Raw genomic sequence first — 57671 nt, forward strand, 5'->3', positions numbered from 1 at the left:
TGGGTAATGAACTCTTGTCTTCAAACGAAAAACACCTCCATTAAATTTGCATACTTAGTATGCGAATTCAGGAGGTGTTTTTTTCATGTACCACTATTCGGGTTCACTTCACATATAGAGGGCTTTTATTTTATCTAGCTGCAGTGGCTAGAATGATCGGTGGCTTCGCTTCTTCCTTCGAGGCAAAAAGCGCCTTTTGCAGGAAAGAACCTTAGCCACCGGGCCTAAACAGTCGGCTTCACTTTTATTTCACCCAACCGAGCAGCATTTCCCGCACGAATTTGCTTGCTGCGACTGGTGTTTGATCACTATGGTCGTAGACTGGAGCTACTTCTACCAAGTCTGCTCCAACTACATTTATATTTGAATTTGCAATTGCTACGATGGAATCTAATAATTCTTTAGATGTGATACCGCCAGCTTCTAACGTTCCTGTTCCTGGAGCGTGAGCTGGGTCTAATACATCAATGTCGATTGTGACATAGACTGGGCGGCCAGCAAGTTTCGGTAATACTTCTTTTAACGGTTCTAATACGTCAAATTTGTATAAGTTCATACCTACTTCTTTCGCCCATTCAAATTCTTCCTTCATTCCAGAACGAATTCCGAAAGAATATACGTTTTCCGGACCAATTAAATCACACACTTTACGAATTGGTGTAGAGTGGGATAAAGGCTCCCCTTCATACGATTCACGTAAATCAGTATGAGCATCCATGTGGATGATTGCTAAATCCGGATATTTTTTTGCCATTGCCTTAAAAATTGGCCAAGACACTAAGTGCTCACCGCCGAGACCTAGTGGAAACTTATCGGCATCTAAAAGTTTTGATACATACTCTTCAATCATGTCTAAGCTGCGTTGTGCGTTTCCGAATGGTAATGGGATATCACCCGCATCAAAATATTTTACCTCTTCTAGTTCACGATCTAAATACGGGCTATATTCTTCAAGACCGATTGATACTTCACGAATACGTGCAGGGCCAAAACGAGATCCCGGACGGTAACTTACTGTCCAATCCATAGGCATCCCATAAATAACTACCTTTGACTCTTCAAAACTTGGATGACTTTTAATAAATACTTTACCTGAATAAGCTTCATCAAAACGCATATTCTTTTCCTCCTTATGTGGAACTTAAGGTATCCCAACCTTTCACTATTTCTCAAATTTGGAGCGAATTGCTCCTCTTTCTCGATTTACCGGGTCTTCTTTTTAACAACAAGAAGACGATTTTCTCTACAGAAGTGTAAGTAGCTAGCATGTTCAAGTCTTCTGGACAAACACCTTAAATGAGCTACTTACACTTTATTTGTTTGATACAATTCTCTTACTTAATTAAATCGCCAACAAATTTCGGTAATGCGAATGCTGCATTGTGTAATTCTTTTGTGTAGTATTTCGTTTCGATTTCGTGGAAACGCTCTTCACTTACTTCTAATGGATCATGTTTTTTAGATCCAATTGTGAACGTCCAAAGACCACTTGGGTAAGTTGGAATGTTTGCTGTGTATAAACGAGTGATTGGGAAGATCTCTTTTACGTCTTTAAACACAGTTGTAATTAACTCTGGTGTGAACCAAGGGTTGTCCGTTTGTGCAACGAAAATACCATCTTCTTTTAACGCTTTTGAAATTCCAGCGTAGAAGCCTTTTGTAAATAGGTTTACTGCTGGTCCTACTGGCTCAGTAGAATCTACCATAATTACATCGTATTCATTTTCGCTTTCTGCGATATGTAGGAAACCGTCTCCTACTTTTACTTCTACACGCTCATTATCTAATGCGCCTGCAATTGATGGTAAGTATTGTTTAGAGTACTCAATTACTTTTCCATCGATTTCAACAAGAGTTGCTTTCTTTACACTTGGGTGTTTTAACACTTCACGAATAACACCACCATCACCGCCACCAACAACTAATACGTTTTCAGGGTTTGGATGTGTAAATAAAGGTACGTGCGCTACCATTTCGTGATAAACGAACTCGTCCTTTTCTGTTGTCATAACCATGCCATCTAAAATAAGCATGTTTCCGAACTCTTCCGTTTCAACCATATCAAGTTTTTGGAATTCTGTTTGCTCCGTATGTAATGTGCGGTTAATACGCGCCGTAATCCCAAAATGTTTTGTTTGTTTTTCAGTGAACCATAGTTCCATCGTACAATCACGCCTTTCAATGCAAATTTATAATAGGGACATCATTAATGTCCCCTAACAAAAATAAAACAAAACATCCAAAATGTATAGTTAAAAGTACAAAAATACCGAAAATATATTTTAGTCAGAGGGTTCTAACATATGTGCGGAAAGGGTTTGCACCGTAAAAGGAAAGAAAACCCTTTCTTAAGAAAGGGCTTTTGTCTCTATTTCTACTGGTTTACGAATTGGAATTAGGATCATAATACAACCAACTAACACCACAATTCCACCTACTAAAAACGGACTTTGTGGTGAAACAGTATGACCGATAATTCCTGATAAAATCGGAGCAATCGCACCACCTAACCAACGAACAAAGTTATAAACACCTGACGTAACAGATCTTTCATAAGGTGAAATATCCATTACATAACTTGTGTATAATGCATTGTTTAAGCCAGACGCCAATCCTGATAAAACGATAAGAGTAATTTGTAACCACATAATTTTCACAAAGAATAGTGCAATTAAGAAAATCGCAAATACGAGTAAACTACCCTTCAATAATGTTTTTGGTTCATATTTCCCTTCTAGCTTATGTGCTAAAATTGCAGAACCGTAAGCTAACGCGAGTCCCCATCCGCAAAATACAAAGCCTAATTGAATAGCTGATAAATGCATAATAAGTGGTGAATATGCTAACACGACAAAAAATCCGTAGTAGTATAGCATCCCTGAAATGGCACCTTGCATAAATGGTTTATACTTCACCAGGTTAAGTAATTCCCCTACGCCAGCAGCCTTACGCTTCACTTTTCGTTCTGGTTCTTTTACAAAAAAGAATACTAAAATAAATGCTAAGAAAATTAAAATACTCGTCGCGAAAAACGGATAACGCCAAGAATGACCACCTAATATCCCGCCTAATAACGGTCCGCCAGCCATACCTAAGCCGATAGCTGCTTCGTATAATCCTACTGCTTCATGAACTTCTTTACTTAATGCAATCAATAAAGTCATCGCCGTCGCGAAGAACATCGCATTCCCTAATCCCCATCCAGCGCGGAAAAGAGATAATTGAGCAATCGTTTGTGACATACCACATATAAACGCAAATACAGTCACAATCGCAAGACCGATTGTCATCATCCGTTTATCACCAAATCTCGATGCAAATATACCAGCTGGTAACATCATAATTGCCATCGTTAAAATATAAGCGGTAAATAACATTTCAACTTGCCAATGCGATGCACCAATTTTCTCTGCAATAATCGGCAAAATTGGGTCGACTACTCCTATACCCGAAAAGGCAAGGAAGGTAGCCACCACTGTAATCAATCTCCCTAGTTTTTGTTTGCTCTCCATTTTGATTACTCTCCTTTTGTGCTCTCTAAAAATGTTACTGCACGATGTAAACTATCTTCTAGTTCTGCCTTTACACGTTGCATTTGCTCCATTTTTTCGTCTAACGTTTGCACTTGTTTTTCAAGCATATCTTTAATTTCTTGAATCACTTCACGATCACGAGGATTTTCGCTATTTCTTCTTTGCTCCATTCTTTCTTTTAGTGATAAGAAATGCTGCATTTCTTGAAGTGTGATTCCTAGCACTTCTTTCGCTTCTACAATTCTTTTAATTCTGGCAATATCCTCATCCGTATACAGACGGATATTTCCCTCACTACGTTCTGGGGGATGAATTAAACCAATTTCCTCATAATAACGAAGTGTACGTTTTGTTAAACCGACTTGCTTTGTTACTTCATCAATTTTATACATGTTTATTCCTCCCTTCACTTGATTATTACATTTTACGTTAACGTTAACTTTTCTGCAACTGTTAGACTTTTGTAAATGTTTGTCATATTCAATTGTATTTTCCCTAAAGCAGTTTCATAATAAAAGAAAAGAGATAATAAGGAGAATTTCACATGAGTAAACCACTTATTTTCGCTCACCGCGGAGTAAAAGGAACACATCCCGAAAATACGATGATTGCCTTCCAAGAAGCAGAACGCATTGGTGCTCACGGAATTGAACTCGATGTCCACTTATCAAAAGATGGTGAACTTGTCGTAATTCACGATGAAACCGTCGATCGTACAACAAATGGCGTTGGACTTGTTTCTGAAAAAACGGTAGAGGAACTACAATTATTGGACGCTGGTAGCTATAAAGACCCTTCTTTCCATGAAGCAAAAATCCCAACGTTGCGTGAGGTTTTCATTTGGCTTTCCACAACGAACTTACAACTAAATATTGAATTAAAGACAGATGTTATTCATTACCCAAATATTGAGGAAAAAGCTGTTGCACTTGTGCGTGAATATCATCTTTCTAATCAAATTGTATTTTCATCATTTAACCATGACTCTGTTTCATTATTAGCAGAAATTGCTCCTGAAATCCCAAGAGCAATTTTATATGATACACCACTTACTGATCCAATTTCCGAAGCAAAACATAGAGAAGCAAGTGGATTACATCCAAACTTCCAGTTATTAACGAAAGAATTTGTGCAGTTAGCACAAGAGCAAGGATATGTTTTCCGTCCATATACAATTAACGAATACAAAGATTTACAAACTATGATTGATTATGGTGTAGATGTCATCATTACCGATTGGCCAGCACGTGCCTTTGAGCTCCTTTCTTAATGGAAGGAGCTTTTTATTTTCGAAATTTCATTGTTTAAAATAAACGAAAACCCTCAATACTAATACAATAACGCTTGTATTAATGAGGGGCTGAAAAAAGATGGATCAAACTATGAATCCAAAACTTAAAAAATATAAACGTCTTTTCTTCACCGCAATGTTTTCGTGCGTCCTTTTCTTCGTTTTTTCTTTTTTTGTTATTATTATAGTTGCAAAAATTATGGGACCTCCTCCTGTTGCGGTCCCGCAAACAAGCGTCTTTTACGCAAACGATGATACTGTTATTGGACAAAGTAACGAAATTCAAAAACGTTACAATGTCTCTCTTAATGAAATTTCACCTTATGTAAAAGAAGCGACCCTTTCTATTGAAGATCAAAGATTTTATAAACATCACGGCTTCGATGTGAAACGGATTGCAGGTGCAATTGTTGCTGATTTAAAAGCGATGGCAAAGGTACAAGGAGCTAGTACAATTACACAACAATACGCGCGTAATCTGTATTTAGATCATGATAAAACGTGGAAACGAAAATTATTAGAGGCAATGTACACTATCCGCCTTGAAGTAAACTATAATAAAAATCATATTTTAGAAGGATATTTAAATACAATTTATTACGGACATGGCGCTTATGGCATCGAAGCTGCGTCCCGTCTATATTTCGATAAAACGGCAAAAGAGTTAACATTAGCAGAAGCTAGTATGCTGGCAGGTATCCCGAAAGGGCCAAGTGTCTATTCTCCCTTTTTGAAAGAGGATCGCGCTAAAGGACGACAAGCTCTCATATTAGATGAAATGGTGAAGCAAGGATATATTACGAAGCAACAAGCAACCTTAGCGAAGAAAGAGACACTAACTTTTGCCTCATTAGATACGAAAAAAGTAGCAGAGGTCGCACCATATTTCCAAGATGCTGTACAAGCTTCGCTTCTTCGTGATGTTGGATTAGACGAACAAGCTTTACAACGAGGTGGCTTACGAATTTATACAACGCTAGACCCTAAACTACAAGCTGTAGCAGAACAAGCTGTAAAAGATCATATACCTGACACAACAAACATACAAACTGCTCTCGTCTCTATGAATCCAACGACAGGTGAAGTGGCTGCTCTTGTTGGTGGAACTGATTATAATATGAGTCAATTTAACAGGGCTACACAAGCCGTTCGTCAGCCTGGTTCTACATTTAAGCCATTTCTATATTATGCGGCATTAGAACGAGGATTCACGCCTGCTACGCGCTTAAAAAGCGAATATACTGTATTCACCCTAGGTGACGGCGTTTCAAAGTATAAACCGAAGAACTATAAAGATTATTATGCAGATGATTTCGTAACGATGGCACAAGCTCTCGCAGTCTCTGATAACATTTATGCTGTGAAAACGAATTTGTTTTTAGGAGATGACACGCTAGCAAAAACAGCGAAACAATTTGGAATTAAAAGTGCATTAAAAGATGTGCCTTCTCTAGCTCTCGGTACATCACCAGTAAAACCAATTGAAATGGTTAACGCTTATAGCATGTTCGCAAACGGTGGAAAAGAAGTAAAACCTACTTTCATTCGCCGCATTATGGATCATGAAGGAAATATATTATACGATGCTCATTTAGAGAGTAAACAAGTTCTCGACAAGAGCAAAGCGTTTGTAATGGAAGAAATGATGACTGGTATGTTTAATAAGAAACTAAGCAGCTATGCTGCTGTAACTGGCCAATCGATGTTATCAAAATTATCAAGAACATATGCCGGCAAATCTGGTTCTACTGAAACGGATAGTTGGATGATCGGATTTACTCCGCAAATCGTAACAGGTGTATGGGTCGGATATGATCAACCTAAATCTATTTCAAACGTAGCAGAACAGGGGTATGCGAAGAAAATATGGACTGATACGATGGAGAAGGGCTTAGATGGACAGCCTAAAAAAGAATTTAAACAACCAAGTGACGTCGTAGCGGTTAATATCAATCCAGAGAACGGTAAAATTGCTACAAAAAATTGTCCTATTTCTGTGAAAATGTATTTCGCTAAAGGTACCGAACCGACTGAATATTGTATGGATCACGTCGATGATAAAGAAGAATTTGAAAAAACAACTGAAGAAAAGAAAAAAACAAATTGGTGGAAAAAATATCTTCCTTGGTAAAAAAAATAGCTGACGGGCATCCGTCAGCTATTTTTTATTCACTTAATAATGCACGGCGCAATTCTTCACTAGATTCGTTCCAAATCGCTTCATTATGTTCTTTCAAGAACGTACCAAGTACCTTTTTAGATGATTCATCCATATGGTCAACCATAATGTGACGCTTCAATGATTTATCCATTTTATTTACGTGTTCTGGAAGTGATTTATATCCGCGGCGAATCTCACGGTCAACTGTCATTTCACAAGCTGTTACACCTGCGTAATACGCACCTGTCGCAGTTCTTTCAATTGTTACCCAAACAAGCCAAAATGGTTTTCCATTTGGAACTTCATCTTTATTTGTTAAAAACTTAATACCTTTTTCTACTGTACTACGCGCATGCATCGCACCGATATCAACGAATGCAGTCTTCTCTAGTACATCAACAAATACAGGTGAAATGTTTTCTAAGCTTAATGCTCCAACACCAAATCCACCATGTCCATCTGTTGAATCATTTTTCACGATATTAAAACCGATTTTTTTCTTTTTCTCTGTCATATGTAAAATCCTCCTCACTTAAAAATTATAAAAGGCCAAAAATAGGCGCAATGATGCTGTCTAAAAATACAAATACATGCGGAATAACTACCTGGAAAATAGGTTGAATTGTGTAATTACTAAGCGGTGTAATAACGAGAATTAATAACGCAATTGCCCCGTATTTTTCATACTGTGTCATTTTTGCGCGAATATTTGCTGGCGCTAAATCTTCCACTACGCGATACCCATCAAGTGGCGGGATCGGTAATAAGTTAAATACAAGTAAAACGATATTCAGCATAATAAAAATCTGGAAAAATTGAGCTAACGTATCTGCCACTGCAGATGGAATTGAGTATAATACACCAAATTTTAATAAGCTATACCAAATAATTAAACCAATTGCACTTAAAATTAAGTTACTAATCGGCCCTGCAATTGAAACTAATATACCTGCCAGACGCGGTCTTTTAAAGTTATATGGATTAACAGGAACTGGTCTTGCCCAACCGAATCCAAGAATTAATACTGCAATCAAACCGATAGGGTCTAAATGGGCCATCGGTGATAACGTTAAACGCCCTTGTCTCTTTGCTGTATCGTCCCCAAATTTATATGCAACATATGCATGTGCAAATTCATGAACGGATAGTGCAATAATAATTGCCATTGCTACTAACGGAATTTCGTGCAATGGATATCTAAATAACTGATCCATACTTCATCTCCTCTTCCATATGTCAAAAAAAGAAATTATTTGTTTTTTCGATTGTTCTTCCCCATAATCCGCTATAATAAGAGTGTAACTTACATAAAAGGAGCGATTGTACATGCCATACGTAACAGTGAAAATGCTAGAAGGACGCACAGAAGAACAAAAGAAAGCTCTTGCTGAGAAAGTAACAGCAGCAGTAAGCGAAACAACTGGTGCTCCTGAAGAAAACATCGTTGTTTTCATCGAAGAAATGTCTAAAAACCATTATGCAGTTGGCGGAAAACGCTTAAGCGACAAATAATTTCAAGTTTTTTCATAAGAAGCAGCCATTAGCTGCTTCTTATTTCTTTCCTTCTAACAACTCAATAATTCTCTCTTTATATTTTCCTTTTCTTCCATCTTCATAGATTAAATCATGTGGATAGAATAGCTTTTGATCCGTTCTTTTCTTACCTGTAATCGCCTCAACAATATCCGACTCACGTGAAAGCTCTCTAAGCTCTCCGTTTGGCATAAGAAGTAGGATTGGTAGACGCTCTTCTTCTTCTCCTGCACGATAAAAGTCATACGGTAAGTCTGATGTTGAATCAACTACTAAATAATACTCCGGATCAAGTCCAATCTTTTTAAATAAACTACTTAATTCCATCCAATTATCTAAACCGTGTTTATCTGTAAACTCTACATATTTAAATAGATTTCGATTCATAAAACGGCGGCATAAATCGCTTAAAATTGGATCTTCTTCTTCCTGCCATACTTGGAAGTAGTAATACATAACGTTCTCGTCTAACTTTAAATAATCCTCTACTGTTACTTCTTCTTCAAATAAAGAATAGAAATGAACAGGATGATTTTTAAATGTATAATACTTCTCGTGCAGTGATTTCGCACGGTGTAAAATCTTCGTTAAAATAACTTCTGCACTTCGCGTTACCGGGTGGAAATATACTTGCCAATACATTTGATAACGACTCATAATGTAATGCTCAACAGCATGCATACCACTATTTTTAATGACTACTTGATTCCCATACGGACGCATTACACGCAGTATACGTTCCATATCGAAGTTTCCGTACTTTACGCCTGTAAAATAAGCATCTCTTAATAAATAATCCATACGATCCGCATCAATTTGACTCGAAATCATACTAATCGCTAATTTATTAGTAGACGTTTTTGCAATTACATCTGCTACCTTTTGTGGAAACTCCTTATCAACACGACTTAATACATCATTAATCTCCGTATCGCCAACGATAATCTTTTGCGTAAATTTCTCATGATCTAATGAAAATACTTTTTCAAACGAGTGAGAAAATGGGCCGTGGCCGACATCATGAAGTAATGCCGCACATAAACATAACAATCTATCTTCAGCATTCCAATTTGGTCTGCCATCAAACACATCATCAATCATACGACGAATAATTTCGTATACACCTAACGAATGAGTAAAGCGACTATGCTCTGCACCGTGAAATGTAAAAAATGTCGTTCCAAGCTGCTTAATACGGCGCAAGCGTTGAAATTCTTTCGTTCCGATTAAATCCCAAATAACACGATCACGCACGTGCACATATTTATGTACTGGGTCTTTAAACACTTTTGTTTCGCTGAGTTTGTCGTTTAAATATACCACTTTCCGACATCCCCCTTTCTTTACTACATTCTTACTTTATATTATAAACGAAATGAGAAACAGAAAGAAATGAAAGACTGTATTAATTCCCTTTATAAAAAGAAAAAATCACCTTTACCGAAGTAAAAGTGATTTCCTTTATACATTATTTACCTAAAACGAATTCAGCAACTTCGTCTAAGATCATATCTTTCCCAAGTGGGAAGTAACCTTTGTTTAAGTCTTCATTTTTAATTGTAAATACGTGGTTGTTTTTAACAGCGTTCATGTTTTTCCAAATTGATTCTTCTTGGAATTCTTTCAAGCGCTGAGAACCGTCACCAGTTGTAAACACGAATAAGTAATCTGGGTTGTAATCGATTAAAGCTTCTTTTTGTACTTGTACTAACGGTTTATCAGTTGGTGTACCTTTAACTGCTGGTAGTTTTAAATCATTAAAGATTACGCTACCGTAACCGTAGTCACCGTATACGCGGAAAGCATTTGGATATGCAGCCATTTTCATAAATGTTGCTTCACCAGTTTTAGCGACGATTTTGTCATGTAATTTGCTTGCTTTTTCATCATACTTTTTGAACCATTCTTTTGTTTCTTTTTCTTTACCGAAGATTTGACCTACTTCTTCAAATTTTGGACGCCATTGATCTAATGGAGTGTTTAACATAACTGTTGGTGCAATTTTAGATAATTGATCATAAATCTTTTCTTGACGATTATTTACAAGAATTAAATCTGGTTTTGCAGCAGCTACTGCTTCGATGTTAATTTTATCGCCCCAAGCAGAACCAACTGGTTTAACGTCTTTTAGTTTCTTTTCAATATGTGCATCAATTTTTTCTTGAGATGTATTAGCAGTAATAACCGGTTTCATACCGAAAATTAATAATTCTTCTGTTGAACCACTAAGGTCAGCAATTTTCTTTGGGTTTGCAGGAATTTTAATTTCCCCTTTTGCATGTTTTACAGTGCGCTCTTCAGTCTTTGCATCTGCTTTCTTTTCTTCTTCTTTGTTAGAACAAGCTGCAAATAGTACAGAAGTCACAACTAGTACCATTGCTAATAGTGCCATTTTAAAATTCTTCATGTTCCCACTCCTTCTAGCTGTATTTATCTTATAAGTTACAACGAACTATAAGAAACAAAGATAACAATTAATTAATATATATTTATTAATTGTTGTTAATAACCCATTCTAACGGGCGTTCAACTTCCCATTCTTATATAAGAAGCTCAACGTCCATTAGAAGTCCCCCTCTTCACGAGGGGGTTCTACTTATGCTTTTTTACGCAATTGATTACTAATCATCGCTAAATCATATGTTAAACAAATTGGCTTACAGTTTACTGGACATGGAACGATTTGAGCTTCAATCTCAAATACGTTACGAAGTGTTTCACTTGTCATAACTTCATCTGGCGTTCCTTGTTTCATTAACTTACCTGCTTTTAATGCAATCATATGATCGGAGAAACGAGAAGCGTGATTTAAGTCATGGATAACCATAACAATCGTTCTACCTTCTTCTTCATTTAACTTTTTCAATAAGTTTAATACTTCTAATTGATGAGCCATATCTAAGTACGTCGTTGGTTCATCCAATACAAGTAATTCTGTTCCTTGTGCAAGAGCCATTGCAATCCAAACACGTTGACGTTGACCGCCTGATAGCGCTTCTGCTGGACGATTCGCAAATTCTTTCATTCCTGTCACTTCAAGTGCCCAGTTAATGTAGCGATAATCCTCTTCTTTCAACGTGCCAAACCCTTTTTGATGAGGGAATCTTCCATATGACACAAGCTCAAATACAGTAAGACCCGTTGGCACTTCTGCAGTTTGTGGTAAAATCGCCATTTTCTTTGCAATTTCTTTCGTTGGCTGTTTCTCAATTGCTTTTCCGTCAAGATAAACAGTACCTTGCTTTGCCTTCAAAATACGAGACGCCGTTTTTAATAATGTGGACTTCCCACAACCATTTGGTCCAATAATTGTTGTAATTTTCCCTTCCGGAATTTCAACTGTTAATCCATCAATAATTAAACCTTCATTATAGCCAACCGATACCGCATCCACCGCTAAAGTTGCCATACGAAAAGCCTCCCTTTATTTTGTCCTCATAAGTAAATAAATAAAATACGGTGCACCAATTACAGAAATAACAAGACCGACTGGTATTTCTGAAGTTGTTAGTACACTTCTTGAAATTACGTCTGCGAATAAAAGTAAAAACGTTCCTATTAGCGCAGCTGTGGGCAACATAATTTGATGTTTACCACCAACAAGGCGCCTTGCTAAATGCGGGGCCATTAAACCGATAAAGCCAATTCCGCCGGCAACAGCAACAGATGCCCCTGCTAAACAAACTGCAATAAATAATAATTTACGCCTTTCTTTTTCTACGTTTACACCAAGGCCAACTGCTGTAGAATCGCCTAGGTTCATTACATTTAATATGTGTGCTTTACTTATAGCAAGCGGTAAGAAAATAACCATCCATGGAAGTACACTTAATACGAATTTCCAATCTGTACCCCATAGACTTCCCGCCAGCCAAATCGTAGCAAAACGAAAATCGTTAGATGTCATCTTCATAGAGAAAATTAAACTAACAGCTCCAAATCCAGCTGCAACGGCAATACCGACTAGTATTAATCGAGTCGATGAAACGCCGTCTTTCCATGCTAGTAAATAAATAATTACCGCTGCTAATATCGCTCCAACTAGTGCGAAGAATGGGAGAATGAATACAGATAAAAATGTACCAGTCCCTACTTTCCCGAAGAAGAAGTAGACGAATATAACAACTGTTAATCCCGCTCCAGCATTAATACCTATAATACCTGGATCAGCAAGCGGATTTCGTGATAAACCTTGCAAAATCGCGCCTGACATAGCTAAAGCAGATCCGACTAGTATAGCAATTACCATACGCGGCATACGGAATTCAAATAAAATAACAGACTGATCTTCAGCCCCTAGTCCAACCAATGACTTTAATACGTCCATTGGCGGGATTTTAAAAGTTCCTGTATTTAAACTAATAAGAAATATAGAAACGATTAGTCCTACTAAAATCGTTAATATAGAAATGTTCTTTTTTGTTAAGACACTCGTCCTCACATCTTTCCTCTCCCTTCATTACGTGCTAAGTAGAGGAAGAATGGAACCCCAATTAGCGCTGTAATTGCTCCAATTGGCGTTTCAAATGGCGGGTTAATAACGCGAGATAACATATCTGCACATTCAATTAACAGCCCACCTAAGACCGCAGAACATGGAATAACCCATCTATAGTCCGAGCCTACGAGGAAACGAGTCATATGCGGAATTACAAGACCAACAAATCCAACTGATCCTGCCATGGAAACTGCGGAACCCGTTAAAACAAGAACAAGTACTGTTCCGATAAATTTAATCAATGTCGTATTTTGACCAAGTCCAATCGCAATTTCTTCACCGAAGCTCAAAATTGTAATATATCTCGACATCATAATTGCGATAAAAAGACAAATAAGGCCAATTGGCACTAACATATTAATACTTTGCCATTTCACTCCAGCGACTCCGCCTGCATTCCACATACTCACCTCTTGGGCAAGATTGAAATACAATGCGATTCCAGATGAAATTGCTCCTAATAAAGCACTAATAGCTGCACCTGCTAAAGCTAATTTCACAGGTGTTAATCCACCTGGTGAAGAAGATCCAATTCCATATACAATGCTTGCACCAAACGCAGCTCCAATAAAAGATGCGATAACAAACATTAAATAAGGTGAATTAGGGAAAAATGCATACATAATTGCAATTCCAAATACAGCTCCATCTGTAATCCCCATTAACGATGGTGAAGCAAGTGGATTTCGCGTCATACCTTGCATAATTGCTCCTGATACCGCTAAAAAGGCACCTGCAACTACGCCCCCTATTGCTCTAGGCATGCGAAGCTCTTGAATTACGTTATGATGTGTAATAGATCCATCAAACTGAAATACAGCTTGCCATACAGTCTTTAAACTAATATCTGCAGCCCCAAAAGAAATAGAAACTGCCATGCTTAAAGCTAACAAAATTGTACCCGCTACTAAAATAATAGAAGCGATGAGCGGTCTGCTCTTAATCTCTTTAACATTCTCTTCTTGCTGTTCTATACTGCTTGCGCTCGCTTCCATCCCTCAACCATCCTAACCAAAAACATATATTTATTGAAATGAAATTTATTCTCAAATAGTAATAAAAAAATTAGGTGAATTGTTATTTCCCTGATAATGATTCTCAGAATCAGACACTTCTATTCTACCTATCGCTTTAAAAGACTGTCAACCATTATTTTGAAATATAAATTTATACAAATTGGTATTTTAATACAAAAGTTATGTTCATCCTTTAGAAAATGTTCGTCCACACAAGAGTACTTTCGCAGAATAAATCATTCCTCTTATGGGCATAAAAAAAGAAGAGTAATCTTTTCACTCTTCTTTTTCTTACTTATTTAACTTTGCTTCAATTTTCACGATTAACTCATCTTCTGTTGGAGCCGCAACTGGACGGTTATTTACAAATGCGAATGATTTTTTACGACCAGGACCACAGTAAGACTGACATCCAACTTCAATCGTTGCACATGAATCTACTTTTTTTAACTTCGGAACTAACGTTTTAATGTTCGTTGCCTGACAGTCATCGCACACGCGAAACTCGTTTCCCATTACATAACACTTCCTCTATTTTAAACTTTTCTCAAGTACATTTAAAAATAAACACTAAATGGTATTTTACCGCTCTTTGAAGCTCGTTGCAAGTTTCCCTACAAAGCCTATTCTCTACATAATGATACATATTTATATGCTCTCCTACAGAAGCGCTCACCATTCATGGGAAAATTTTTACCTTTCATCGAAATCTACCATATTTTTAAAAGCTTTGTATAAAAGTTTATTTTTTTGCCCATTATAAAAATAGGAAGTTCATAAAAAGAAAGGGAGTTGAATCTATGAAAGTAAGACAAGATGCTTGGACAGATGAGGATGATTTATTACTTGCTGAAACGGTACTTCGTCATGTTAGAGAAGGAAGTACGCAATTAAATGCATTTGAGGAAGTAGGGGATCAGTTAAATCGTACATCTGCTGCTTGTGGTTTCCGCTGGAATGCTGTTGTTCGCTATAGCTATGAACAAGCTCTTCAACTAGCAAAAAAACATCGTAAAGATAAAATGCGTGCTGCAAGCGGTGAACAAGCGAAAAAACGTTTACTTTATACACCACCAGCTTCAGATTCGATAACTGATTATGAAGAATTAGTACAAGAAGAATCAATCGTACAATATAAAGAAGCTATTCCATATCAAGAATCTACTGCTCCTGCTGCAAGAAGCTCTATGACAATGCAAGATGTTATTTATTTTTTACAAACAGTCGGATCTTCAAATATAAAAGTGACAGCTCTTGAAAACGAGAATACGAGATTGAAACAAGAAATTAAAGCACAAATCCTTCGGAATGAGGAACTAGAAAAGAAACTAGAAAAATTAGAAAAGCAATCTCATACTGTACAAGAAGATTACGAAACACTTATGAACATTATGAACCGTGCTCGTAAATTGGCAGTCATGGATGACGAAGAACGTTCTCAAACATCTTTCCGAATGGACCGAAACGGTAATTTAGAAAAAATTGCAGAATAAAAAGGATGCATGTAATGCATCCTTTTTATTCTTTCACCTTTAAGCTCCCCCTTTATATGTGAGAAAACTCCATTCTTCATTTTTTGCTATAATAGAGATTGTCATTTTAAAGATAAGGGGTTAGTTATATGAGCAATTCCCGTTCCATTTTATCTCAGCCAGAGTGGCGCATTGTAGATCAGTCTAGTTTAGGACCAACATTCCATGCACTTCAGTCATTCGCAATGGATGACACATTATGCACAAGCATTGGAAATGGCAAGTCAGCCGCAACAATGCGTTCTTGGGTTCATCACAATACAATTGTCCTTGGCATTCAAGATTCACGCCTTCCGCATTTAGAAGAAGGTATTTCTTTTTTAAAACAACACAACTTCAATGTTATTGTTCGTAATTCTGGCGGGCTTGCAGTCGTGCTTGATGAAGGTGTTTTAAACGTATCACTTTTATTCCAAGAAACAGAAAAAGGTATCGATATTGATCTTGGATACGATACGATGTGGCATTTAATTAAGGAGATGTTAAAGGATTACAACGTTACTATCGAGGCAAAAGAAATTGTTGGCTCTTACTGTCCTGGTAGTTATGACTTAAGTATTCGCGATCAAAAATTCGCTGGTATTTCACAACGTCGTATTCGCGGCGGTGTCGCTGTCCAAATTTATCTCTGTGCTACCGGAAGTGGCTCTGAGCGTGCCGCACTCGTTCGTGATTTCTACAACCTAGCAATTCAAGGAGAAGAAACACGCTTTACGTACCCTGAAATTGTACCAAGTACGATGGCCTCACTCTCAGAATTACTTGGCGAAACCATTACAGTACAAGATTTAATGATGCGTCTTTTAAAAACATTGCAGCAATTCGCTCCAAAGTTAACACCATCTCAATTAACAATAGATGAGATTCCTTTATATGAGACGAATTTACAACGCATTATTGATCGTAATAATAAAGCACTTGGCTTAGAAAAATAAAGACCGTCGCTATAATAGCGACGGTCTTTATTTCAATTCATTATAGAATTAAAGTGCTTGAGCTGCTGTAATTAAAGCTAACTTGTACACTTCTTCTTCGTTACATCCACGAGACAGATCATTTACAGGCATGTTTAAGCCTTGTAAGATTGGTCCTACTGCTTCGAAGTTACCTAAACGTTGAGCGATTTTGTAGCCGATATTACCAGCTTCTAAGCTTGGGAATACGAATACGTTAGCATCACCTTTAATTGTAGAACCTGGAGCTTTTTTCTCAGCTACAGATGGTACGAATGCAGCATCGAATTGGAATTCTCCATCTAAAGTTAACTCAGGAGCCATTTCTTTTGCAATGCGAGTTGCTTCTACAACTTTTTCTGTTTCTGGAGATTTCGCAGAACCTTTTGTAGAGAAGCTTAACATAGCAACGCGTGGATCAATGCCGAATAACTCAGCAGTTTTCGCACTTTCGATACCGATTTCAGCTAAATCTTGGCTGTTTGGTGCAATGTTAATTGCGCAATCAGCGAATACATATTTCTCTTCTTCACGTACCATGATGAATACGCCAGAAGTTTTTGTAACGCCTGGTTTTGTTTTAATAATTTGAAGTGCTGGACGAACTGTATCAGCTGTAGAGTGAGCTGCACCACTTACTAAACCGTGTGCTTTGCCCATGTATACAAGCATTGTACCGAAGTAGTTTTCGTCTTTAAGGATTTTGCGAGCGTCTTCTTCAGTTGCTTTACCTTTACGGCGTTCAACGAAAGATGCTACCATTGCATCCATTTCTTCGTATGTAGCTGGGTCGTAAATATCAACGCCTGCTAATGTTAAATTCATGCTAGCAGCTTTTGCGCTAATTTCTTCCTTATTACCAACTAAGATTGGTTTTACTAACTCTTCTTTTGCTAAACGCTCTGCAGCGCCTAAAATTCTTTCATCAGTTCCTTCAGGAAGTACGATAGAAATGCCTTTTCCTTGAACTTTTTCTTTTACTGTTGTAAATAAGTTGCTCACGAATAAACCCTCCTACATATGTTAAAAAAACTCTATCTTTAAGAATACTGCTTTTCTTCTATATTTTAAACTTATAGCTCCCAAAAAATAGATAAAATAAAAATGATTATATTTTCATAAAATTCAGCCGTTAAATTCACCTTGCTTAAACACTTAAATGTGACAATTTTATGCGCCAAGGTTTTATATAGATGATTTTAAAACTATATATGCTATAGTTAACGTGTAAAACTATCATTAACTGAGGTGAATAGAATGAGTGAAGCAACAACAACGTTAGATGGCTGGTATTGTTTACATGATTTACGTTCTATTGATTGGGCTGCATGGAAAACATTATCTAGCGACGAACGCGGACAAGCAGTGTCTGAATTTTTAAATGTCGTTGAAAAATGGAACGAAGTAGCTACTGCGAAAAAAGGTAGTCACGCAATGTATACAGTTGTTGGCCAAAAAGCTGATATTATGCTTATGATTTTACGTCCAACAATGGAAGAGTTAAATGAAATTGAGACAGAATTGAATAAAACAACTTTAGCTGAATATATGGTTCCTGCATATTCTTACGTATCTGTTGTTGAATTAAGCAACTACCTTCCAGCTGATGAGGATCCATACCAAAACCCGCAAATTTTAGCTCGTTTATATCCTGAATTACCGAAAGCAAATCATATTTGCTTCTATCCAATGGATAAGCGTCGCCAAGGTGATGACAACTGGTACATGCTTCCTATGGAAGAACGTAAAAAAATGATGTACAGCCATAGTAAAATTGGTCGTCAATACGCAGGTAAAGTACGCCAAGTGATTTCAGGATCTGTTGGATTCGACGATTTCGAATGGGGCGTAACATTATTCGCTGACGATGTTCTTCAATTTAAGAAACTTATATACGAAATGCGCTTCGATGAAGTAAGTGCTCGTTATGGTGAATTTGGAACATTCTTCGTTGGAAACATTTTACCAGACGAAAAAGTAGAGAAATTTTTACACATATAAATGGTGAAAAGGAACGAAATTCGTTCCTTTTTTTATTCTTCTCTATATTTATCCTCAAAAATCTCCTTTTTTCTGCACTTTTGAAGAAAAACCAACATTTTTTCAAATTTCTTGTAAAATTGTAACCTTTTTATATGTAAAGATATGCTAAAATGATACGAGCTATATGCTAAATAACGATGCGAAGGTGATAATCTATATGAAAAAAATCTTGTCTATTTTACTATTGCTTGTATTGTCAATTTCTTCCTTAGGAGTAACAACATCCCATGCGGAAGAAAAAATACATATTGAGGCGGCTGCTGCACTTTTATTTGATGCAGATACAGGAAAAATACTTCACGAGCAAAATCCAGATGAATTGCTAGCTATTGCTAGTATGTCAAAATTAATTGTTGTTTACGCTGTTTTAGAAGCAATTAAAGAAGGAAAAATCACATGGGATACGAAAGTAAATATTTCTGATTACGCTTATGAAGTCTCTCGTAATAATGAATTCTCTAATGTACCGTTCGAAAAAGGACGTCAATATACTGTAAAAGAATTATATCATTCTATTGTTATATTCTCTGCAAATGGATCTAGTATTGCTTTAGCAGAACTTCTTGCAGGAAGTGAGAAAAACTTCTTAAATCTTGCAAATGAACATGCTAAAAAGCTAGGATTAAAGAAATATAAATTTGTAAACGCTACTGGCTTAAATAACGCTGACTTAAAAGGAAAACATCCTGAGGGTACTGATCCAAATGCAGAAAACTCTATGTCAGCTCGTGATATGGGTATGCTTTCAAAAGCAATGATTACAAAGTATCCAGAAATGCTAGAGGATACAAAACAAAGATTTAGAAACTTCCCAGACAATCACCCAAAACCAATTCGTATGGAAAACTGGAATTGGATGTTACCAGGAGCTGCTTTCGCTTATGAAGGTACTGATGGTTTAAAAACCGGAAGTTCTGATACAGCTGGATACGGATTTACCATTACTGCTAAACGTGGTGATGTACGTCTTATCTCGGTTATTATTAAAACAAAATCAATGGATGAACGTTTCACGGAATCTCGTGAATTAATCGAATATGGATTTAATAACTTTGAAAAACAAAAACTAAAAGTTAATAAAAACAATACAATCTCTGTAGTAAAAGGGAAAGAAGACCAAGTAACTGTTGCACCCGAAAAAGAAATAACAGTAATTGCGAAAAAAGGTAGCAAAGAGCCTTATAAAATTGGAACTGAATTAGATAAATCTCTTTCTGAAGATGGACATTTAGTTGCTCCTATTAAGAAAGATACCAAAGTAGGCTCAATTACTTTAGAATCAACTGATAAATATGGTTTCTTAGACGGTAGTAAAAGTATGAAAGTTACTGCAAAAACGACAGAAGAAGTTGAAAAAGCAAATTGGTTTGTTTTAACAATGCGCTCTATTGGAGATTTCTTCTCAAACTTATGGTCTAAAGTTTTTTAATAAAAAAGCTAGCTCACGCTAGCTTTTTTTATTTTCCTCTCTCAATGTAAAACTTCGTTTGGTTGTCATATCTGAGTCCTTTTTCTCATACGTATGAACTAGTAATTGTTCCACACTTCATCTAGAAATAAACCTCTTTCCAAAAGGTATTACAAAAAGAGAGGTGACACATAATGGGTGTTATTGCTTATAACGAAGCAGATGTAAAGTTGTTAGCTAGACTGATGCGTGCTGAAGCCGAAGGAGAAGGGCAACAAGGAATGTTAATGGTCGGAAACGTTGGGGTAAATCGTGTCCGCGGAAATTGTTTAGACTTTAAAAGTATTCGTAATTTACGTCAAATGGTGTATCAAAATCCTGGTGGTTTTGAGGCAACACAAAAAGGATATTTTTATCAAAGAGCCCGTGAACAAGATATCGCCTTAGCAAGGCGAACTATTCAAGGACAACGTTTTTGGCCCGCTAACTTTGCCTTATGGTTCTTTAGACCTGAAGGTCCTTGTCCACCAACTTGGTATAACCAACAAAACTCTGGTCGCTTCAAAAAGCACTGCTTCTTCCAACCATCTGGTGAAGACTGTCCTAGCGTATATTAAGAGATGAAAATGAGGAGGGATTTTTGAATGGCACAGCAACAAAATCCGTACTATGGAACAGGTTTTTATCAACCATCTGGAACTTATGTCCAACCACAACAAATGACTCAACAACAACAGCAAGCAATGCAACAACAAACAGCTCAAGCTGCGCAAGCTCAATATGCAATTTCTCAAGGCATGTTACCTCTAGAGCAATCCTATATTGAAAATATCCTTCGTTTAAACAAAGGTAAGCAAGCTACAGTTGTAATGACTTATGAACGTGGCAGTTCCCTTGGTACACAATCTTATACAGGTATTATTGAAGCAGCCGGCCGTGACCATATCGTTATTAGTGAACCGCAATCAGGAAAACGCTATTTACTATTAATGATCTACTTAGATTACGTAGAATTTCCAGAAGAAATTACGTATTTACCTAGTCAACAAGCAACTTATACTCCAAGACCATAAAAAAAAGCTGGCAAATGCCAGCTTTTGTTTTTTATAATCCTTTTACAACTGCAGTCCCTACTAGAATCCACGCCACAATAAACGCTACACCACCAAGAGGTGTAATTGGGCCAAAGAACTTAATGCCTGTCGTACTTAATGCATACAAACTACCTGAGAACATAATAATCCCAGCTACCATTAGCCAACCAGCAGTAGTTAAAAGTGATGATTGAACCTTATCCATCAATAAAGCAACTACGAATAATCCACCTGCATGAAACATCTGATATGTAACGCCTGTTTTCCAAACTTCTAACATTTTCGCAGAAATTTTATTTTCTAAACCGTGTGCTCCAAAGGCCCCTAACGCAACAGATAGCCCCGCTGCAATACAACCTAGTAAAAAGAAAATTTTCATCTTAATTCCCCTTTTTTAACTTTATCATAAGCAATTTTTTCATATAAGCCAAACGATTTATCTTCTAAAAATCAAATAAAGAATTACCGTTTGCATCACTTTCTTTTATATATACCGGCTCCCCAGAAACAGGTGCAATTGGTTGCATAGTTGTTACTGGTTGTGATCCAATTACTTGCGATGGAATTTGCGGTTCTCTATATGTAGATGTTTCAACTTGTTCATCTAATAATAAGTCACATAAAGCACGCACAACTAATAAATGTTCTTTTGACTTTTGTCCTTCACTACTTTTTGCCTTCGCAATTTCATTCGCCATTTTATTTAAAATCTTGTCGCTAGATATTTGCATTCCTTCTCACCTCGTACTTTGTAATTCTTTCTCGAATTGCCCCAATTTCTCTACTGAACCAAATACTATTATCATATCACGTTCTTTCAATTTTTCCTGCCCTGCTGGATTATGTATAATATCCCCATTTCTTGAAATCGCTAATATTGTTACATCAAACTGATTCCTTACATTACTCTCTAGTAACGATTTACCAACTAATATTGAATCTTTTCCAACTAGAATTTCTTCAATGACAAACGACTGTTCTATTCCATACAACACTGTATCAATATAATGAACGGTTAATGGATTTGCAATACCTTTTGCGATATGAATACCCGCCATACTAGATGGATTAATAACCTTATTTGCACCGGCACGCCTTAATTTCTCTTCAGTTTCTGGCTTTTCAGATCTCGCCACAATTTTAATCGTATCGTTTAACCCTCTTGCTGTTAATGTAATAAATACATTTTCGGCATCATTTGCAACAATAGCAACTAAACCAGCTGCTTTTAAAATTCCGGCATTATGTAATACTTGATCTTCCGTTGCATCTCCATGTACAAATAAAAGCTTTTCCTGCTCCAATATACTTTCATCTTTATCAACAACGACAAATGGAATATTCTTTTCTTGCAATTCATGTACAACTTGAAGCCCCACTCTACCGCAACCACATACTATAATATGATTTTTCAACTGCGCTATTTGTTTATCCATCTTCTTCCTCCGTACTGCATGAAATAAATTCCCTTCAATAATCATAGCTGCCACTACCCCAATTGCATACGTAACAATACCTACGCCAACAGGAATAATAAGAAGCGCAAATACTTTCCCCGCTTGCGTTACAGGAACAGCATCTCCGTATCCAACAGTCAATACAGTAATCATTGTCATCCAAAATGCTTGAAACAAACTAATCTCTTCAATCGTCATAAATCCTATCGTTCCTAGAATTACAACAAAAGTCATACATATAACTGCTATCCATAATTGCTTACGTGCATTCATACCGTGTTTCAACTCTTTTCTCTATCTACAATCTTTGCCAGTGGAAATAAAATACGTATATACTAGATACGGAATCTATGAAAGAGGTTGATATAATGAAGACATTTCTTTCCGCCTTACAATGGGCACTATTTATTTTAGCTGGAAGCCTTATTGTACCAATTAGTGTCGCAACTAGTTATGGTCTTAATGGCGCTGAAGCTATCGCATTCGTACAAAGAACGTTATTTGTTCTAGGCTTTGCTGGTCTCTTGCAAGCTATATTTGGGCATAAACTTCCTATTCAAGAAGGTCCTGCTGGCCTTTGGTGGGGAATTTTCTCCCTTTACGCAAGTTTAGGCGTCGTATTATTTGGATCAAGCAATGAGACACTTAAAGTTCTTCAATATGCTTTCTTATTAAGCGGTATTATTTGTATTATTCTTAGCGTTTTTGGACTTATTGATAAACTCGTTCGCTATTTTACACCGACAGTCATTGGAACGTATTTATTTCTTCTTGTCGCGCAGCTTAGTGGCTCCTTCTTAAAGGGAATGTTTGGCCTTGATGGAAAACATACAGAAGTACAACCTAACGTATTTATTCTTTCACTCATTGTTATTTTACTATCCTTTTTCATCATGAAGCTACCTATTATTGGACAATATTCCGTTCTTTTCAGTATCGTATGCGGCTGGATATTATTCGCATGTTTCGGATTATCTAATCCAATAACACCAGTGACAGACATAATCCGTTTTCCATCCTTATTTGTTTTCGGAATGCCTCGTGTTGAATGGAACATGGTAATTACGGTCATTTTCGTTACACTCTTACTTCTAACAAATATGTTAGCAAGTATTCGCGTTGTACAAAAGGTTGTCTCTAAATATGAAGAAAACGCTGCATCAGATCGTTTTAAACAAGCTGGCATTATAACAGGAATCAACCAATTGCTAGGCGGCCTATTTTCAGCTATTGGGCCTGTCGCTATTTCTGGATCAGCAGGTTTTATTGCAACGACTAATATTTATAAACGTCTCCCATTTATATTAGGGTCAAGCTTTATTATTGTCGTTAGTATATTTCCAAAGATTACTTCATTCTTTGCAGCAATCCCTGTTGCAGTTGGTTATGCCGCTATTTATCCTGTATTCGCAAGCATGATTGGTCTCGCCTTTCGAGAATACGAAACTGTCCAGGATAAAGAACGATTATTTAAAGTAGCCGGTCTTTCAATCTTTACAGGAGTCGGAGTTATGTTTGTTCCAGCAGGAGCATATTCCACACTTCCACCATTTCTAGCATCGTTTTTAAGTAATGGTCTCGTTCTTGGATCTGTAATGGCAATCTTGCTAGAAATACTATTTTCTCGTTCCGCTGCAAAACAAATATCTTAAATTGGAAAACTTCCATTATTGCACTCTACCTTTAGAGTTGTTACGATAAAATCAAACTTTAATCATTGGGGTTTTATTCTTCCCCAATGATTATTAACCAATATTATGAGCAACAACTCATAATAATTTATCTACTTCTTTTCAAAGAGGTTTGATGTCTTACTATTATTCCTCAACATCTTCATGAACATGTATTTTGATTTCAATTAAAGAAAGGAATTTTCTATATGACTTATAAAATGATTGTTTTAGATTTAGATGATACTTTATTACGTGATGACCATACTATTTCACCTCGTACGAAAGAAGCGTTAATGACTGCACAAGAGCAAGGTGTAAAGGTTGTACTTGCTTCTGGACGTCCAACGTTTGGTATGCGCAATGTAGCCAAAGAACTTCGCTTAGAAGAATACGGCAGTTTCATTCTATCTTTTAATGGCGCAAAAATTATTAACTGTAAAACAAACGAAGAAATCTTTAGTAGTACGCTATCTCCTGAAATCGTTCACAACCTATTTGAAATTAGTCAAACTGAAGATGTATGGATTCATACTTATATGGGCGATGATATCGTAACGGAAGAAAATAATCCTTATACTGAAATTGAGGGCGATATTACCGGTATGCCAATTGTTGTAGTAGATGACTTTAAAGCCGCAGTTAAAGAGCCTGTAGTAAAAGTATTAATGAATAAAGAGGCTGAACGCCTTGTTGAAGTTGAAAAGAAACTACAAAAACAACTAGAAGGCCAATTAAGCGTGATGCGTTCGAAACCATTCTTCTTAGAATTTACAGAAGCCGGTGTTACAAAAGGAACGAGCTTAAACAAACTGATTCAAAAGCTTGGCATTAAGCGTGAAGAAGTTATCGCAATGGGCGATAGCTATAACGACCAAGCAATGATTGAATTTGCTGGTCTTGGCGTTGCAATGGGCAATGCACCTGATGATATTAAAGAAATTGCGAACTACGTAACAGATACAAATATGAACGATGGTGTTGCAAAAGTTGTAGAGAAATTCGTTTTAAAAACGGATGTACTTGTTTAATATTTTCATTCACAAAACCTATTTGAAGTCAAATACTTCAAATAGGTTTTTATTTAAATTCTCATGCTTTTGTGACTATATTTTGAACTTTGCACTATTCTCGTAGTGTAAACTTTCTTTTTGTATATAATGAAACAAAATAGACTATTTTATTTTGAAAAAGAATACAAATTTACTATATACAAGCATACGTTAAAGGAGGCTACTTTATGTTATCTACACCAATCGGACGATTAAGAGCAATTGGACTAGTTGAGGGTATTTCTTTCCTATTACTATTATTTGTAGCAATGCCATTGAAATATTTTGCAGGATTTGCAACAGCTGTTAAAATTACAGGCATGGCTCATGGTGTTCTATTTATTCTATTCATCTTTGCAGTAATTCAAGTAACAATCGTACACCGTAAATCAATTTTATGGGCACTTGGAGCATTCGTTTCATCAGTTATCCCATTTGGTACTTTTGTACTAGATGCAAAATTAAAGAACGAACAACAATAATAAAAAGGTAGTTAACAACTGTTAACTACCTTTTCTATTTATAAATTTGGAATTTCCCAATCAATTTCTCTTTCGCCCATATTAGCTAAAATCGTATTTATTTTAGAATATGGCTTACTACCAAAGAAACCACGTCTTGCCGATAATGGGCTTGGATGTACAGATTCGATAATATGATGATTCGGATTCGTAATTAACTTCTTCTTCGCCTGCGCATGGCGCCCCCACAATATGAAAACAACTGGCTTTGCACGTTCGTTCAACAGTTCAATCACACGATCTGTGAAGTGCTCCCATCCTTTTCCCTTATGAGAATTTGCTTCGCCTTGACGAACTGTTAATACGGTATTTAGTAGTAATACTCCTTGTTCCGCCCATTTTACTAAATAACCGTTATTCGGGATTTCATAACCATATTCATCTCGAAGTTCTTTATACATATTTAACAATGATGGTGGTGTTTTAACACCAGGTTGTACAGAAAAACTTAAACCATGCGCTTGATTCGGTCCATGATATGGATCTTGTCCTAAAATAACAACCTTTGTATTTTCATAACTTGTATACTGAAGAGCGTTAAAAATATCTTCTACCTTCGGATAAACAACATGCGTGCTGTACTCTTCTGTCAAAAAACTGGATAGAGTACGATAATACTCTTTCTCAAATTCTGGTGCCAATAATGGTCCCCAATCATTCTTTAAAACATTTTCCATACTGTCACTTCCTGTCTAATTAATTCAACATATCCTGTTTTGTAAATACTAAGAACGAAATAATAAGGGAAACAACTGCCCAAACAGTTAAATTCATCAAAGAAAATCCCATTGATAAGCCTTGTAATGCAGGTAATTTTCCTGATAAATAATCCGTTAATGATAAATTCACACTAAAAATATATTTCGCGCCTTCCCAAGATGTTGCGAACGAGCTTAAGATACCGCCTGCAATTAATGCAGCTAGCATAACGCCCATACCAGCTGGTGTATTACGAATTAAAACAGAGACCATAAATGATATAGTTCCGACAACGATAGCAACAAACCAGGCTAGTCCATACGCCATTAAGATGTATTGCCACTGCGGAATAAGATGCACAAAGTTCGTATTTAACGTTTCCTTATCAATGACGAATCCTGTTAAAACAGGTAAATTCCATCCCGAGTATCCAAATACAAGCCCTGATAATATGTAAGCAAACAAACCTACAAGAAACAGTATGAGCGAAATGAAAAATAACATCGTCACGTATTTACTAAGGAGTATTTTCCAGCGCCGAATCGGCCGCGTAAGTAACATCTTCATCGTCCCATCACTTCGTTCTCCTGAAACGATATCAATGGCGACAATCATTACGAGAAGCGGAATAAATAATGTAATTCCTTGTTCAATAAATGCTCTGACAAAAGTCGGTGCACCCGGTGCCATCGGATTAATATCATGATCTAAATAATATTGTTGTTGCTCAACTCTTACCTTTAACCAATCACGCCATTCTTCTGGCAACCTAGAATTGTTCAACCGGTTCTGAGAATCAACAATTTGCTGTTGCAATGAAACCTTCCAATCAGTTGTACCGAGTCTTTTTTGTGTCGTTTCTATTTCACGATACTGCGCGTACACAAAAAGCGGGATCAAGATTGCTAAAATAAGCATGACAACAAAAATACGTTTCTTGCGGTAAATCTTTTCTGATTCATTTAAAACTAGATTCGCAAATTCACGCATGCTGCTCACCCCTTGTGAGTTCAATAAATAAATCTTCTAGCGTAAATACAAGCTCCTTAACGCTATGTACATCTATTTCATTTGCGACAAAGTGTTTATTCCAACTACTTATAGATGCAATATCCATGCGGCATAGTAATCGATCGCCTTCTACACTCACTTCCCTTACTTCTTCGGCCGCTTCTAGCATATCTTTCGCCTTAGAAATCGGTGTAACAATCCATTCTACACGATCACTTGCTGTTTTAATTAATTCTTCAACCTTGGCAACTGTTATCATCTTTCCTTTATGAATAATAGCAACGCGATCGCATATCATTTGCACTTCACTTAGCAAGTGGCTTGAAATAAACACGCTCATATTTTCTTCTTTTACAAGCTTATGTATAAATTCCCTAAGTTCTCTAATCCCTGCTGGATCTAAACCATTCGTTGGTTCATCTAATATGAGCAATTTCGGATTTCCAAGGAGCGCCTGTGCAATTCCAAGGCGTTGTTTCATACCAAGTGAGTACGTTTTTACCTTGTCATGAATTCTTTCATCTAAATGAACCATTTCAGCAATTTCAATAATACGTTCATCTGATATATCACCTAACATACGAGCAAATTGCTTTAAATTTTCCCATCCCGTTAAATATGTATACAACTCTGGGTTTTCAACGATACTCCCAATTTGACGCATCGCTTCTCTGAAATTTTCCTTAATCGAATAACCACCGATAGAAATCGTACCTTCTGTCGCCTTAATCAATCCGACTAACATTCGAATGGTAGTCGTCTTTCCAGCACCATTTGGTCCTAAGAACCCGAACACTTCTCCTTGCTTTACATCAAAGGAAATATTCTCTACAAGAGTCTTCTTTCCAATTACCTTCTTCAAGTCTCGTACAGAAAGTATCGTCGTCATTTTACCCCTCCTTGTTCTAGTTTTAATTTACTTACAACATTTTGAACTAAACGTTCTGCCATATACGTATAACCTACTTCGTTCGGATGAAAATGATCAGAGTATAATAAATCTTTCCCGCGGTTTTGGAATAAATCAAATGTCGGTGTAATATACACATTTTTATTGTTTAGCGCTAATTTCTCTAAAGATGCATTCCAGTCCACAACAATGTTTGAAGACCCTTTTAAATCTTCTACATCTTCAAAAGGATTGTATAAACCAAGCCAAAAAATCGGACTATCTGTATTTAATTTACGAATTTCTTCTATAATTTTCTTTGCTTCATTTTGAAACGTCTCTGTGTCAGGACGATACGTCTCTAAATCTATTTTCCCAAGTGATTCCCAGCCTGGGAACAAATCATTTCCACCAATCGTTAACACAATTACATCTGCTTGCTTAATTGAATATTGAGCGCCATTACTTTCAATTTGTTTTAATAAATCGGGCATTTTTGCACCACTAACTGCTAAATTTGTTAATGCAATTTTTTGCTTATAATCTTTTTGTAAATCCTCTTTCATTCGCCCAACATAGCCAATTCCTTCTTTATCACCAACGCCACGCGTTAATGAATCACCTAAACTAACGATTTGTAACGTTCCCGTTTTCTTTTTCTCTTTTGCCACTACATCGGTCTTTTTAATTAAATTTGAAGCTTTCGGATTTAATACATCATTTACACCTGAAACAAAGCCATATGCAAATAAACAGAAAGATGCAATTGTAATGAGTAGAATTACTTTTACTACTTTTGATCTCATATCAAAACCCCTTTTAGCCCTCATAGATTGTCCATAATTATACCAAACGAAATTTTGAAAAGCGATTTTCACACCTTCTCAATTATGTCGTTTCTCTATCTATTAACTCTGGTAATAACTCTATATGCTTCACATCTAATTTCTCTTCATTAATCTTTTCATATAATAATTCAAACGCTTTTACTCCAACGTTTTTACTAGAATGCGAAATCGTCGTTATACCCAATATATCTGCCACCTCTTGATCATCACACCCGATAATCGTAATATCCTCTGGAATACGAATTCCTTGTTTTTTTGCTTCTGTAACCATCCCCGCTGCAATATGGTTACAAGATACAAGGAACGCCGTCGGTTTTACTGACATATGAGCCCATTCTCTAATTACATTGCGTCCATCTTCCACTGTAAAACATCCCTCAAATTTCCAGGTCTCTAACGATGTTACGATACTCTGTTGAAGCGAATCTTCGTACGCCTTCTTTCGTCTTTGGCTATTAACGCTATTACTTCTTCCAATACAATATCCAATACGTGTATGACCGGCATCTATTAAGCTTTTCATCCCACGTGAAAATACTTTGTAGTAATCGATATGTACACTTGAAATATACTTCGAATCTATTTCTTCACACATAACAATCGGGCCGAATTTCGTATATTCTTCAAGCTTCTCCTTACTATTTGTCCGAGAACAAATAATAACCCCATCAAGCTTTTTCATTTTTAACATATTCAAAATTTCTAGTTCTCTTTCTTCACTATAATTCGTCTGGCAAAGCATCATATTATAATTATTCTTTGCTGTCTCTTTTGATATCCCCTCGATAATAGCGCTATAATATTGATCATTTACGTGTGGCAATAAAACGCCAATTACATTCGTTTTTCCTTTCACTAAATGAATTGCATTCACGTTTTGCGTGTAATTTAATTCTTCTATAATCGCTAAAATTTCTTTTCGTTTCTGTTCATTTACGTACGGATGATTATTTAGTACACGTGAAACAGTTGAAACAGATACTCCAGCAAGTTCAGCAATCTTTCTTATATTTGTCATCTCATTTTCCCCTTCTCACAAAAATTCTTCCTTGACCTGGTAAGCTTTCCACAATATATCCTTTCCTAGCAAATACATTTAGAAAGGATATACAACTATGCTTCGATTCAAATTAGAATATATATTTTTCATTGGCGGTTTACTCATTCTTGCCATCGGTATTAATATGATGACGACAATTACTTCCTTTGGACTTAGCCCTTATGATTCCTTCTTTATTGCACTATATCAAAATTTTGGGATAAGTATTGGTTTTTGGATTTTCATGATTAACTTTGCCTTTACACTTATCGTACTCTTTTGGAATAGAAAACAAATTACAATCGGTACAATTGTAACGATGGTTCTTATTTCTCTTTTTGTTGATTGGATTGGTTCCATTACAACTATTATGGACGCTATCCGCTCTCTTCCAAAATATATAACACTTATTTGCGGAAATCTATTCGTTGGAGCTGGAATTGGTCTTTACGTCTCTACAAACCTTTGTGCAGCGCCTCAAGAAGCTTTCGTTTTAACGGTTGCCGAGAAGAAAAAATGGACGTTTAGAAGAACAGAGATTTCATTAGCCTTTTTATTTTTAACGTTAAGCTTTTTATTAGATGGACCTATCTATTTTGGAACAATCATCTTATCCTTTACAACAGGCTGGATTATCCAAGCATTTATTCAAGTTGGTACGCAGATTTTAAATAGAAAAGAGCCTATTAAGCAAGCTGCTTAATAGGCTCTTTCTGTTTTATGGTAAGAGATACTACTTAGCATCCCCTTCAATTCGATAGTTCGCTTTCAAACAATCTATTTCTTCATACCCTTGCAACGTATGTAGAATATAATCATAATCAGCAAGAGACGCACGATGCGTTACAATTACAATTTCAGCCTTTCCTTTCTCTTCAAGCGGCATTTGAATAATTTTCTCAAAGCTAACTCCGCGCTCAGAGAACAATGAAGTAATTTTTGCAAATACACCAATTTCGTCTTTTACATGCAGTCTTAAAAACTTTTTCACGACAATTTCGTCTGGCTCTTTTAATACTTTTTGATATTGTGGGACTACAGCACTATTTCCTGTTACCCCTAATCTAATATTTTGCATTACAGCAACTAAATCCGAAACAACAGCTGTAGCTGTCGGTAAACTTCCTGCGCCTGGTCCATAAAACATCGTTTCCCCAACTGCTTCACCGTACACATACACAGCGTTATATTCATTTTGTACTGCTGCAAGAGGATGTGTATTTGGAAGTAAAGTTGGTTCAACTGTAACCTCCAATTTTTCACCATCTCGTTTTGCAAGACCGATTAATTTAATTGTATAACCTAAGCTCTTACTGTATTCAATATCTTCCTCTGTAATAGAGGTAATCCCTTTTACTTTCACATCTCCAAGCTCTACATTTGTAGAGAAACCGAGGGTAGCTAAAATCGTCATTTTTCTTGCTGCATCTAAACCTTCTACATCTGATGTTGGATCTGCTTCTGCAAATCCAAGTTGTTGGGCTTCTTTTAACACGTCGTTATATGCTCTCCCTTCGTCTGACATTTTCGTCAAAATAAAATTTGTTGTTCCATTTACAATTCCCATTACTTTCGTAATAAGATCTGAAGAAAGCCCTTCTACGATACTGCGTAAAATTGGAATTCCCCCTGCCACACTCGCCTCATAGAATAAATCAGCCTTATTATCTTTTGCTGTCGCTAATAATTCAGCTCCATGTAATGCCATTAAGTCTTTATTTGCAGTTACAACATGCTTTCCGCTTTTTAAAGCTTGTAAAATATATGATTTTGCATCATCAATGCCACCCATCACTTCAATAACAACATCAATATTTGGATTATCTAAAATTTCATTTGCATCTTGTGTTAATAGAGTAGAAGGTACCTCTACCTCTCTCTCTTTCTCAATGTTTTGCACTAATACTTTCGTTACCTTCACTGGGCAACCTACTTGGTGTATGAGTCGTTCTTGATGATCCGTAATAATACGAACCACACCACTGCCAACTGTCCCAAGACCTAATAACCCAACTTGAATTTCTTTCATAGTACTGTCCACCCCTCAAAAATTGTGTTTAGATGAAATTATATGAGTAAAAAATCTGAAAAACAATGTATTTTGAACATTCGGAAAAATAAAGGTTAATCTTTACAAGGAAAACGTTGCCACGTGTTACACAATCTTTCTTTACAATATATAAGGGGTTTCTTGATACACGTAATAATTCAACCAATTAGAAAACAATAAATTACCATGACTCCTCCACCTAACAAGCGGCTTTTCATCTGGATTATTATGTTTAAAATAGTTTTTTGGCACATCAATATTTAATCCCTTGTCACGATCTCGTTCGTATTCTTGTTTTAACGTCTCACAACTATATTCGCTATGTCCAAGAGCAAACACTTGCCTTCCTTCTGGCCCAATAACAAGGTGAACACCTGCTTCTTCAGAGTTTGCTAACAATGTTAATTCTTTCACTCCTCTAATATCATTCTCTCGTACTTCTGTATGACGAGAATGCGGAGCAAAAAACAATTCATCAAATCCTTGTAATAATTTCACATGTTGCTCGCAAACTTCATGTTCAAATACACCGAACACTTTTTCCTTAAGGGGATACTTTGGAACACCATAATGATAGTACAAGCCAGCCTGTGCCCCCCAGCAAATATGGAGCGTAGATGTTACATTCGTTTTTGAATACTCCATAATATGTTTAAGCTCTTCCCAATAATCTACCTCTTCAAAAGCAAGGGTCTCCACTGGCGCTCCTGTAATAATGAGCCCATCAAACTTTTCATTTTCAATATCACGAAACGTTTTATAAAAGCTTGTTAAATGTTCTTGCGTTACATTACGCGATAGATGTGATTCCATATGAAGCAAATGAACATCTAATTGTAACGGTGTGTTTCCAATTAAGCGAAGTAATTGCGCCTCTGTATCTTGTTTCGTTGGCATTAAATTTAATATAGCAATTTTTAAAGCACGTATATCTTGTGTTTCTGCCCGCTCCTTCGTCATTACAAAAATATTTTCTTTTTGCAACACTTTGCGAGCCGGTAAATCTTTATCAATTATGATCGGCATGTGTTTTGCCTCCAACTAGAGCTGCTTCCAAATCTGCAATAATATCAAAAACATCTTCTATACCAACCGATAAACGAATTAAATCAGATGTAACACCAGCTAAACGCTGATCTTCAGCATTTAATTGTCTATGCGTCGTACTAGCAGGATGTATAACGCAAGTTCGTGCATCAGCTACGTGCGTTACAAGAGTTGCTAGTTTTACATTTGCGATAAATTCTTTTGCTGCTTCTAATCCGCCTTTAATACCGAAAGTTAAAACACCACTAGCACCTTTTTTCAAGTACTGTTGTGCTAATGAGTAATTTTCATTACTATCTAAGCCTGGATAATTCACCCATTCAATACGTTCATGATTAGCAAGCCACTTAGCAACTGCAAGAGCATTTTCGCTATGACGCTCCATTCGTAAATGCAAAGTCTCTAAGCCAATATTGCTAATATATGCATTGAATGGGCTCATACAATTTCCATAATCTCTTAATAGTTGAACACGTGCTTTCACAATATATGCTGCTGCACCAAAGTTTTGAACGTAACTTACACCGTGATAACTTGGATCTGGTTCAACAAGCTCAGGATATTTTCCATTTGTCCAATCAAAGTTTCCACCGTCAATTACAATACCGCCTAAAGAGCTCGCATGCCCATCGATATATTTAGTCGTAGAATGAACAATAATATTTGCCCCATATTCAAACGCTTGGCATAAATAAGGAGTTGCTAATGTATTATCAACGATAAAAGGTACCTCTAATTCTTTAGCGGCAGCTGAAAATTCTTTGAAATTTAAAACATTCATCGCTGGATTTCCTAATGATTCTGCATAGATAAGTTTCGTCTTATCGTTAGCAAGTGCCGTAATTTCATCTGCCGTTAAATTTGGATTAAAGAACGTAACATCAATGCCAAGCTTACGTAAACTCACCCCAAATAAATTAAACGTTCCCCCGTAAACAGTTGAAGAGCAAAGTAAATGGTCTCCACTACTACAAATATTTAAAACTGCGAGCATAATAGCTGCTTGCCCAGAAGCCGTTGCAACAGCTCCTACACCGCCTTCTAAATCTGATAACTTCTGCTCAAATGCTGCTAAAGTAGGGTTTCCAATACGTGTATAAATATATCCTTCTGCCTCTAAGTTAAATAGAGCTGCTAAATCATCCGAAGTATCGTATTTATACGTTGTGCTTTGATAAAGTGGTAAAACACGTGGTTCACCATTCTTTGGCGTATAGCCACCTTGCACACAAATTGTTCCTTTTCCCCATGATTCTCCCATCTCTCATTCTCCTTTCTTTTATACAAAATAAAAAACTGCCCCTTTCCTGAAAACAAGAAAGGAGCAGTTTGAAAACACGCTCTAAAGGCTCTTTCTTATCTCTCAGGATTACTACCTGCAGGATTTGGCACAATTCCGTTATACGGCTGTTGCCAAGGTTTCATCGGGCCTGTCCCTCCACCTTTTCTTGATAAGACTATGCAATTACCGTTGATTTTATAGCAATAATTTCCTAATGTCAAACAGTTTTTCTGAATGTTCTAAAATAAATGTTAACAGTTTCATATAAAGCAACAAAAGAAATATATTCTAGTCTATTTCAAAAAAGACCTTTAAAAACCTCAAATCAGTCTATAAAATTAAATAAGTAATTTAACCTATAAATTCAAATTCCCCAAAAGTTAGCCTATATGTTGAATAGGCCATCTTTTCAAAAAGATACTATATATATTCAATCCATTTTTCACTAGTATATTTCACTTTTTTCCCTACTAAGATTTACATAACGGAGGTATAACATGACAAATAAAAAAGATATGCATTACATACTTGCTCTATATGGCATTCTTCTAGGATCTATAGTAGGAGCTACAGTCTGGTTATTTTTAGTCACAATAAATATTGGAATCCACTTTATTTGGGGATACTTGCCTGAAGTTCTCTCTTTTCCCTCTTATTACACCCTTTGCGTAACAATAATTGGCGGGGTCCTTGTTGGTCTATCACAAAAACATTTCGGTACATACCCACGCCTTATGCCTGAAGTAATGGCTGAATATAAAAAAACTGGTCGAATCGAATATCGCTTTGTCCATCGGGCTACTTTAACAGCGATTATTGTTTTAATTTTCGGTGCTAGTCTTGGTCCAGAAGCCGCACTAGTTGGAATTATAGGCGGACTGTGCACATGGGTAGGGGATCGCTTTAAATTTGCCTTAAAGGGTATGAATGAGCTAACCGAGATCGGAATTGGCGCTACTTTAAGTGTCATTTTTAACGCACCATTATTCGGTTATTTAGCACCAAATGAAAATGAGGGGGAAGAAATTGCTGCTTTTTCTAAAGGAAAAAAAGCGATTGTATACTTAGCTACTACTTTCGCAGGTTTTTCTGTTTATTTACTACTGAGTAAACTTGATAATCGTGGATCCTTTATTGTTGATTTCGGGGAAGGTACACTTTCTTTCAATGAATGGATTGCATTTCTTCCACTTGCTAGTATCGGTGCTATAGTTGGTTTCTTTTATTTCAAGTTAGAATTCACATTAGAAAAGTTAATTCACCCTTTTAGAGAATACAAGCTGACACTCGGAATTATCGGTGGTATTTTATTAGGAATTGCGGGAACCTTTCTTCCGTACACATTATTTTCAGGGGAACATCAATTAAAAGAATTAGTTGTTGAATGGAGCCATTTATCTTTTTGGATACTACTTCTTTCAGGGATTTTAAAGTTGTGCATTACTGCCGTTTGTTTGAGCACAGGGTGGCGAGGTGGACATATCTTCCCAATTATATTTTCTGGGTCAAGTATCGGATACGCTGTAGCATCTATTCTTCCTATAGATCCAGTAGCATCTGTTGCCATCGTAACAACAGCAATTTCAAGCTATGCGTTACGAAAGCCAATAGCTATAACATTACTATTACTTATGTTTTTCCCGCTTAATTTACTATTGCCCATGCTTGGTGCAGCTGCTATCGGGAATGCCTTTCCACTCCCAAAACATAACGAAAATAAAAATTAATAAAAATAGGCAGTGGGGACGAAAGCTCCACTGCCTATTTTTTTATTACACATGCTGCTTCAATAACGCTTCTAACTCCTCAAAATTATGCACTTCATATGTCGGTATAATCCCACTATCATTTAATTTCCTTTCTGGATTAAACCAACAAGTATCAATTCCCGCTACATATCCACCTTTAATATCAGCGCTTAATGAATCACCAATAATCAGCCCTTCTTCAGGTGCAAAGTTAGGAATCCGTTCAAAAACATAATCAAAATACTCTTTCATCGGTTTTTGAAAACCTGTATCTTCCGAAACAAAGACATCTTTAAATAATGAATGTAACCCTGCATTGCGCAAACGTTTATCTTGCGTCTTAGAAACACCATTTGTCACTATATACAATTCATACTCCCCTTGAATTTGATTTATAAATTCAAATGCACCTTGCATGAGTTGATTTCCTTCTTCTAAGTAGTTACGGTAATTATTTTCGAATAATATTCCATCTACTTCTTCTCCATACTCTTTAAACAACAGAGAGAATCGTGTATTTACAACTTCATTGCGTGATAGTTCACCTTTTTCAAAAGCATCCCAAAGACCTTTATTTATTTTTTTATAACGAGCCTCTATCTCGTCTGTTAAAGGGATTCCCTTCTCTTCAAAAAGTACCCGTAAAGCCACTTTTTCAGCCTTTTGGAAGTCTAGTAATGTATCATCTACATCAAATAACAATGTTTTATATTTTTTCATAAATTCATCACACTCTCTTTTCTACAAAAACAAATTTACATAAATCGTATCATTCCTTCTTGTAAAGATAATAGGAGATATCTCATACTATACATAGGGGTGAAAATATGAAAATCAGCAAAAATGAGGAAGAAATTTATCAATACATGCGAATCCATCAATTCCATACCCTATTTTCATTTCATGTCTTGCCATATGTAGAGCTGCATTCTTTTCAAACGAAAGAGATGATATGTAGTGAAGGAAATGCTCTCCCTTATCTCTATTACTTAATTTCTGGGAGAGCCAAAATATATATGAGTCATAAAAACGGGAAGGTTTCATTAATTAATTTTATTCAAGCACCATCTTTTATCGGGGAATTAGGATTAATAGGGGTAGAAAATATTACTAAGTCCGTTGAAGTACTAGAAGATTGTGTGTGTTTGGCACTTCCTCTTAAAGATTGTCAGCAACTTTTATTACAAGATGCAACGTTTTTACAGCACTTATGTAAATTTATTGGAGAAAAGACAATTACTCGCACTGAAAATTACGCAAAAAACTATAGTTATCCTTTTGAAAATCGATTAGCTGCTTTTATTTTATTAACAGAGCAAAATAATTGTTATATAGAAAAGCATACCGAGGCCTCGGAATATTTAAATGTCAGCTACCGTCATCTTTTATATGTATTAAATCAGTTTTGCCAACAAAATTATTTAAGAAAAGAAGGCCGAACATATTATATACAAGATCGAAATACATTAGAAAAACTTGCTGATGAACTAAAAATATAAAAAAACAGCATTAACATATAAACGTTAATGCTGTTTTTTCGAGTGACGAGTATAATTTTAATTAAAATTTACTTGCTACTTTAGCTGCTTCTTCAAGACCTGCAGCGATGATTTCTTCTGCTTTATCTGGGAATTGGTTATGCCCTTCAATAACTACTGTTTCCATGTTTGTTGCGCCGAAGAAGCCCATCATACTTGCTACATATTTAACAGCCATTTCTACCTCAGCTGCTGGCCCTTCTGAATATACGCCGCCTCGTGCATTTAATAATGCAATCTTCTTATCTCCGATTAGGCCAACTGGACCCTCTGGCGTATATTTGAACGTTTTACCAGCACGGTTTAAATAATCAATATATGTGTGCAATACTGCTGGAATCGTTAAGTTCCATAATGGGAAGCCGAAAACAACTTTATCAGCTTCTAGGAATTGATTTAAATACTTATCAGCAACTGCTACTGCTTTTGCTTCTTCTTCTGTTAAATCAAATCCTTTACCTACCTTGAATGTACCATTGATCATGTCTACGCCTACGTATGGTAATTCTTCTTTATATAAATCAAGTTCTACTACTGTATCATTTGGGTGTGCTTCTTTATAGTTTGCTAAAAATGCCTCATATAATTTTACACTAACTGCTTGTTCCGCTGGACGGTTATTTGCTTTAACGAATAAAACTGTTGCCATTATTTATTCCTCCTAGTACTCACTCTTATGTTGTTATATGCTTTCAAAAAAGGTATCCCTTGTAATTGTTGTTTTGTTGCTTACAAACATATTTTATCTTTATATAAAGACAATTTCGTCCTCACATAGACGTATTTTTCCATAAAAAAAGTCCACCTTCTAAAGGCGAACTTGGTCTTACGACTTTCGTCTTATACAATTCCATTTTTAACTGCATATAATGCCGCTTGCGTACGATCAGATAAATTCAACTTACTCAAAATACTACTTACATGCGCCTTAACCGTCTTTTCTGTAATAACTAAAACAGATGCAATTTCCTTATTGCTCATCCCTTTCGCTAATAGCTGCAATACTTCATTTTCTCTCGCTGTTAGCACATCCACTTGAATAAAAGGTTCTTCTTCCTTTTCTTCTACAGGTAATGTTTGAGAGAGAAGAGCATTTGCTATATCCGGATGTAATTGAATATTACCTTTATATGCGCTTCGAATAGCCTCAACAAGCTGATCTGGTTCTACATCTTTTAAAATATACCCACTTGCTCCAGCCCTTAATGCAGGTAACACATGCGCCTGATCAGAAAAGCTAGTTAATACAATTACTTTCACATTTGGATACTCTTTTTTTATATATGCCGTCGCCTCAACACCATCCATTTCAGGCATATATAAATCCATTAATATAACATCGGGATTTGTTTCTCCTACTTTCACTAACGCCTCTTTCCCATTATTCGCTTCTCCAACTAACTCTAAATCTTCCTGTGTACTTAAGAAAAATGCTAATCCTTTTAAAACGACTGTATGATCATCAACTAACAATACTTTTATTTTCACAAACTTCCCTCATTTTCACATCATAATGGTACATTTACTTTTACGCTCGTTCGTTTATTACTACTTACAATTTTAATTGTTCCACCAACTAATTCTACTCTTTCACGCATCGTAGTCATACCTAGTGATTTCTTTTCTTTTATATTCTTTTCCACAAAGCCCTTTCCTTGATCAACTATTTCTAATGATACATTTTTCTCATTCACTGTAAAATAAATCGTCGCTTCTTTTACACCTGCATGCTTACTTACATTGTTCAGTGCTTCTTGGCCTATGCGCCACAAAGCTTCTTCTACTACACGAGGTAAATCACGAACACCCGTAACTTGCTCCCTAATTTTCAGTCCCAAATTTTCACCGTACTGCTTTAGAGCTGGCAATAATCCTTTTTCTAATCCTGCCGGACGAAGCTGCCAAATTAATGTCCTCATTTCTTTCAAAGCTCCTTGCGCAAGTTCACGCATCTCATGCAAAGATTGATCTACCTTTTCATTTTTACCTTTTAAAACTGCCTCGGCGCCTTTTGTCATGAAGGTTAATGAAAATAATTTTTGCGAAACAGAATCATGTAAATCTCTTGCTAACCGATTTCTTTCTTCCATTCGTACAAGTTCACGGCGCTGCTCGTTTAACCTCAAATTCTCTATTATTAACGAAACATGGTTCGATAATGCTTGAATTACATCTATTGTATTAGCATCAAACTCTCCATTATTCAAACTAACACATAAAACACCAAATATATGGTTTTGAATATGTATTGGTGTAGCAATAACAGCTCGATTTAGATGTACATTATGTCCTATTTGATGTTTTATTAGAACTGGTTCATCTTGTTCTAACGCCTTCTTGGCCGCCTCTTTTACATCCTCTTGTAACTCTTCCTGAACGTAAGACGCTCGCAGAGATAATTCTTTTTCCTCCCTAATAAAAAGCGCTACTTGATTCCATTGAAATACTTCACCTACGTGATTTACCACCTTTTCAGGTAGTACATTAAACTTATGAATCATTTTTAAATCTTGAATGAAACGCTCTAATTTCACATAATAATGTGCTCTTCTCTTTTCATTTTCATATAATTTTGTTCGCTTTAAAGCCGTACCAATTTGGAAGGCAACCGATTGGAGTAATACTAATTCTTCTTCTGAAAAATGTGTTTTACCCGGACTTGCAACATTTAACACCCCAAATTTTTCTCCCCCAGCTTTTAAAGGAACCGTAGCATGATGAAGAATGCCCTCCGTATCCCCCCAATTATATTCAATTGCATTATTAATTCTTTTACATTCAATAATATTAACGGCTCTCTCTAATTTTCCATCTACAAAACCTCGTAAACACCAACATTCACCTTCGCACATCGGGCGTTTATTTTCATATGTAAGTGCCTCTGGTAATTGATAATCAATTAACTTCGTATACTTCCCATTTTCATCCGCAAGAAAAATCCATCCTGTCGTTAAACCTGTTACACTTAGCAATTTCTCGAGGACAGCTTGCAATACATGATATGTATCATTTGATGTATTTAATGTTTCTGCAATTTCCTTTAATATAACTAATTCATTCGTACGATTATCTCGAAACATACTCATTCTCCTGCATACAAGATTTTAAATAGCTCTTAAAATAAATCATCTACTTTTCACTTTGTACTTATTCGTAACATTGATATAATGGTGAAAACATAGTTTTCATTATATCACTCGAGGGGGCTTTCATAATGACATTAAATAAAGCACTTACTATCGCTGGTTCTGACACAAGTGGCGGTGCTGGTATACAAGCAGATTTAAAAACATTCCAAGAACTGGGCGTATACGGAATGACATCTCTTACAACAATCGTAACGATGGATCCACATAACGGTTGGGCACATAACGTATTTCCAATCCCAGCTTCTACATTAAAACCACAATTAGAAACAACAATTGAAGGTGTTGGCGTAGACGCTTTAAAAACAGGTATGCTTGGATCAGTAGAAATTATTGAAATGGTTGCAGAAACAATCGAAAAGCACAATTTCAAAAATGTAGTAGTTGACCCTGTTATGGTATGTAAAGGTGCAGATGAAGCATTACACCCTGAAACGAACGATTGCTTACGTGACGTTCTTGTGCCAAAGGCATTAGTTGTAACGCCAAACTTATTTGAAGCTTACCAATTAAGCGGTGTGAAAATTAATTCTCTTGAGGACATGAAAGAAGCAGCGAAGAAAATCCACGCTTTAGGTCCCAAATACGTACTAATTAAAGGCGGAAGCAAACTTGGTACGGAAACTGCAATCGACGTCCTATATGATGGAGAAACATTCGAACTTCTAGAATCAGAAAAAATCGATACAACCAATACACACGGTGCAGGTTGTACATATTCTGCTGCAATTACAGCAGAACTTGCAAAAGGAAAACCTGTGAAAGAAGCAGTAAAAACTGCTAAAGAATTCATAACAGCTGCTATTCGTTACTCATTCAAAATTAACGAATACGTAGGTCCAACTCACCATGGTGCATATCGTAAATTCGTTGTATCAAAAGAACTTGTCTAATATATAAATAAAAACACTCACAAGGTTCATACATTGCCTCTGTGAGTGTTTTTTATAAGCTTTATGTCTTCCGGTCATCTTATCTTTAAGATGCAGAGCTGACCTTATTTCTACCATTTCGTTTCGAGTAGTATAACGCATCATCCGCCGCTTGAATAAATTGCTCTGATGCCCCTTCATACTCTGAAACCCCTACCGAAACTGTAATTTTTATTTTTGTTCCATCTAACAATTCAAATGAATGTTTTTCAACAGCTATACGAGTTTGTTCCCCAACATGAATTCCATAAGCTATTCCTTTCCTTGGTATCAAAAGCGCAAACTCCTCTCCACCCTTTCGAAAAACCAAATCCGGAAATACTGACATTTCTCGCAAAATATGCCCTACTTGTTTTAACACTTCGTCTCCCGCTGGGTGCCCATACGTATCATTTACATGCTTAAAATGGTCAATATCTATAAGTAGTAAACAAAGTGAATCGTTTTTCAAGTGTTTATTACTAATATGACGATTCATCTCTAAATCAAACTGTCTTACGTTTCCTAGACCTGTCAATGCATCTATCGTTGCGTATTGCTTCATCGTTTGAAATAGCTCATTGGATTGTAAAACATAATTTGCACTTATGAATGTTATGTAACCTGTAATAATACTAGAAATTAAATATAATCCCACTATGTGGATCTCTTTAATTAACCATATATATAACGCTGGGATTAGAATAGATAAAATATATGCGTGTAACCATACCCACTTTTCCCCTAAAGAAAGCTTCATACGCGAAATAAAGATACTCCCTATTCCTATCGCAATGATTGTATAAAAGGCCACTTGAGAAGCTAATGAATAATCCATAAACAACAGTCTAGTTACTAAAATCATAATAATTGTTATGGTACTCGCTATCGGCCCTCCAATAATAACAGCTAGAATAACAGCTAAGTAGCGTAAATCCAATAGGATGGTACCAACACGAACACCGAAATACATTAGTAATATACCTAGTATCCCAGTAAAAATGCCTACTACACATTTCTGCCCAAAAGAGAATCCTTCTTTTAACGGCTTATCTCTTAAAAGCTGACCTCCAACAAAAATAAAGGAAAGAATAATTGTTGTATTTACAAATAAGTCCCTTAACATAAAATGATCTCCTTACTTTTCTATCTATCCCTTTCCTTACTTTATTGTATACGAAATCCCTATAATTCCCAAAGTTTTTATTTATTTTTTGCTGTTCCACGTGAAACAGCAAAAAATAAAAAGGGCGAAAACTCGCCCTTTTTCATTAACAACAGCGTGATATTTTTCCACCCTTTGCGTTAAATCTTGCTTCTTGTGCCTCAGCAAAAAATTGCTTTTGACATAAAACCTCTTCTTCAGGATGATGCTTTTTCATATGCTCCACATATACTTCATAACTTGGTACCCCAACGAGCAAACTAATAAAACGCTTCCTTTCCCCCCATACTTGCCACAGCTTTTTAAGCATAGTTCCTCGACTCACTTTCATCTCTAGGAATATATGGTGCCTCTTTTAACGGCATTGGCTTATTTCTTAATACTTGTATCCAAATTCGAAGTGCTGAAATTAACACAGCGATTACAACTATCATAAAAATCCCACAAAGCGCTGCATCAATATAATCATTGAAAATAATTTGCTTCATTTGAGCGACATTTTTAGCTGGCGCTAACACTTTTCCCTCATCTAATGCTCTCTGAAATACCTTTGCATGCGATAGAAATCCAATTTTAGGATTTTCATGAAATAGCTTTTGATACCCCGCCGTCATTGTTACAATCAGCAACCCGACAGTTGGAATAAGTGTTACCCAAACGTACGCCTTTTTTCCCATTTTGAACAAAATTGTCGTTCCAAGTAATAATGCAATACCTGCTAGCATTTGATTTGCAATACCGAAAAGTGGCCATAATGTATTAATTCCACCGAGCGGATCTATTACCCCTTGGTATAAGAAATATCCCCACCCTAATACACATAATGTTGTAGCGATTACATTTGCTAATGTAGAATCCGTTTTCCCAAATGGCTTATATACATGCCCTAAAATATCTTGAATCATAAATCGGCCGACACGCGTTCCGGCATCAATCGTTGTTAAAATAAATAGGGCTTCAAAGAGAATCGCAAAATGATACCAAAATGCCATCATGGCCGTTCCACCTATTACTTGTGAGAAAATATATGCCATACCTATCGCTAATGTTGGCGCACCACCTGTACGTGATAAAATCGTTTGCTCTCCAACATTTACAGCGAGATCTTTTAGTTCATTTGGTGTAATAGCAAATCCCCATGAGGAAATAACTTGAGCTGCCTGCGAGACATCTGTACCGATAAGTGCTGCGGGACTATTAATTGCAAAATACGTTCCCGGTGTTAATACACAAGCTGCAATCATCGCCATCGCTGCTACAAACGACTCCATTAACATTGCTCCATAACCGATTGGCTGTGCGTGTCCCTCTTGCTCAATCATCTTCGGCGTCGTACCTGATGAAACAAGAGCATGGAATCCAGACACTGCACCACAAGCAATAGTAATAAATAAGAATGGGAATAAGTTTCCAGAGAACACAGGACCAGTTCCATCAATAAATTTCGAAACTGCTGGCATTTGTAAATCTGGTGCTACAATTAAGATACCGATTGCTAACCCTACAATTGTTCCAACTTTTAAAAATGTACTTAAATAATCACGTGGTGCTAAAAGCATCCAAACTGGTAATGCAGATGCAATAAATCCATATACAATAAGCATAATAGCAATTGTTTCACCACTAAATGTGAACATACTTGCAAGTGTTGGATTTTCTGCTACATACTGTCCTCCAACAAGAGATAAAATAAGTAGGATAATACCGATTACTGATCCTTCTCCAACACGACCAGGCCTAATATAGCGCATATAAACTCCCATTAAAATAGCGATAGGAATCGTTGCTGCTATCGTAAACATTCCCCAAGGACTTCCGATTAGTGCCTTTACTACGACCAACGCTAATACTGCTAATAAAATAATCATAATTCCTAAAATACCTATCATTGCAATTAGTCCTGTAACAGGTCCAATCTCATCTTTAATCATTTCTCCTAACGATTTACCATTACGTCTCATTGAAGCAAATAAAATAACAAAATCTTGGACAGCCCCCGCAACAACTACCCCAACAATAATCCAAATGGTCCCTGGTAAATACCCCATTTGTGCCGCTAAAATCGGTCCTACTAAAGGTCCCGCTCCAGCAATCGCTGCAAAGTGATGTCCAAACAATACCCACTTATTTGTTGGAACATAGTCTTTCCCATCATTTAATGTATGGGCTGGTGTTTGCCGATTATCATCTAAATTAAAAACCTTTCTCGCTATAAATCTACTATAAAAGCGATAAGCAACTGCATATACACATACGGCAGCTACTAAGAGCCATACAGCATTAATGGTTTCACCTTGTGATAAAGCTATTACCCCAAAAGCACCTGCTCCTACTGCTGTAATAACGCCCCAAAGTAAGATCGATTTCAATGTCTTCACATACAATTCCCCCAATACTATTTCTTAGTGGAGATTGTACTAAATTTTCTGAATATTTAACTTGAATCCTCCCTATCATGAAGGATTTTCAGTTTATCATGTTAAAATACTCTCATTATCTACTATAATTCAATGTTATTTCGAAGGCGTTTTACATAATTACGACTGACTGGAATCGGTTGCTCATCATACCTATCTAAATACAAATTATACGTGCCATTATAATAAGGTTTCAGTTCTTTTACATATGACATATTAATTAAATAGCTTTTATGTACACGTAAAAAATCATATGCATTTAGCTTATTTTCTAATTCCTGAAGTGTATATGTTGAAATATACTGATTATTCGTTGTGTAAATTGAAACAGTTTTATTTTCTTTATTTTTACTTACATATACGATATCTTCTGGAAGAATATATCGTATGCCCTCTTGACTTTCTATCGGTAGTTTTCGCAAATAACTCTTTGCTTTCTCGCCTTGTTCTTTACCTATTTTATATAAAAGAAATTGTAAATCTTCTTCACGAAATGGTCGCAATAAATAATAAAATGCTTGGAAACGAAAAGCTGTAATAGATTCTTCTATGTTTTCACCTACAAAAATAAATTTTGTATAGCAATTTATTTCTCGTAATAAACTTGCATATTCAAAACCAGTACCATCTAGTAATTTGGAACTTAAAAAAACAAAGTCTGGTATATGTTTTTTCATCATAAATAAAGATTCTGTTCCTGTCTTTGCTTCAAAACATTCTACATTTCTCATATTTTCAGTGAAATTTTCAGCTAACTCTCTTCTCTCTTCTGCCTCTTCCATAATCAGTAAAATTTTCATTTCTTCAACCACCTAATTCTTTGTCCATATGTCCTGTTGTATACATTCGCTTTTATAAGAAATAATCCCTTTTTCTTACTATACCATTATTTATCTAAAAAAACAGAAAAAAGGAAACCCCTTCGGTTTCCTCTCCCCCTTTATCCTACATTAACTGCTTAGAAAGAGCCGAGTAGTGTAGGGTAATAAACGATCAGGCATACATTTAAAATTTCACTTTATACTAATTCTCGTTGCTTCGTTTCCTGTCCAAGTATTATTACAGCGAATACACCAATTAAAATTGATCCACAGAAAATCGTAAATATTAATGATAGTGAAGCTTCTGAGGCAACTAAATATCCCACTAATAGTGGCCCAAGGATACCACCGATACGACCAAATGCTGCTGCCATTCCTGCACCTGTACCACGAATAACCGTTGGATACTGCTCAGGTGTATAGGCGTATAATGCTCCCCAAGCCCCTAAGTTAAAGAAGGATAGTAGCATACCTGCCACAATTAATACTGTTAATGAATCCGCAACCCCAAACAAATAAGCACTGCAAGCTGTCCCAATTAAATACGTAACCAAAACAAATTTACGACCGAGACGTTCAATAAACCAAGCAGCGGTGAAATATCCTGGAAGTTGAGCTAATGTCATAATAAGTACGTATTGGAAACTTTTTATTAAACTAAATCCTTTTAGCACCATTACACTCGGTAACCAAAGGAACATTCCATAATAGGAAAAGACAACACAAAACCATAGAATCCATAGCATAATTGTTGCTTTACGATATTCCCCAGACCAAACTGATTTTATATTTTCAATAACAGATGGCCTTTTTTCAACTTTTTGGAACCTTGGGGAATCCGGTAAATTCCATCTTAAATATAAAGCATATAGTGCTGGAATTGCACTCAATACCATCGCAACTTCCCAACCATATTTAGGAATAACAAAATACGAGATAAGAGCTGCAATTAGCCATCCACCTGCCCAAAAACTTTCTAATAACACAACAATTTTCCCACGCTCATGCGCTTCAACACTCTCTGATACTAGTGTAGAGGCAACTGGAAGCTCTCCGCCAAGCCCCATACCAATTAAAAAGCGTAAAACGAGAAACATTGCAAGTGTTGTTGTTAGTGCGGTTAAACCACTACCGATAGAAAATAACAATAATGTAATAATAAAGACTGATTTCCGCCCTATTTTATCTGATAGTATCCCAAAAATAAGCGCTCCTACTGCCATACCGATTGAGTTAATACTGCCTATCCAGCCCATTTCTTGCGTACTTAATCCCCAATCCTTTTGCAAGGCTACCATTACAAATGAAAGCATTCCAACATCCATTGCATCAAATAGCCATCCAAGCCCAGCTATACCAAGTAGTTTGCGCTTCGAAATTTCTTTTACCTTGCCCACTAGAAGTCCTCCTCACACAGGTGTCTTTACACATCATTTTACATGTGTGAATTGTATAAGTAAAATACTTTTGTGTAAAAAATTCTCCTTCATCATTCCCAAAAAGTAAAACGTCTATCCCGATTGGTGAGAGCTAATAATCAGTGGGGATGCCTCACTAATTAAAGTTTCAATTTATTAAAAATGAACAAATAAAAAAAGCAGCGATATTTCGCTACTTTTTCGAACGCATTACTTCTTTTAAAAATTCCGCTAATACTAACTGACGACGCCAGCGTGTTGGATTACTGCATAATCTATAAAACCACTCTAAATGAATCGCTTGAATCCATTTTGGTGCACGTTTTACCTCTCCAGCCCATACGTCTAAACTTCCACCCACTCCAACAGCCATTTTCGTTTCTAAACGATGCTTATTGTTTTGGATAAAGTTCTCTTGTCTCGGGAAACCAAGTGCAACAAGTAATAAATCTGGTTTTGCTTCTTGAATGCGAGAAATAATATTCTCTTCGTCTTCTTGTTTAAAATAACCATCTTGTATACCGGCGATGGATACAGCTGAATATGTCTTTGTTAAATGATCTGCTGCAGCTTGTACAACATGCGGCTTTGCACCTAATAAGAAAACAGATACCGGCTTACTATCTTCTGATAACTTCGCAAGTAAATTACACATTAAATCAAAACCTGCTACACGTTCTTTTAAAGGTGTACCAAGCATCCCGCTTGCCTTTACAACCCCAATACCATCAGGTGTAATTAAATCTGTATTCAATAATGTTTGATAGAACTTTTCATCCTTTTTTGCGCACATAACAATTTCAGGGTTTGCTGTTACTACCTGAAACGTATGAGTTCGCTCCGCTTCTAGTTGTTCTTTTAAATATTGGACCGTTTCATCCATTGTCATTGTAGAAAAAGGAACGCCTAGAATATCAACTGTTTGTACTGCCATAGTTAACTATCCTCTCTATCATTACAAGTTTTTCGTTATTAATTGCTTATATGTTTCCTTTGTATCTTCATATAGTTTTTGAAGTGAGAAGTTCATAGTAGCATGCTCATAAATATGTTTACCCATTGCTGCTAACTCTCCAGTTTTCCACTTATCATACGCTTCTTCTAAAGCTAATGCTAATGCCTTTCCATCACCTGTTGGCACAATCCATCCGTAAGTTTCATCTACGATTAATGGTTCAATTTCTCCAGCCCTAGTCACAATTGATGGTACGCGTTGATTTGCCGCTTCTAATAAAACTAGTGGGAACCCTTCACTATGGGAAGTTAATAAATTTACATGTGACGACGCAAATAATTGTTTTACATCTTGACGATGTCCTAAAAACTCTACTTTATCGTTAATCCCTTTTTCAGTAGCTAATGACTTTAGATTTTCTTCTAATGGGCCATCGCCAACTAATAATACTTTAATTTTCTCTAATTTTGTTTGTTGTAACGCATCGAATAAAACTTCATGTCCTTTGACAGGATGTAATCGTGCTACTTGGATTGCCGTAAATACATCTTCATCAATATTGAACATTTCTTTTTTATTATAGCCTTCTGCTTTTTCCTTATCGTATTCAATTCCATTATAAATAACATGCATCTTTTCATTTGAAATACCTAATGCTGCCAGGCTTTTTTTCAATCTATTTGTTACAACGAAAAATAAGTCTATATTTTTTAAGGCTTTCAAATTTAATTTCGTAAAAATCCAACCTTTTAAGCCCTGTTTAGTAAAGTCTTGAAATGGATCACTATGAATAGTCGTTACCCATTTTGCCTTTATTCTCTTTTTCATTAAAGAAACATAGAAATTAGCCCTAGGGCCATGTGTATGAACTACATCAAATTTTTCTTTATTAATAAATTCACTTATATTCTTTAAAATGGATAAATCATAGCGCGATTTTTGTGAAAACACATGGACTTTTATCCCTAACTCCCTTGCTTCCTTCGCAACAATTCCATCTTCAAATACTGCTAATTCTACTTCACCAGTTGGAAACTGATCGAGAAGTGAAATAATATGTGTTTTCCCTCCCCCATCTTCTGCTCCTGCATTCATATGCAATATTCTCATATTTTTTCCTCCTTTAAATCCTCGCTACGTTTCCATCTATTTTTATTTTACTGTACTAAAAAATAAAAGCTAACAAAAGTTAGCTTTTATTTTTATCATTCAATTTCTAGGTCTACTATTAGATAAGCTAACACCACTACAAAGTAAATCCCAACTCCTGGTGCTGTTAAAATATGTCCTGCAATATAAGCAATACCTAACGCTAACAATAAGCTTGCTGAAATCATTCCATATTTTATATTGAATATGTCCTTAAATCTCGTAGCAAATGCTAGTAAAATTCTTAGCCCGTAATAAATAAATGGAATCATTAGTAATACAAAGCCAATAATCCCGAAATCATAAAACCAATCATGGAAGTCCATTTCAATTAGTTTTGGATCTGGCTGCTTTTGTTCATTGTATTTAAAGTTACCTGCATAACCCATTCCTAATAACTTTTGTGACATTGGCGCTTCTTTAAAGAACTGCTTATGTCTTTCTTCATATACTTGACGTCCACTGAAAATAAGATTTTCTTGATTTTCTTTCTTTTGCTCTTTCTCAAGCTCTTTCTTAACTTCCTCTTCTATCTTCGCCTTTTCTTCTGGCTTTTCAACTTTATGATGATTTTCTTCTTTTGCTTTAAGTTCTTGCTCTTTTTTCAGCTTCTCTTTAATTTCTTTTTCTTTTTGACCTTGCTGTGCCACATTTTGCTCTGATAAATAATTATTGTGAATACCCATATTTTGTGCTAATGGTGTTTGTTTAAACGTCCCAACTACACCAGCTAATAGGACCATAGCAATTACTGCATTAAGCGCAAGGGATTTTTTGTTCGGATTTTTTCTATCAAATAATAATTGTAGTACAATGATTCCGATTGCTGCCCCTAACGTAGCACCAATTGAGCCCATTCCAACTTTTGTACCGACTTGAATTAGCGAATAAATCATTAAAAGTGATGGAATCCAATATAAAATGTGTTTCCAGCTCTTTGTTTTTTGAATAGAATATAGTACCACAATAGGGAAAATAATAGCTAAGATTGAACCTAGTTCATTCCCTGCATAGAACCAACCTCGAGAACCAACCTTCATCCATTCATAACTACCAAAGTCAGTAGATGTTGAAATAGAAATAACCATAATTGCGTTAATGATTAATGTAGAATATACAATACTATTTCGAACCTTATCACTAATATTAACTGTCTTTTTCAATGATTTTAAAGCTAAAATGTATGATCCCAGCATGATATATATATACAATGCTTTCGCAACGAATTTAACCTCTTCACCAAGTACAATAGGATTTTTAACTAGTTTGTTATTAATAAACCCTATCCCTAAAACTCCGGCTAATAATATAAGATAAATTAAAAACTTTCTATTTTCCTTCTCTTTTGCCTGAATTAAAATGTAAATACCACCAACAGCCATAATAAGGAATCTTACTAAAATTCCAACGGTAGCATTTGACTTTAATAAAGTGATGCTAAGAGACGTTAATAAATCTAAAACAGGCTGTAAAATAATAAAAAAGAGCAAAAAATGCTCAAATCTAACCCTAGCTTGATTTGCTAACATTCCAAGACCTCCATACAAAATCTTAACATTATCTTTTAATCATAATTTTTTATCATTCAAACACACCTAGCAATTATAACATAACTCATATTCAAATCGAGAACTATTTTTCCAGCTAAAACTAGCCAGGACAAGTATTAATAAGTAATAAAAATCATCGTCCTTTAGCTATACTCCCCTATTTTTACAAAATCTATCTAACAACCATCCCCTTATTTTTGTCAGTATATACATATTTTTTTATCATTTTATACAAATATAAATATTTCACCAAATTAACAACATCAAAAAATGTAAAATTAATCTTTTCATATCTTTTTCAGATTACTTTATGGTTATTTTCCAAACATTTTCAAACGCTTTCTTTATGAATTTTATCCGTTTTTCTACATGTAGCGAAAAGTAATTGTTATTTCCAATACTTTAGTGTATATTTTTTCTCTGGAACATCTTTAAGAGGAAGGGATTAAGGCCATGTTATTAATCGATATATTTACGTTTCTTGGCATTATCGCCGCTGCCATTTCTGGTACATTAGTTGGTTTAAAAAAAGATTTAGATTTATTTGGTGTCCTTTGTTTAGCTGTAGCCACTGCGCTCGGCGGCGGTATTATTCGTGATATCATGATTGGTAACCTGCCCCCTGTCGCATTTGTAAAACCCATTTACTTTTTCGTAAGTGTATTATCAGCATTATTTACTTGTATGTTTTTTGAGCGTATCAATAAACTTCAAGTCGTTATTATGCTTTCTGATGCTGTTGGCTTAGGCGTTTTTACAGCTATTGGTGCAAATGCGGCAATGTCACATCATGTTGACGCCTCATTTCTAGTTGTTTCAATGGGAGTCATTACAGGTATTGGAGGCGGTATTTTGCGTGACATTTGTGCTCAAGATATCCCTTACGTATTCCGAAAAGAGATTTACGCAATCGCTTCTATCTTAGGAGCAATTAGCTTCCTAATTACACACGCTATGGGGGCGCACGTATTAGCTTTCTATGTTTGTTTATTAGTAACATTCGTTATTCGTGTCGTCACTGTAATATATAATGTGCATTTCCCTGTCTTCTTTAAAACACATGCTAAAATTAATAAAGGCCATTAAGAGAATTCTAGATAGAATTCTCTTAATTTATATACTATTCAACGAACTAATATAGAGTAATTATATATAAGCATATATAATTACTCTATATTAGTTTTAAAATTGAAAACGTTTTATATACAGGGGGAAGAATGATGCTTGGGGTTTTCAAAAAAAATATTAATAAAACAAATGCCAGTATAATCGAATTAAGTAAGAACCAACAAATAACTTTTAATGTACCTACTAATTCTGAATTAAAAATTCAAATGGATATGCTACATATTTCAAAAGAAGATTTACAAGTTGTAAAAGTACTACAGCCTTTTATTTATGCAGAAATTGATTGGATTACTGAAAAATTCTATGCCAACATTACAAAACAACCTAATTTAATTACTATTATTGAGCATTATAGCTCTATTCCAAAACTAAAACAAACTTTAAAAACACATATTAAAGAATTATTCAGCGGCAATATGCATGAAGATTTTATTGAACAGCGTGTTAGGATTGCCAAAAGGCATGTACAAATTGGTTTACATCGAAAATGGTATACTGCTGCTTATCAAGAATTATTCCGCTCTATCATGAAGATTTTGCAAACAAAAATAACGACAATCGATGATTTTTCATATTCTATAAATGTTATAAATAAATTATTCACTCTTGAACAAGAACTTGTTCTTGCAGCTTATGAATTTGAATATGAAAGAATGCAAAAAGAGCATGAGAAAGAAAAAGAATTAACTGCTATGACAATTACGCATATCGCAACAGAACTAGCTGCTGTATCTGAAAAAACAAGCTCTTCTATTCAAAAACTAACCGCCAAATCTGAAACTATTGTAGAGATTGCTAAAACAGGTACATCATTAGCTACAACATCTGAAGAAAAAGCGAATAAAGGGAAAGAACAATTAAACCAGCAAAACAAACGAATGGGATCTATTCAAATGAATATGGAAACGATTATTACAGATACTCATGAACTTCTCAATATTTCTAACAAAATTAATGAAATCATAGATATTGTTAAATCGATTGCGGAGCAAACAAATTTACTCGCACTAAATGCTGCTATTGAGTCGGCACGTGCTGGAGAATTTGGGAAAGGGTTTTCTGTTGTTGCTGGCGAAATCCGAAAATTATCAGAGCAAACGAAAGAATCTATATTTAACGTTACAAAGCTCGTCGAAAAAACAAATGAACAAATTACTCGTGTCTCGTCTTCTGTGAAACAAATTAGCTCTCTCGTATCGGAAGGAACAGATAGTATGTCGGCAACAGATCGATACTTCCAAGAAATCGTAAAAGATATGTCTAACTCAAAAGAACAGAATAAGAAAATTGAACACGAACTACAAGCTATTTCACAAGTAATGAAAGGAATTCAAGATGATTCCTCACAAATGGCTCTAACAGCCGATAATTTGCAACTAGAACTAAATCGATAAGATGAAATTTAGTAGTCAAGCATACTTTTCATCTGTACTAACTACTAAATTTCATCTTCCATCAAAAAAAGAATCCAGAATGGATTCTTTTTATTTTCTGAAAAATATTTTTTGACAATACACATAACTCATATAAACACCAAAGCTCTGCAAAATAAACAATGCTGGCATAATTACATTGTAATATGCCATATCTACTTGGAAGAGCTTTAACAATACGTATCCACTAATTAAAAATAAGAACAACATATATCCCTCATTTTGTTGTTTCTTAATAAGGAAGTGTAATAGAGCTATAGTCATAAACAATGTTACGGCTATATATATCAGTTTTTCATATTTGAAAAGAATAGAATTTATCCCCTCATCTGAAAACTGATTTATCATCGGTTCTAAAAGTTTAAATCTTTCTCCCTCAATCTCTTTTAACTTTTGATCAATATGCTCTGTTACACTTTGATTTTTCGATATTTTTTCTTCATGTTGCGTTTTTCCAATTAAAACAGATTGAACATACGTCTCATTCGCAATCGTATATTGTGACATTCCCATTGTCTTAATTCCATAATTCACACCAAAATGGGCACTATAAAATAGAATAAGTATCCCTATCATCTTTAGTAACACCTTTTGTTTCGTTGCTGATTGAAATACTTCGATTAATAATACATATACCGTGATAAAAATAGGAAGAAATAATCCCATTGGGAAAATCATATTACTAAATGCAAATAAAATTGCTGAAAATACCCACATATAAGGATGATCTAATCCTTTATATAAAAGTATGTAACAAGCAAAATAAAATAAAAATATTGCAAGTAACTCAGGAGTTAATACGGAACTCATGAATATATTTGGAATATACAGAGCATAAAAGATAGAAGCAATACGACCGCATTCTTCTCCAAAAACCATTGCTGCAATACGATAAATAAAAAATGCGGTTCCTGCGCAAAATAACACATTAAATAGTTGTAAAGCGAATAATGTATCACCAAATATACGAATAATTACTGACTCATATATAATAAAAGGCAAATGAGTTACAGTCTCTATATTATTACCAATTGCAATCTGCTTTGCAGACTCATACATCACTTTCAGATCACCAATTATTGGAGCGTCTACAAATAACAGCATACTAAGTCTCACAACTATAGATATACTTATAAGAAAAATAAGAAATTGTTTATCTGTAAAACGATATTGTAGAATTGATGCCACTAACAAAATGAGTATGATAAAAATTGCTAATATGATTGTTACACTTGTTGTACTTCCTCCAAAAAATTGCTTACTTGTCTCAAATGCTGCCCAACAACTATAAACAAAAAATGCGAGCATCGCACCGATTGTAATTTTATTAAAGAAAGATGAAAAATTTGTTTGTATATGATTCATATGTCCATTGCACCTCTATTTCCATTCATAACAAAACGATTCTATCATGAATGAGTACACGGCTGATAGAGAATTTCTATGACAAATACATAGTCATTACTTTTTACTTGCAATGTAAGCGAATCCTCTTTTACACTACATTTTAGATAAAATAAATTTTCTTTCAGTTACATGAATACAAATACAGAAGTTTAAATAATCCTCTTTTGGAATACACTTTACTTCATTAAATATCTAATATGAGTAATCCGCTTACACATATTATTCTGATTGAAAACAGACTATAGGGGCTGAATATATGGAAAAGAAATTCATGCGAGAATCTAAAGCAATTAAGACAACACGTGTTTTTCCTAACGATTTAAATAATCACCAAACACTTTTTGGAGGGAAATTATTAGCAGAAATTGATAGTATTGCTTCGATTGCGGCTGCAAGACATAGTCGTAAACATTGCGTAACAGCATCTATTGATTCAGTTGATTTTTTAACTCCAATTCACCAGGCTGATTCTGTTTGTTATGAAGCATTTGTATGTTATACAGGGAAATCTTCAATGGAAGTTTTCGTAAAAGTAATCGCAGAAAATTTATTAGCAGGCGAGCGTAGAATTGCTGCTACTTGCTTCATTACATTTGTAGCAATAAAAGATGGAAAACCTTCGTCGGTACCACAAGTACTACCTGAAACTGAGGAAGAACATTGGTTATACACAACCGGTTCAGAACGTGCGGAAAATAGAAAAAAAGGACGTTTAAAAAGCAAAGAAATGGCTGAGGTTTTAACTTTAAATAAACCTTGGAATATTTAATACAATACTCTTCCATATACATGCACAGATTTTTTCTTCCTTGCATGTATTTTTTTATACAAAATATCACCTCTTACCATTTTATTCTCAATCTGTTCTCCTAAATCATGCACCAGCTTTTCCTTTATTTTGTTATACTGTTAATGGTATATTAAATAAAGTTCGTTTAAAAATAACCATAATATGATTAAGTATATAAGGGATGGTGCGGTAATGACTATTGAAGTACCAATTTCAATACCAAAAACGTTAATTATTATTCCAGCGTATAACGAGGAAGAAGCAATTGCAGATACATTAACAAGATTATTAAAACTAAAACAGCATTTTACAGGATTAAGCATTTGTGTTATTAATGATGGATCACACGATAAAACAGCTCAAATCGTACAAGATTTTCCTGTTCACCTTGTGAATTTACCATATAACCTAGGTATTGGCTCAGCTGTACAAACTGGATATAAATACGCATATGAGAACGGATATGATATTGCGATTCAGTTCGATGCTGATGGACAACATAATCCAGATGATTTATATAAAATTATAAAGCCAATCGCTGAAGATGAATGCGATATGGTGCTAGGGTCACGTTTTACAGAAAAAACAGCATATAAAGGTAGTATTTCCAGAAGGATCGGTATTTTTTATTTTACTGCCCTATTGAAAGTACTAACAAAACAAACATTTATGGATCCAACTTCTGGATATCGTGCTATCAATCGAGAAGTAATTAAAATTTTTGCACACAACTATCCAAAAGATTATCCAGAACCAGAAGTTCTTATTCATTTAAAAAAGAAAAAACTTCGCATTAATGAAATATCTGTAAATATGCAAGAGCGACAAGGTGGACAATCTTCTATCACACCTTTTAAATCTGCATATTACATGATTAAAGTAAGTCTTGCTATATTGATGCAAAAAATCGTGAAAGGTTGATAATAAATGCCTATAATTACCTTTTCATTCATCTTTATTTTATTATTATTATTATTAATTATTAATTCCATTCGCCGTGGAACTTTAGAAACGAAATATGCTGTTTTATGGATTTTTGTTTGTATTGCAATGGCTATTTTAAGTTCTACCGATAAAATTATAAACTGGATTGGAAAACTATTAAAAGTAGAATATCCCCCTTCCATTTTATTCTTATTTGGACTATTATTCTGTTTCATCTTAATTTTTGACCTAACAAGAAAAATTTCTAAACAACATCATCAACTTGTAACATTAACGCAAGATTATGCGTTACTAAAGCAAAAATTAAATGCAACTGAGCCAGACAAAGACTAACCTAATATTTCATAGCTAATATAAAAAACCTCTTAATTTATTGCAAAAATTAAGAGGTTTTTTATTCTTAATAATAATTTATTCGCCTTCACAATCGTTAAGATAGATACATCCTACTTAACTAATAAGTTAAAATGACATGAATAAGAAGTTATATGCAATAGACATGATAAAGCTGTTTGAAATACGA

The 57671-nt window shown here is 35.5% G+C and carries 58 protein-coding genes, 1 pseudogene and 1 riboswitch; of the genes and pseudogenes, 22 read left to right on the forward strand and 37 right to left on the reverse strand.

Annotation, left to right across the window (positions count from 1 at the left end; translation table 11 throughout):
* Positions 1-244: 244 nt before the first annotated feature.
* The 4 genes from speB to ACTFSL_RS25000 form a co-directional block, all read right to left on the reverse strand.
* Positions 245-1117: an agmatinase gene (speB, locus tag ACTFSL_RS24985; protein WP_001209831.1), complete on the reverse strand. Its 873-nt coding sequence runs from the start codon at positions 1115-1117 to the stop codon at positions 245-247.
* A 217-nt stretch (positions 1118-1334) separates the two neighbouring features.
* Positions 1335-2162 (reverse strand): polyamine aminopropyltransferase, encoded by an 828-nt coding sequence (gene speE / locus ACTFSL_RS24990; RefSeq protein WP_000424696.1) that lies wholly within the window; start codon positions 2160-2162, stop codon positions 1335-1337.
* A gap of 186 nt (positions 2163-2348) precedes the next feature.
* A complete protein-coding gene (locus ACTFSL_RS24995) occupies positions 2349-3512 on the reverse strand; it encodes an MFS transporter (RefSeq protein ID WP_000444228.1) in 1164 nt (387 codons plus the stop codon).
* Between the two features lie 5 nt (positions 3513-3517).
* Positions 3518-3925 (reverse strand): MerR family transcriptional regulator, encoded by a 408-nt coding sequence (locus tag ACTFSL_RS25000; protein ID WP_000276560.1) that lies wholly within the window; start codon positions 3923-3925, stop codon positions 3518-3520.
* Positions 3926-4077: 152 nt separating this feature from the next.
* Here ACTFSL_RS25000 and ACTFSL_RS25005 point away from each other — a divergent pair, with 152 nt between their 5' ends.
* A complete protein-coding gene (locus ACTFSL_RS25005; protein WP_000042779.1) occupies positions 4078-4803 on the forward strand; it encodes a glycerophosphodiester phosphodiesterase in 726 nt (241 codons plus the stop codon).
* A 100-nt stretch (positions 4804-4903) separates the two neighbouring features.
* Positions 4904-6955: a transglycosylase domain-containing protein gene (locus ACTFSL_RS25010; protein WP_440042578.1), complete on the forward strand. Its 2052-nt coding sequence runs from the start codon at positions 4904-4906 to the stop codon at positions 6953-6955.
* Positions 6956-6989: 34 nt separating this feature from the next.
* On the opposite strand, the gene ACTFSL_RS25015 is transcribed toward ACTFSL_RS25010, so the two are convergent.
* Together ACTFSL_RS25015 and ACTFSL_RS25020 are read right to left on the reverse strand one after the other, a co-directional pair.
* On the reverse strand, positions 6990-7499 hold the full coding sequence (locus ACTFSL_RS25015; RefSeq protein WP_000136678.1) for a YwhD family protein: 510 nt from the start codon (positions 7497-7499) through the stop codon (positions 6990-6992).
* Between the two features lie 25 nt (positions 7500-7524).
* A complete protein-coding gene (locus ACTFSL_RS25020) occupies positions 7525-8199 on the reverse strand; it encodes a site-2 protease family protein (RefSeq protein ID WP_000372445.1) in 675 nt (224 codons plus the stop codon).
* Between the two features lie 112 nt (positions 8200-8311).
* Between ACTFSL_RS25020 and ACTFSL_RS25025 the strand changes: the two genes are divergently transcribed.
* Positions 8312-8497 (forward strand): 2-hydroxymuconate tautomerase, encoded by a 186-nt coding sequence (locus ACTFSL_RS25025; RefSeq protein ID WP_001147171.1) that lies wholly within the window; start codon positions 8312-8314, stop codon positions 8495-8497.
* A 39-nt stretch (positions 8498-8536) separates the two neighbouring features.
* On the opposite strand, the gene ACTFSL_RS25030 is transcribed toward ACTFSL_RS25025, so the two are convergent.
* The 6 genes from ACTFSL_RS25030 to ACTFSL_RS25055 form a co-directional block, all read right to left on the reverse strand.
* The gene (locus ACTFSL_RS25030; RefSeq protein WP_000262730.1) at positions 8537-9841 is read right to left on the reverse strand and encodes an HD domain-containing protein; all 1305 of its coding nucleotides are present in this window, start codon (positions 9839-9841) and stop codon (positions 8537-8539) included.
* A gap of 145 nt (positions 9842-9986) precedes the next feature.
* The gene (locus ACTFSL_RS25035) at positions 9987-10925 is read right to left on the reverse strand and encodes an ABC transporter substrate-binding protein (protein WP_000787724.1); all 939 of its coding nucleotides are present in this window, start codon (positions 10923-10925) and stop codon (positions 9987-9989) included.
* Between the two features lie 189 nt (positions 10926-11114).
* Positions 11115-11927 carry an ABC transporter ATP-binding protein gene (locus tag ACTFSL_RS25040; protein ID WP_000212068.1) on the reverse strand — a complete coding sequence of 271 codons (813 nt, stop codon included), beginning with the start codon at positions 11925-11927 and terminating at the stop codon, positions 11115-11117.
* Positions 11928-11942: 15 nt separating this feature from the next.
* The gene (locus ACTFSL_RS25045; protein ID WP_001260757.1) at positions 11943-12959 is read right to left on the reverse strand and encodes a FecCD family ABC transporter permease; all 1017 of its coding nucleotides are present in this window, start codon (positions 12957-12959) and stop codon (positions 11943-11945) included.
* The gene (locus tag ACTFSL_RS25050; protein ID WP_000388293.1) at positions 12956-14011 is read right to left on the reverse strand and encodes a FecCD family ABC transporter permease; all 1056 of its coding nucleotides are present in this window, start codon (positions 14009-14011) and stop codon (positions 12956-12958) included. The genes ACTFSL_RS25045 and ACTFSL_RS25050 overlap by 4 nt, the downstream gene beginning before the upstream one ends.
* Before the next feature lie 312 nt (positions 14012-14323).
* Positions 14324-14548, reverse strand: coding sequence for a DUF1450 domain-containing protein (locus tag ACTFSL_RS25055; protein WP_000526071.1), 225 nt, complete (start codon positions 14546-14548; stop codon positions 14324-14326).
* A 284-nt stretch (positions 14549-14832) separates the two neighbouring features.
* On the opposite strand from ACTFSL_RS25055, the gene ACTFSL_RS25060 reads away from it, so the two are divergent.
* Together ACTFSL_RS25060 and ACTFSL_RS25065 are read left to right on the forward strand one after the other, a co-directional pair.
* Complete coding sequence (locus ACTFSL_RS25060) at positions 14833-15525, forward strand: RsfA family transcriptional regulator (RefSeq protein WP_000868358.1); 693 nt, start codon at positions 14833-14835, stop codon at positions 15523-15525.
* A gap of 128 nt (positions 15526-15653) precedes the next feature.
* Positions 15654-16499, forward strand: coding sequence for a lipoate--protein ligase family protein (locus tag ACTFSL_RS25065; protein ID WP_000071944.1), 846 nt, complete (start codon positions 15654-15656; stop codon positions 16497-16499).
* A gap of 48 nt (positions 16500-16547) precedes the next feature.
* Here the strand turns inward: ACTFSL_RS25065 and pta are convergent, their stop codons facing one another.
* Positions 16548-17519 carry a phosphate acetyltransferase gene (pta, locus tag ACTFSL_RS25070; protein WP_000067215.1) on the reverse strand — a complete coding sequence of 324 codons (972 nt, stop codon included), beginning with the start codon at positions 17517-17519 and terminating at the stop codon, positions 16548-16550.
* Positions 17520-17774: 255 nt separating this feature from the next.
* Between pta and hemQ the strand changes: the two genes are divergently transcribed.
* The 4 genes from hemQ (at position 17775) to gerQ (ending at position 21041) form a co-directional block, all read left to right on the forward strand.
* Positions 17775-18518, forward strand: a complete 744-nt coding sequence (gene hemQ / locus ACTFSL_RS25075) for a hydrogen peroxide-dependent heme synthase (RefSeq protein WP_001287595.1) — start codon at positions 17775-17777, stop codon at positions 18516-18518.
* Positions 18519-18717: 199 nt separating this feature from the next.
* Positions 18718-19989 carry a serine hydrolase gene (locus ACTFSL_RS25080; RefSeq protein WP_000722870.1) on the forward strand — a complete coding sequence of 424 codons (1272 nt, stop codon included), beginning with the start codon at positions 18718-18720 and terminating at the stop codon, positions 19987-19989.
* Between the two features lie 173 nt (positions 19990-20162).
* Positions 20163-20585 (forward strand): cell wall hydrolase CwlJ, encoded by a 423-nt coding sequence (cwlJ, locus tag ACTFSL_RS25085; protein WP_000538155.1) that lies wholly within the window; start codon positions 20163-20165, stop codon positions 20583-20585.
* A 27-nt stretch (positions 20586-20612) separates the two neighbouring features.
* Entirely contained in the window at positions 20613-21041 is a 429-nt protein-coding gene (gene gerQ, locus ACTFSL_RS25090) for a spore coat protein GerQ (protein ID WP_000068652.1), read from the forward strand.
* Positions 21042-21072: 31 nt separating this feature from the next.
* Here gerQ and ACTFSL_RS25095 read toward each other — a convergent pair whose 3' ends face one another.
* From ACTFSL_RS25095 to ACTFSL_RS25105, 3 genes are all read right to left on the reverse strand, one after another.
* Positions 21073-21441 (reverse strand): DUF423 domain-containing protein, encoded by a 369-nt coding sequence (locus ACTFSL_RS25095; RefSeq protein ID WP_000688315.1) that lies wholly within the window; start codon positions 21439-21441, stop codon positions 21073-21075.
* A 64-nt stretch (positions 21442-21505) separates the two neighbouring features.
* Positions 21506-21793, reverse strand: coding sequence for a YwdI family protein (locus ACTFSL_RS25100; RefSeq protein ID WP_001167352.1), 288 nt, complete (start codon positions 21791-21793; stop codon positions 21506-21508).
* Positions 21794-21799: 6 nt separating this feature from the next.
* On the reverse strand, positions 21800-22792 hold the full coding sequence (locus ACTFSL_RS25105; protein ID WP_000993980.1) for a potassium channel family protein: 993 nt from the start codon (positions 22790-22792) through the stop codon (positions 21800-21802).
* A gap of 95 nt (positions 22793-22887) precedes the next feature.
* On the opposite strand from ACTFSL_RS25105, the gene ACTFSL_RS25110 reads away from it, so the two are divergent.
* From ACTFSL_RS25110 to ACTFSL_RS25120, 3 genes are all read left to right on the forward strand, one after another.
* A complete protein-coding gene (locus ACTFSL_RS25110) occupies positions 22888-24171 on the forward strand; it encodes a purine/pyrimidine permease (RefSeq protein ID WP_000847046.1) in 1284 nt (427 codons plus the stop codon).
* Between the two features lie 227 nt (positions 24172-24398).
* Positions 24399-25220, forward strand: a complete 822-nt coding sequence (locus ACTFSL_RS25115) for a Cof-type HAD-IIB family hydrolase (protein ID WP_000221395.1) — start codon at positions 24399-24401, stop codon at positions 25218-25220.
* Positions 25221-25429: 209 nt separating this feature from the next.
* Positions 25430-25723, forward strand: a complete 294-nt coding sequence (locus tag ACTFSL_RS25120) for a DUF3817 domain-containing protein (protein WP_000953396.1) — start codon at positions 25430-25432, stop codon at positions 25721-25723.
* Positions 25724-25761: 38 nt separating this feature from the next.
* Here ACTFSL_RS25120 and ACTFSL_RS25125 read toward each other — a convergent pair whose 3' ends face one another.
* From ACTFSL_RS25125 to ACTFSL_RS25145, 5 genes are read right to left on the reverse strand one after another with little or no spacing between them, the layout of a single operon-like run.
* Entirely contained in the window at positions 25762-26439 is a 678-nt protein-coding gene (locus ACTFSL_RS25125; RefSeq protein WP_440042581.1) for a uracil-DNA glycosylase, read from the reverse strand.
* Positions 26440-26458: 19 nt separating this feature from the next.
* Entirely contained in the window at positions 26459-27451 is a 993-nt protein-coding gene (locus ACTFSL_RS25130; protein WP_001206475.1) for an ABC transporter permease subunit, read from the reverse strand.
* Entirely contained in the window at positions 27444-28361 is a 918-nt protein-coding gene (locus tag ACTFSL_RS25135; protein ID WP_000207717.1) for an ABC transporter ATP-binding protein, read from the reverse strand. Before ACTFSL_RS25135 ends, ACTFSL_RS25130 begins: the two co-directional genes overlap by 8 nt.
* The gene (locus ACTFSL_RS25140; protein WP_002184098.1) at positions 28358-29239 is read right to left on the reverse strand and encodes an SGNH/GDSL hydrolase family protein; all 882 of its coding nucleotides are present in this window, start codon (positions 29237-29239) and stop codon (positions 28358-28360) included. Before ACTFSL_RS25140 ends, ACTFSL_RS25135 begins: the two co-directional genes overlap by 4 nt.
* 10 nt (positions 29240-29249) lie before the next feature.
* Positions 29250-30227, reverse strand: a complete 978-nt coding sequence (locus ACTFSL_RS25145; RefSeq protein WP_000181977.1) for a LacI family DNA-binding transcriptional regulator — start codon at positions 30225-30227, stop codon at positions 29250-29252.
* 97 nt (positions 30228-30324) lie between these two features.
* On the opposite strand from ACTFSL_RS25145, the gene ACTFSL_RS25150 reads away from it, so the two are divergent.
* Complete coding sequence (locus ACTFSL_RS25150) at positions 30325-30951, forward strand: YczE/YyaS/YitT family protein (protein WP_000943416.1); 627 nt, start codon at positions 30325-30327, stop codon at positions 30949-30951.
* Positions 30952-30981: 30 nt separating this feature from the next.
* Here the strand turns inward: ACTFSL_RS25150 and ACTFSL_RS25155 are convergent, their stop codons facing one another.
* The 3 genes from ACTFSL_RS25155 to ACTFSL_RS25165 all read right to left on the reverse strand — a co-directional run bounded on the left by ACTFSL_RS25155 (position 30982) and on the right by ACTFSL_RS25165 (position 34606).
* Complete coding sequence (locus ACTFSL_RS25155) at positions 30982-32277, reverse strand: homoserine dehydrogenase (protein WP_000659109.1); 1296 nt, start codon at positions 32275-32277, stop codon at positions 30982-30984.
* A 141-nt stretch (positions 32278-32418) separates the two neighbouring features.
* On the reverse strand, positions 32419-33324 hold the full coding sequence (gene metA / locus ACTFSL_RS25160; protein WP_001121540.1) for a homoserine O-acetyltransferase MetA: 906 nt from the start codon (positions 33322-33324) through the stop codon (positions 32419-32421).
* On the reverse strand, positions 33308-34606 hold the full coding sequence (locus ACTFSL_RS25165; RefSeq protein ID WP_440042582.1) for a bifunctional O-acetylhomoserine aminocarboxypropyltransferase/cysteine synthase: 1299 nt from the start codon (positions 34604-34606) through the stop codon (positions 33308-33310). The genes metA and ACTFSL_RS25165 overlap by 17 nt, the downstream gene beginning before the upstream one ends.
* A 92-nt stretch (positions 34607-34698) precedes the next feature.
* A riboswitch (SAM riboswitch) is annotated at positions 34699-34803 on the reverse strand.
* A 321-nt stretch (positions 34804-35124) separates the two neighbouring features.
* On the opposite strand from ACTFSL_RS25165, the gene ACTFSL_RS25170 reads away from it, so the two are divergent.
* Positions 35125-36354, forward strand: a complete 1230-nt coding sequence (locus ACTFSL_RS25170; protein WP_440042584.1) for a chloride channel protein — start codon at positions 35125-35127, stop codon at positions 36352-36354.
* A gap of 45 nt (positions 36355-36399) precedes the next feature.
* Here ACTFSL_RS25170 and ACTFSL_RS25175 read toward each other — a convergent pair whose 3' ends face one another.
* Positions 36400-37095, reverse strand: coding sequence for a YjjG family noncanonical pyrimidine nucleotidase (locus tag ACTFSL_RS25175; protein ID WP_000760188.1), 696 nt, complete (start codon positions 37093-37095; stop codon positions 36400-36402).
* 107 nt (positions 37096-37202) lie between these two features.
* On the opposite strand from ACTFSL_RS25175, the gene ACTFSL_RS25180 reads away from it, so the two are divergent.
* Entirely contained in the window at positions 37203-37874 is a 672-nt protein-coding gene (locus tag ACTFSL_RS25180; RefSeq protein ID WP_000703327.1) for a transcriptional regulator YeiL, read from the forward strand.
* Between the two features lie 61 nt (positions 37875-37935).
* Here ACTFSL_RS25180 and ACTFSL_RS25185 read toward each other — a convergent pair whose 3' ends face one another.
* From ACTFSL_RS25185 to ACTFSL_RS25195, 3 genes are all read right to left on the reverse strand, one after another.
* Positions 37936-38562, reverse strand: coding sequence for an FMN-dependent NADH-azoreductase (locus ACTFSL_RS25185; protein ID WP_000246735.1), 627 nt, complete (start codon positions 38560-38562; stop codon positions 37936-37938).
* A gap of 191 nt (positions 38563-38753) precedes the next feature.
* Positions 38754-39401, reverse strand: a complete 648-nt coding sequence (locus ACTFSL_RS25190) for a response regulator (protein ID WP_242308455.1) — start codon at positions 39399-39401, stop codon at positions 38754-38756.
* Between the two features lie 20 nt (positions 39402-39421).
* Positions 39422-40993, reverse strand: coding sequence for a GAF domain-containing sensor histidine kinase (locus ACTFSL_RS25195; RefSeq protein WP_000488138.1), 1572 nt, complete (start codon positions 40991-40993; stop codon positions 39422-39424).
* Between the two features lie 134 nt (positions 40994-41127).
* Between ACTFSL_RS25195 and pdxK the strand changes: the two genes are divergently transcribed.
* Positions 41128-41952, forward strand: a complete 825-nt coding sequence (gene pdxK / locus ACTFSL_RS25200) for a pyridoxine/pyridoxal/pyridoxamine kinase (RefSeq protein ID WP_000174260.1) — start codon at positions 41128-41130, stop codon at positions 41950-41952.
* An 85-nt stretch (positions 41953-42037) separates the two neighbouring features.
* On the opposite strand, the gene ACTFSL_RS25205 is transcribed toward pdxK, so the two are convergent.
* The 8 genes from ACTFSL_RS25205 to ACTFSL_RS25240 form a co-directional block, all read right to left on the reverse strand.
* The gene (locus ACTFSL_RS25205) at positions 42038-43096 is read right to left on the reverse strand and encodes a GGDEF domain-containing protein (protein ID WP_440042586.1); all 1059 of its coding nucleotides are present in this window, start codon (positions 43094-43096) and stop codon (positions 42038-42040) included.
* A 145-nt stretch (positions 43097-43241) separates the two neighbouring features.
* Complete coding sequence (locus ACTFSL_RS25210; RefSeq protein WP_000914503.1) at positions 43242-43445, reverse strand: YbdD/YjiX family protein; 204 nt, start codon at positions 43443-43445, stop codon at positions 43242-43244.
* On the reverse strand, positions 43438-45513 hold the full coding sequence (gene cstA / locus ACTFSL_RS25215) for a carbon starvation protein CstA (protein WP_000854314.1): 2076 nt from the start codon (positions 45511-45513) through the stop codon (positions 43438-43440). The genes ACTFSL_RS25210 and cstA overlap by 8 nt, the downstream gene beginning before the upstream one ends.
* Before the next feature lie 122 nt (positions 45514-45635).
* Positions 45636-46352, reverse strand: a complete 717-nt coding sequence (locus ACTFSL_RS25220) for a LytR/AlgR family response regulator transcription factor (RefSeq protein WP_000698256.1) — start codon at positions 46350-46352, stop codon at positions 45636-45638.
* A 218-nt stretch (positions 46353-46570) separates the two neighbouring features.
* Entirely contained in the window at positions 46571-47770 is a 1200-nt protein-coding gene (locus tag ACTFSL_RS25225) for an MFS transporter (RefSeq protein WP_000521075.1), read from the reverse strand.
* A gap of 214 nt (positions 47771-47984) precedes the next feature.
* A complete protein-coding gene (locus ACTFSL_RS25230; RefSeq protein WP_000290748.1) occupies positions 47985-48725 on the reverse strand; it encodes a WecB/TagA/CpsF family glycosyltransferase in 741 nt (246 codons plus the stop codon).
* Positions 48726-48746: 21 nt separating this feature from the next.
* A complete protein-coding gene (locus ACTFSL_RS25235; protein ID WP_440042587.1) occupies positions 48747-49856 on the reverse strand; it encodes a glycosyltransferase family 4 protein in 1110 nt (369 codons plus the stop codon).
* Positions 49857-49951: 95 nt separating this feature from the next.
* Complete coding sequence (locus tag ACTFSL_RS25240; RefSeq protein WP_000880755.1) at positions 49952-51424, reverse strand: O-antigen ligase family protein; 1473 nt, start codon at positions 51422-51424, stop codon at positions 49952-49954.
* Positions 51425-51898: 474 nt separating this feature from the next.
* Here ACTFSL_RS25240 and ACTFSL_RS25245 point away from each other — a divergent pair, with 474 nt between their 5' ends.
* The 3 genes and pseudogenes from ACTFSL_RS25245 to ACTFSL_RS25255 all read left to right on the forward strand — a co-directional run bounded on the left by ACTFSL_RS25245 (position 51899) and on the right by ACTFSL_RS25255 (position 53967).
* Positions 51899-52531 (forward strand): trimeric intracellular cation channel family protein, encoded by a 633-nt coding sequence (locus ACTFSL_RS25245; protein ID WP_000924371.1) that lies wholly within the window; start codon positions 51899-51901, stop codon positions 52529-52531.
* A 134-nt stretch (positions 52532-52665) separates the two neighbouring features.
* Positions 52666-53211, forward strand: a pseudogene (locus tag ACTFSL_RS25250) (protoglobin family protein); the annotation flags it as partial.
* 54 nt (positions 53212-53265) lie between these two features.
* Positions 53266-53967 (forward strand): methyl-accepting chemotaxis protein, encoded by a 702-nt coding sequence (locus tag ACTFSL_RS25255; RefSeq protein WP_370658441.1) that lies wholly within the window; start codon positions 53266-53268, stop codon positions 53965-53967.
* A 90-nt stretch (positions 53968-54057) separates the two neighbouring features.
* Here ACTFSL_RS25255 and ACTFSL_RS25260 read toward each other — a convergent pair whose 3' ends face one another.
* Positions 54058-55371: an ArnT family glycosyltransferase gene (locus ACTFSL_RS25260; protein WP_440042589.1), complete on the reverse strand. Its 1314-nt coding sequence runs from the start codon at positions 55369-55371 to the stop codon at positions 54058-54060.
* 298 nt (positions 55372-55669) lie between these two features.
* Between ACTFSL_RS25260 and ACTFSL_RS25265 the strand changes: the two genes are divergently transcribed.
* The 3 genes from ACTFSL_RS25265 (at position 55670) to ACTFSL_RS25275 (ending at position 57481) form a co-directional block, all read left to right on the forward strand.
* Positions 55670-56182 (forward strand): acyl-CoA thioesterase, encoded by a 513-nt coding sequence (locus ACTFSL_RS25265; RefSeq protein ID WP_000412123.1) that lies wholly within the window; start codon positions 55670-55672, stop codon positions 56180-56182.
* Positions 56183-56395: 213 nt separating this feature from the next.
* Positions 56396-57124: a glycosyltransferase family 2 protein gene (locus ACTFSL_RS25270; RefSeq protein WP_000151539.1), complete on the forward strand. Its 729-nt coding sequence runs from the start codon at positions 56396-56398 to the stop codon at positions 57122-57124.
* 6 nt (positions 57125-57130) lie between these two features.
* Positions 57131-57481, forward strand: a complete 351-nt coding sequence (locus ACTFSL_RS25275; RefSeq protein ID WP_001121774.1) for a DUF2304 domain-containing protein — start codon at positions 57131-57133, stop codon at positions 57479-57481.
* Positions 57482-57671: the final 190 nt, after the last annotated feature.

Source organism: Bacillus cereus group sp. MYBK108-1 (genome assembly GCF_051917185.1).
Classification (GTDB): domain Bacteria; phylum Bacillota; class Bacilli; order Bacillales; family Bacillaceae_G; genus Bacillus_A; species Bacillus_A cereus.

Bases quoted from the DNA above. Each gene is read 5' to 3' on its own strand.
- speB (WP_001209831.1), bottom strand. From the start codon at position 1,117: ATGCGTTTTGATGAAGCTTATTCAGGTAAAGTATTTATTAAAAGTCAT.
- speE (WP_000424696.1), bottom strand. From the start codon at position 2,162: ATGGAACTATGGTTCACTGAAAAACAAACAAAACATTTTGGGATTACG.
- ACTFSL_RS24995 (WP_000444228.1), bottom strand. From the start codon at position 3,512: ATGGAGAGCAAACAAAAACTAGGGAGATTGATTACAGTGGTGGCTACC.
- ACTFSL_RS25000 (WP_000276560.1), bottom strand. From the start codon at position 3,925: ATGTATAAAATTGATGAAGTAACAAAGCAAGTCGGTTTAACAAAACGT.
- ACTFSL_RS25005 (WP_000042779.1), top strand. From the start codon at position 4,078: ATGAGTAAACCACTTATTTTCGCTCACCGCGGAGTAAAAGGAACACAT.
- ACTFSL_RS25010 (WP_440042578.1), top strand. From the start codon at position 4,904: ATGGATCAAACTATGAATCCAAAACTTAAAAAATATAAACGTCTTTTC.
- ACTFSL_RS25015 (WP_000136678.1), bottom strand. From the start codon at position 7,499: ATGACAGAGAAAAAGAAAAAAATCGGTTTTAATATCGTGAAAAATGAT.
- ACTFSL_RS25020 (WP_000372445.1), bottom strand. From the start codon at position 8,199: ATGGATCAGTTATTTAGATATCCATTGCACGAAATTCCGTTAGTAGCA.
- ACTFSL_RS25025 (WP_001147171.1), top strand. From the start codon at position 8,312: ATGCCATACGTAACAGTGAAAATGCTAGAAGGACGCACAGAAGAACAA.
- ACTFSL_RS25035 (WP_000787724.1), bottom strand. From the start codon at position 10,925: ATGAAGAATTTTAAAATGGCACTATTAGCAATGGTACTAGTTGTGACT.
- ACTFSL_RS25040 (WP_000212068.1), bottom strand. From the start codon at position 11,927: ATGGCAACTTTAGCGGTGGATGCGGTATCGGTTGGCTATAATGAAGGT.
- ACTFSL_RS25050 (WP_000388293.1), bottom strand. From the start codon at position 14,011: ATGGAAGCGAGCGCAAGCAGTATAGAACAGCAAGAAGAGAATGTTAAA.
- ACTFSL_RS25055 (WP_000526071.1), bottom strand. From the start codon at position 14,548: ATGGGAAACGAGTTTCGCGTGTGCGATGACTGTCAGGCAACGAACATT.
- ACTFSL_RS25060 (WP_000868358.1), top strand. From the start codon at position 14,833: ATGAAAGTAAGACAAGATGCTTGGACAGATGAGGATGATTTATTACTT.
- ACTFSL_RS25065 (WP_000071944.1), top strand. From the start codon at position 15,654: ATGAGCAATTCCCGTTCCATTTTATCTCAGCCAGAGTGGCGCATTGTA.
- hemQ (WP_001287595.1), top strand. From the start codon at position 17,775: ATGAGTGAAGCAACAACAACGTTAGATGGCTGGTATTGTTTACATGAT.
- ACTFSL_RS25080 (WP_000722870.1), top strand. From the start codon at position 18,718: ATGAAAAAAATCTTGTCTATTTTACTATTGCTTGTATTGTCAATTTCT.
- cwlJ (WP_000538155.1), top strand. From the start codon at position 20,163: ATGGGTGTTATTGCTTATAACGAAGCAGATGTAAAGTTGTTAGCTAGA.
- gerQ (WP_000068652.1), top strand. From the start codon at position 20,613: ATGGCACAGCAACAAAATCCGTACTATGGAACAGGTTTTTATCAACCA.
- ACTFSL_RS25095 (WP_000688315.1), bottom strand. From the start codon at position 21,441: ATGAAAATTTTCTTTTTACTAGGTTGTATTGCAGCGGGGCTATCTGTT.
- ACTFSL_RS25100 (WP_001167352.1), bottom strand. From the start codon at position 21,793: ATGCAAATATCTAGCGACAAGATTTTAAATAAAATGGCGAATGAAATT.
- ACTFSL_RS25105 (WP_000993980.1), bottom strand. From the start codon at position 22,792: ATGAATGCACGTAAGCAATTATGGATAGCAGTTATATGTATGACTTTT.
- ACTFSL_RS25110 (WP_000847046.1), top strand. From the start codon at position 22,888: ATGAAGACATTTCTTTCCGCCTTACAATGGGCACTATTTATTTTAGCT.
- ACTFSL_RS25115 (WP_000221395.1), top strand. From the start codon at position 24,399: ATGACTTATAAAATGATTGTTTTAGATTTAGATGATACTTTATTACGT.
- ACTFSL_RS25120 (WP_000953396.1), top strand. From the start codon at position 25,430: ATGTTATCTACACCAATCGGACGATTAAGAGCAATTGGACTAGTTGAG.
- ACTFSL_RS25125 (WP_440042581.1), bottom strand. From the start codon at position 26,439: ATGGAAAATGTTTTAAAGAATGATTGGGGACCATTATTGGCACCAGAA.
- ACTFSL_RS25130 (WP_001206475.1), bottom strand. From the start codon at position 27,451: ATGCGTGAATTTGCGAATCTAGTTTTAAATGAATCAGAAAAGATTTAC.
- ACTFSL_RS25135 (WP_000207717.1), bottom strand. From the start codon at position 28,361: ATGACGACGATACTTTCTGTACGAGACTTGAAGAAGGTAATTGGAAAG.
- ACTFSL_RS25145 (WP_000181977.1), bottom strand. From the start codon at position 30,227: ATGACAAATATAAGAAAGATTGCTGAACTTGCTGGAGTATCTGTTTCA.
- ACTFSL_RS25150 (WP_000943416.1), top strand. From the start codon at position 30,325: ATGCTTCGATTCAAATTAGAATATATATTTTTCATTGGCGGTTTACTC.
- ACTFSL_RS25155 (WP_000659109.1), bottom strand. From the start codon at position 32,277: ATGAAAGAAATTCAAGTTGGGTTATTAGGTCTTGGGACAGTTGGCAGT.
- metA (WP_001121540.1), bottom strand. From the start codon at position 33,324: ATGCCGATCATAATTGATAAAGATTTACCGGCTCGCAAAGTGTTGCAA.
- ACTFSL_RS25165 (WP_440042582.1), bottom strand. From the start codon at position 34,606: ATGGGAGAATCATGGGGAAAAGGAACAATTTGTGTGCAAGGTGGCTAT.
- ACTFSL_RS25170 (WP_440042584.1), top strand. From the start codon at position 35,125: ATGACAAATAAAAAAGATATGCATTACATACTTGCTCTATATGGCATT.
- ACTFSL_RS25175 (WP_000760188.1), bottom strand. From the start codon at position 37,095: ATGAAAAAATATAAAACATTGTTATTTGATGTAGATGATACATTACTA.
- ACTFSL_RS25180 (WP_000703327.1), top strand. From the start codon at position 37,203: ATGAAAATCAGCAAAAATGAGGAAGAAATTTATCAATACATGCGAATC.
- ACTFSL_RS25185 (WP_000246735.1), bottom strand. From the start codon at position 38,562: ATGGCAACAGTTTTATTCGTTAAAGCAAATAACCGTCCAGCGGAACAA.
- ACTFSL_RS25195 (WP_000488138.1), bottom strand. From the start codon at position 40,993: ATGTTTCGAGATAATCGTACGAATGAATTAGTTATATTAAAGGAAATT.
- pdxK (WP_000174260.1), top strand. From the start codon at position 41,128: ATGACATTAAATAAAGCACTTACTATCGCTGGTTCTGACACAAGTGGC.
- ACTFSL_RS25205 (WP_440042586.1), bottom strand. From the start codon at position 43,096: ATGTTAAGGGACTTATTTGTAAATACAACAATTATTCTTTCCTTTATT.
- ACTFSL_RS25210 (WP_000914503.1), bottom strand. From the start codon at position 43,445: ATGCTTAAAAAGCTGTGGCAAGTATGGGGGGAAAGGAAGCGTTTTATT.
- ACTFSL_RS25220 (WP_000698256.1), bottom strand. From the start codon at position 46,352: ATGAAAATTTTACTGATTATGGAAGAGGCAGAAGAGAGAAGAGAGTTA.
- ACTFSL_RS25230 (WP_000290748.1), bottom strand. From the start codon at position 48,725: ATGGCAGTACAAACAGTTGATATTCTAGGCGTTCCTTTTTCTACAATG.
- ACTFSL_RS25235 (WP_440042587.1), bottom strand. From the start codon at position 49,856: ATGAGAATATTGCATATGAATGCAGGAGCAGAAGATGGGGGAGGGAAA.
- ACTFSL_RS25240 (WP_000880755.1), bottom strand. From the start codon at position 51,424: ATGTTAGCAAATCAAGCTAGGGTTAGATTTGAGCATTTTTTGCTCTTT.
- ACTFSL_RS25245 (WP_000924371.1), top strand. From the start codon at position 51,899: ATGTTATTAATCGATATATTTACGTTTCTTGGCATTATCGCCGCTGCC.
- ACTFSL_RS25255 (WP_370658441.1), top strand. From the start codon at position 53,266: ATGACAATTACGCATATCGCAACAGAACTAGCTGCTGTATCTGAAAAA.
- ACTFSL_RS25260 (WP_440042589.1), bottom strand. From the start codon at position 55,371: ATGAATCATATACAAACAAATTTTTCATCTTTCTTTAATAAAATTACA.
- ACTFSL_RS25265 (WP_000412123.1), top strand. From the start codon at position 55,670: ATGGAAAAGAAATTCATGCGAGAATCTAAAGCAATTAAGACAACACGT.
- ACTFSL_RS25270 (WP_000151539.1), top strand. From the start codon at position 56,396: ATGACTATTGAAGTACCAATTTCAATACCAAAAACGTTAATTATTATT.
- ACTFSL_RS25275 (WP_001121774.1), top strand. From the start codon at position 57,131: ATGCCTATAATTACCTTTTCATTCATCTTTATTTTATTATTATTATTA.